This window comes from Jiulongibacter sediminis (genome assembly GCF_001306455.1).
Lineage (GTDB): Bacteria > Bacteroidota > Bacteroidia > Cytophagales > Spirosomataceae > Jiulongibacter > Jiulongibacter sediminis.
On the sequence record NZ_LGTQ01000011.1, the window covers coordinates 1 to 57,671 of the forward strand.

At 42.5% G+C, this 57,671-nt stretch carries 45 protein-coding genes (1 of these 45 running past the window's edge); 32 read left to right on the top strand and 13 right to left on the bottom strand.

Annotated features, from left to right (window positions below; translation table 11 throughout):
* A partial coding sequence (locus AFM12_RS14635; RefSeq protein ID WP_216598518.1) for a M36 family metallopeptidase occupies positions 1 to 2,035 on the top strand: 2,035 nt, incomplete at its 5' end.
* Positions 2,036 to 2,118: 83 nt separating this feature from the next.
* Complete coding sequence (locus AFM12_RS14640; RefSeq protein WP_055149646.1) at positions 2,119 to 2,742, top strand: SGNH/GDSL hydrolase family protein; 624 nt, start codon at positions 2,119 to 2,121, stop codon at positions 2,740 to 2,742.
* On the opposite strand, the gene AFM12_RS14645 is transcribed toward AFM12_RS14640, so the two are convergent.
* Together AFM12_RS14645 and AFM12_RS14650 are read right to left on the bottom strand one after the other, a co-directional pair.
* Positions 2,739 to 4,523, bottom strand: a complete 1,785-nt coding sequence (locus AFM12_RS14645) for an ATP-binding protein (RefSeq protein ID WP_055149553.1) — start codon at positions 4,521 to 4,523, stop codon at positions 2,739 to 2,741. The genes AFM12_RS14640 and AFM12_RS14645 overlap by 4 nt on opposite strands.
* On the bottom strand, positions 4,510 to 5,160 hold the full coding sequence (locus tag AFM12_RS14650; RefSeq protein WP_055149555.1) for a response regulator transcription factor: 651 nt from the start codon (positions 5,158 to 5,160) through the stop codon (positions 4,510 to 4,512). The genes AFM12_RS14645 and AFM12_RS14650 overlap by 14 nt, the downstream gene beginning before the upstream one ends.
* Positions 5,161 to 5,381: 221 nt before the next feature.
* On the opposite strand from AFM12_RS14650, the gene AFM12_RS14655 reads away from it, so the two are divergent.
* The 10 genes from AFM12_RS14655 to AFM12_RS14700 all read left to right on the top strand — a co-directional run bounded on the left by AFM12_RS14655 (position 5,382) and on the right by AFM12_RS14700 (position 18,906).
* On the top strand, positions 5,382 to 7,103 hold the full coding sequence (locus AFM12_RS14655) for a tail fiber domain-containing protein (RefSeq protein WP_055149557.1): 1,722 nt from the start codon (positions 5,382 to 5,384) through the stop codon (positions 7,101 to 7,103).
* 252 nt (positions 7,104 to 7,355) lie between these two features.
* A complete protein-coding gene (locus AFM12_RS14660) occupies positions 7,356 to 7,811 on the top strand; it encodes a hypothetical protein (RefSeq protein ID WP_055149559.1) in 456 nt (151 codons plus the stop codon).
* 324 nt (positions 7,812 to 8,135) lie between these two features.
* Positions 8,136 to 8,609, top strand: coding sequence for a hypothetical protein (locus AFM12_RS14665; RefSeq protein ID WP_055149561.1), 474 nt, complete (start codon positions 8,136 to 8,138; stop codon positions 8,607 to 8,609).
* A gap of 13 nt (positions 8,610 to 8,622) precedes the next feature.
* Positions 8,623 to 10,218, top strand: a complete 1,596-nt coding sequence (locus tag AFM12_RS14670) for a hypothetical protein (RefSeq protein ID WP_055149563.1) — start codon at positions 8,623 to 8,625, stop codon at positions 10,216 to 10,218.
* A gap of 1 nt (position 10,219) precedes the next feature.
* Entirely contained in the window at positions 10,220 to 11,785 is a 1,566-nt protein-coding gene (locus AFM12_RS14675) for a hypothetical protein (protein WP_055149565.1), read from the top strand.
* A complete protein-coding gene (locus AFM12_RS14680; protein ID WP_055149567.1) occupies positions 11,772 to 13,331 on the top strand; it encodes a hypothetical protein in 1,560 nt (519 codons plus the stop codon). Before AFM12_RS14675 ends, AFM12_RS14680 begins: the two co-directional genes overlap by 14 nt.
* 109 nt (positions 13,332 to 13,440) lie before the next feature.
* Positions 13,441 to 14,394, top strand: coding sequence for an FISUMP domain-containing protein (locus AFM12_RS14685; protein ID WP_055149568.1), 954 nt, complete (start codon positions 13,441 to 13,443; stop codon positions 14,392 to 14,394).
* A 24-nt stretch (positions 14,395 to 14,418) separates the two neighbouring features.
* Positions 14,419 to 14,790, top strand: coding sequence for a LytR/AlgR family response regulator transcription factor (locus tag AFM12_RS19535; protein ID WP_082391363.1), 372 nt, complete (start codon positions 14,419 to 14,421; stop codon positions 14,788 to 14,790).
* Complete coding sequence (locus tag AFM12_RS14695) at positions 14,787 to 15,890, top strand: hypothetical protein (RefSeq protein ID WP_055149572.1); 1,104 nt, start codon at positions 14,787 to 14,789, stop codon at positions 15,888 to 15,890. The genes AFM12_RS19535 and AFM12_RS14695 overlap by 4 nt, the downstream gene beginning before the upstream one ends.
* A gap of 175 nt (positions 15,891 to 16,065) precedes the next feature.
* A complete protein-coding gene (locus tag AFM12_RS14700) occupies positions 16,066 to 18,906 on the top strand; it encodes an ATP-binding protein (protein ID WP_055149574.1) in 2,841 nt (946 codons plus the stop codon).
* 83 nt (positions 18,907 to 18,989) lie between these two features.
* Here AFM12_RS14700 and AFM12_RS14705 read toward each other — a convergent pair whose 3' ends face one another.
* The gene (locus tag AFM12_RS14705) at positions 18,990 to 19,892 is read right to left on the bottom strand and encodes an NAD-dependent epimerase/dehydratase family protein (protein WP_055149576.1); all 903 of its coding nucleotides are present in this window, start codon (positions 19,890 to 19,892) and stop codon (positions 18,990 to 18,992) included.
* Between the two features lie 293 nt (positions 19,893 to 20,185).
* Between AFM12_RS14705 and AFM12_RS14710 the strand changes: the two genes are divergently transcribed.
* Positions 20,186 to 21,487: a DUF418 domain-containing protein gene (locus AFM12_RS14710; RefSeq protein ID WP_055149578.1), complete on the top strand. Its 1,302-nt coding sequence runs from the start codon at positions 20,186 to 20,188 to the stop codon at positions 21,485 to 21,487.
* A gap of 169 nt (positions 21,488 to 21,656) precedes the next feature.
* Here the strand turns inward: AFM12_RS14710 and AFM12_RS14715 are convergent, their stop codons facing one another.
* Positions 21,657 to 22,310 (bottom strand): DUF2490 domain-containing protein, encoded by a 654-nt coding sequence (locus AFM12_RS14715; protein ID WP_055149580.1) that lies wholly within the window; start codon positions 22,308 to 22,310, stop codon positions 21,657 to 21,659.
* 1 nt (position 22,311) lies between these two features.
* Complete coding sequence (locus tag AFM12_RS14720; protein ID WP_055149582.1) at positions 22,312 to 22,881, bottom strand: hypothetical protein; 570 nt, start codon at positions 22,879 to 22,881, stop codon at positions 22,312 to 22,314.
* A gap of 149 nt (positions 22,882 to 23,030) precedes the next feature.
* Between AFM12_RS14720 and AFM12_RS14725 the strand changes: the two genes are divergently transcribed.
* The 6 genes from AFM12_RS14725 (at position 23,031) to AFM12_RS14750 (ending at position 31,759) form a co-directional block, all read left to right on the top strand.
* The gene (locus AFM12_RS14725; RefSeq protein ID WP_055149584.1) at positions 23,031 to 24,917 is read left to right on the top strand and encodes a tetratricopeptide repeat protein; all 1,887 of its coding nucleotides are present in this window, start codon (positions 23,031 to 23,033) and stop codon (positions 24,915 to 24,917) included.
* Positions 24,918 to 24,971: 54 nt separating this feature from the next.
* Complete coding sequence (locus tag AFM12_RS14730; RefSeq protein WP_229308516.1) at positions 24,972 to 25,649, top strand: response regulator transcription factor; 678 nt, start codon at positions 24,972 to 24,974, stop codon at positions 25,647 to 25,649.
* A gap of 115 nt (positions 25,650 to 25,764) precedes the next feature.
* A complete protein-coding gene (locus AFM12_RS14735) occupies positions 25,765 to 26,799 on the top strand; it encodes a hypothetical protein (protein WP_055149586.1) in 1,035 nt (344 codons plus the stop codon).
* Positions 26,800 to 26,803: 4 nt separating this feature from the next.
* Complete coding sequence (locus AFM12_RS14740; protein WP_055149588.1) at positions 26,804 to 27,160, top strand: LytTR family DNA-binding domain-containing protein; 357 nt, start codon at positions 26,804 to 26,806, stop codon at positions 27,158 to 27,160.
* 4 nt (positions 27,161 to 27,164) lie between these two features.
* Positions 27,165 to 28,181, top strand: a complete 1,017-nt coding sequence (locus AFM12_RS14745) for a hypothetical protein (RefSeq protein ID WP_055149591.1) — start codon at positions 27,165 to 27,167, stop codon at positions 28,179 to 28,181.
* Between the two features lie 5 nt (positions 28,182 to 28,186).
* Positions 28,187 to 31,759 carry a hypothetical protein gene (locus tag AFM12_RS14750; RefSeq protein ID WP_131458392.1) on the top strand — a complete coding sequence of 1,191 codons (3,573 nt, stop codon included), beginning with the start codon at positions 28,187 to 28,189 and terminating at the stop codon, positions 31,757 to 31,759.
* Between the two features lie 86 nt (positions 31,760 to 31,845).
* Here the strand turns inward: AFM12_RS14750 and AFM12_RS14755 are convergent, their stop codons facing one another.
* The gene (locus AFM12_RS14755) at positions 31,846 to 32,238 is read right to left on the bottom strand and encodes a hypothetical protein (protein ID WP_055149595.1); all 393 of its coding nucleotides are present in this window, start codon (positions 32,236 to 32,238) and stop codon (positions 31,846 to 31,848) included.
* Positions 32,239 to 32,429: 191 nt separating this feature from the next.
* Here AFM12_RS14755 and AFM12_RS14760 point away from each other — a divergent pair, with 191 nt between their 5' ends.
* Positions 32,430 to 32,747, top strand: a complete 318-nt coding sequence (locus AFM12_RS14760; RefSeq protein WP_055149597.1) for a LytTR family DNA-binding domain-containing protein — start codon at positions 32,430 to 32,432, stop codon at positions 32,745 to 32,747.
* 9 nt (positions 32,748 to 32,756) lie between these two features.
* Here AFM12_RS14760 and AFM12_RS14765 read toward each other — a convergent pair whose 3' ends face one another.
* Positions 32,757 to 32,966 carry a hypothetical protein gene (locus AFM12_RS14765; protein WP_055149599.1) on the bottom strand — a complete coding sequence of 70 codons (210 nt, stop codon included), beginning with the start codon at positions 32,964 to 32,966 and terminating at the stop codon, positions 32,757 to 32,759.
* A 155-nt stretch (positions 32,967 to 33,121) separates the two neighbouring features.
* Here AFM12_RS14765 and AFM12_RS14770 point away from each other — a divergent pair, with 155 nt between their 5' ends.
* Positions 33,122 to 33,757: a response regulator gene (locus tag AFM12_RS14770; protein ID WP_055149601.1), complete on the top strand. Its 636-nt coding sequence runs from the start codon at positions 33,122 to 33,124 to the stop codon at positions 33,755 to 33,757.
* On the opposite strand, the gene AFM12_RS14775 is transcribed toward AFM12_RS14770, so the two are convergent.
* Entirely contained in the window at positions 33,749 to 35,515 is a 1,767-nt protein-coding gene (locus AFM12_RS14775) for a tetratricopeptide repeat-containing sensor histidine kinase (protein ID WP_157687423.1), read from the bottom strand. The genes AFM12_RS14770 and AFM12_RS14775 overlap by 9 nt on opposite strands.
* A 215-nt stretch (positions 35,516 to 35,730) precedes the next feature.
* On the opposite strand from AFM12_RS14775, the gene AFM12_RS14780 reads away from it, so the two are divergent.
* The 7 genes from AFM12_RS14780 to AFM12_RS14810 all read left to right on the top strand — a co-directional run bounded on the left by AFM12_RS14780 (position 35,731) and on the right by AFM12_RS14810 (position 45,428).
* A complete protein-coding gene (locus AFM12_RS14780; protein ID WP_055149605.1) occupies positions 35,731 to 36,063 on the top strand; it encodes a LytR/AlgR family response regulator transcription factor in 333 nt (110 codons plus the stop codon).
* A gap of 23 nt (positions 36,064 to 36,086) precedes the next feature.
* Entirely contained in the window at positions 36,087 to 37,280 is a 1,194-nt protein-coding gene (locus AFM12_RS14785; protein ID WP_055149607.1) for a serine hydrolase domain-containing protein, read from the top strand.
* Between the two features lie 108 nt (positions 37,281 to 37,388).
* Positions 37,389 to 40,286: an autotransporter outer membrane beta-barrel domain-containing protein gene (locus AFM12_RS14790; RefSeq protein WP_055149609.1), complete on the top strand. Its 2,898-nt coding sequence runs from the start codon at positions 37,389 to 37,391 to the stop codon at positions 40,284 to 40,286.
* Positions 40,287 to 40,292: 6 nt separating this feature from the next.
* Positions 40,293 to 42,269 carry a DUF8693 domain-containing protein gene (locus AFM12_RS14795; protein WP_055149611.1) on the top strand — a complete coding sequence of 659 codons (1,977 nt, stop codon included), beginning with the start codon at positions 40,293 to 40,295 and terminating at the stop codon, positions 42,267 to 42,269.
* A gap of 45 nt (positions 42,270 to 42,314) precedes the next feature.
* Positions 42,315 to 43,673 (top strand): DEAD/DEAH box helicase, encoded by a 1,359-nt coding sequence (locus tag AFM12_RS14800; protein WP_055149613.1) that lies wholly within the window; start codon positions 42,315 to 42,317, stop codon positions 43,671 to 43,673.
* Positions 43,674 to 44,069: 396 nt separating this feature from the next.
* Positions 44,070 to 44,816, top strand: a complete 747-nt coding sequence (locus AFM12_RS14805) for an acyl-CoA desaturase (RefSeq protein ID WP_055149615.1) — start codon at positions 44,070 to 44,072, stop codon at positions 44,814 to 44,816.
* Between the two features lie 138 nt (positions 44,817 to 44,954).
* Entirely contained in the window at positions 44,955 to 45,428 is a 474-nt protein-coding gene (locus AFM12_RS14810; protein ID WP_055149617.1) for a Dps family protein, read from the top strand.
* A 58-nt stretch (positions 45,429 to 45,486) separates the two neighbouring features.
* On the opposite strand, the gene AFM12_RS14815 is transcribed toward AFM12_RS14810, so the two are convergent.
* The 4 genes from AFM12_RS14815 to AFM12_RS14830 form a co-directional block, all read right to left on the bottom strand.
* Positions 45,487 to 47,286: a phage tail-like protein gene (locus tag AFM12_RS14815; RefSeq protein WP_055149619.1), complete on the bottom strand. Its 1,800-nt coding sequence runs from the start codon at positions 47,284 to 47,286 to the stop codon at positions 45,487 to 45,489.
* A gap of 120 nt (positions 47,287 to 47,406) precedes the next feature.
* The gene (locus AFM12_RS14820; RefSeq protein WP_055149621.1) at positions 47,407 to 49,461 is read right to left on the bottom strand and encodes a response regulator; all 2,055 of its coding nucleotides are present in this window, start codon (positions 49,459 to 49,461) and stop codon (positions 47,407 to 47,409) included.
* Positions 49,462 to 49,532: 71 nt separating this feature from the next.
* Positions 49,533 to 49,877 carry a hypothetical protein gene (locus AFM12_RS14825; protein ID WP_055149623.1) on the bottom strand — a complete coding sequence of 115 codons (345 nt, stop codon included), beginning with the start codon at positions 49,875 to 49,877 and terminating at the stop codon, positions 49,533 to 49,535.
* Positions 49,877 to 50,188: a putative quinol monooxygenase gene (locus tag AFM12_RS14830; protein ID WP_055149625.1), complete on the bottom strand. Its 312-nt coding sequence runs from the start codon at positions 50,186 to 50,188 to the stop codon at positions 49,877 to 49,879. Before AFM12_RS14830 ends, AFM12_RS14825 begins: the two co-directional genes overlap by 1 nt.
* Positions 50,189 to 50,360: 172 nt before the next feature.
* Between AFM12_RS14830 and AFM12_RS14835 the strand changes: the two genes are divergently transcribed.
* The 4 genes from AFM12_RS14835 to AFM12_RS14850 all read left to right on the top strand — a co-directional run bounded on the left by AFM12_RS14835 (position 50,361) and on the right by AFM12_RS14850 (position 56,885).
* Positions 50,361 to 50,993: a DUF2202 domain-containing protein gene (locus AFM12_RS14835; RefSeq protein ID WP_082391365.1), complete on the top strand. Its 633-nt coding sequence runs from the start codon at positions 50,361 to 50,363 to the stop codon at positions 50,991 to 50,993.
* 72 nt (positions 50,994 to 51,065) lie between these two features.
* The gene (locus AFM12_RS14840) at positions 51,066 to 51,983 is read left to right on the top strand and encodes a c-type heme family protein (RefSeq protein ID WP_055149627.1); all 918 of its coding nucleotides are present in this window, start codon (positions 51,066 to 51,068) and stop codon (positions 51,981 to 51,983) included.
* Between the two features lie 239 nt (positions 51,984 to 52,222).
* Positions 52,223 to 54,970, top strand: a complete 2,748-nt coding sequence (locus tag AFM12_RS14845; RefSeq protein WP_082391366.1) for a DNA gyrase/topoisomerase IV subunit A — start codon at positions 52,223 to 52,225, stop codon at positions 54,968 to 54,970.
* 19 nt (positions 54,971 to 54,989) lie between these two features.
* Positions 54,990 to 56,885: a helix-turn-helix domain-containing protein gene (locus AFM12_RS14850; RefSeq protein ID WP_055149628.1), complete on the top strand. Its 1,896-nt coding sequence runs from the start codon at positions 54,990 to 54,992 to the stop codon at positions 56,883 to 56,885.
* A gap of 69 nt (positions 56,886 to 56,954) precedes the next feature.
* Here AFM12_RS14850 and AFM12_RS14855 read toward each other — a convergent pair whose 3' ends face one another.
* Positions 56,955 to 57,671: the 3' portion of an OmpA/MotB family protein gene (locus AFM12_RS14855; protein ID WP_055149630.1), read on the bottom strand. It continues 201 nt past the right edge of the window; 717 of the gene's 918 nt are visible here — the last part of the coding sequence; its start codon lies off the right edge, out of view; it ends in the stop codon at positions 56,955 to 56,957.

A 57,671-nucleotide genomic window follows, 5' to 3' on the forward strand; every position in this document is an offset into this window, starting at 1 on the left:
GAATCAGGAACAGGCCGGTGAAGGCTGGAGTGACTATCTGACATTGATGCTGACCACCGACTGGGCAAGCCTGGAACCGACCGTCGCTGATGCAGGGATCGGTCGTGGTATTGGAAATTATGTTTTAGGAAACCCAATCACCGGAAAAGGTATTCGCCCCTACCGATACTCTTATAATAAAGACAGTTTGAATAACCCTGTCACTTATGCCAAGGTGGGCGACACCAATAATTTCTCACGACCTCACGGCATTGGATCCATCTGGGCCACCACTCTTTGGGATATGACCTGGGAGATCATTTTTCAGGATGACAGCATCGTTCATGACATTCATAATGTACCTGCCAGCACTACTGACCTTATCGGTAACCTTGCGGCTCTGAAACTCGTCAACGAGGGATTGCGTCTTCAGCCCTGTTCACCCAGCTTTATCGATGCCCGCGACGCTATTTTAAAGGCTGATGAAATGCTTTTCGGCGGCCGGTACCGCTGTGCCATTGGCAAAGCCTTCGCCAGAAGAGGCATGGGTGCATTGGCCAGCACTGGCTTTAGCACGGATGACCGGTTTGTGACAGAAGATTTCACCCTTTTCTCAGGCACGCCTCTGAACGCTGTTACTATTACCCCTGAAATCTGCTCCGGAGAGCTTTTTGACCTTACCACCAGCACTTCCGCTAGTGGTACTTTTTCTTTTTCCTGGGAAAGAGTGGCCCAGAACGGTATCACCGGTTCAGGCAATAGTGGAACCGGAGCCAATATCCAGGAAACAATTACCAATGCCACCATTTATCCAGCAGTGGTACAGTATAATGTAACGGTATCACCGGATGCCTGTAATGCCAGCCCAAAGCCACAGCCGGTCTATGTAAAGGTAAAACCCAAAGTAATTCCCGAAGTCAGCCTTTATGAAGTTTGTCAGGGCACAGCTGTCCCTGTCAGTGAAGGACTAGTGGCACCAAGTGCTTATACCACCACGATTAATGGAACGCTAACAAGTACCACCCCAACATATCGACGTGGACAGGGCTCTGACATCAATTATTACTGGGCCTCAGATGTCGGCACCAATGTGCATTATGTCACCTATGCCTTTAAAGCTGCCGAGTCCGCACCTATCTCTATAGAAACCGTGGCCGGAACCTTGTCCGGCACCTATCCAGAACTCAATTATCTGACTCTTTACAAGAATAATTTTGACCCCCTAAACCCGGCTAATAATTTTCTGAAAGGAGATGATGTAACCGGCCGGAATTGGCCCCGACCTAAAATTCGATATACACTGCAGAAAGATACCGTATATGTTCTGGTAGCTGCGACTTACTTTAATAACATAACGGGTAACTTCACGCTGGAGTCTAACATGCCTATTTTCGGAGGGTTCAATAACTGGTATACCGATTCCAGCGGCGGAAGCTCATTATCAACCAATAATATCTTCAACCCGGTAGGGCTGGCCGGTTCCGGAATTACCAACACCGAAACAGCCCTTTCCAAAACCTTTTATGTAGCTACAAACCTCTACCCCGAGTGCCGGACACCGGTTACGTTTAACATCAATGCCAATGATGCACCTACCGGTACAGTGAGTGACAATGCTCAGGTTTGCCCCGGAGATAACTCAGGAACTCTCACGTTAAGCGGGCATCAGGGGACTGTGGCCAACTGGCAGTCTTCGATTGATGGTTTTACAACATCTGACAGCCTTCCGAATACAACTGCAAGTCAGAGTTATACGAATCTCAATGCCGATACCCGGTTCAGGGCGGTGGTGAAAAACGGGGCCTGCCCGCCGGGATACTCCACTTCGGCAAGCATCGTTGTTAAAAAAGCAACCTTTACTGCCACCAGCCCCGATTATGATCTGAACGGTCAATCGGGCACGCTGGAAGCACTCGAATACATCAACGCCAGTAATAAAGTCTCTAACAATTCAACAGCTCAATTGGCCGCAGGGAAGGCGATTGAATTGAAAGAAGGTTTTGAAGTCAGCAACTCTGTCTTTGAGGCTCTCATTGAGGATGTTTGTCCGAATTAAAGAAAAGAAAGCTCTCTGTCAGAAGTAATTTCCCCCGAAACAAGGTAAGATCATTTGCTTCTTGTGACCTTTCTTTGTTTCTGATGATTAGGCTACTCTGCTTTCTTGTTTTGATCAGTTGCTCCCGTTTAGAGCAACTACTTCCGCCGGAAGCTGCCGGAAGTGATAGTACCATTTCTGTTCTATTAGTAGGCAACAGTCTTACCTACACCAATAATTTACCGGAACTTATCAAAAAAGAGGCTTTGCTCTTCGGTGTTGAAATCAGAACAGAAATGCTGGCCTTGCCGAATTATGCCATTCCTGACCATCTTTCGGATGGCAAACTGCAACGCTTGATTAAAAAAGGGGATTTCGATTTTGTAGTCGCACAGCAAGGGCCATCCTCTCAAGCTGACGGACGACAGATGCTTTTAGACACAGCCCCCGTTTTAGACGAGCTTTGTAAAAAACACGGTGCCCGGCTGGCCTATTTCATGGTTTGGCCATCGCGACAATATTATCAAACTTTTGATGGAGTTATTACCAATTATACTGCCGCTGCTAAATCAGTGAATGCCATACTCTGCCCTGTGGGTGTTCAATGGAAAGAAGTTACCGATACAGGTGATTTTTCCTATTACGGTTTAGATGGATTTCATCCTTCACAAAAGGGTTCCGAACTGGCTGCCAAGATCATTTGGGAGTCGATACACCCAAACAATTAAAGAGGGACAGACAGGGTAAAAACTGACCCTTCACCCGGCCTACTCTGAACCTCTATTTTACCCCCAAGTTCACCGGCTATTCTATTGACAATATTCAGACCTAAGCCAAAACTGTGTTCACCGGCAGTAGTTTGATTTTTTGTGGTTTTATAGCGATCAAACAACGTTTTAAGTTCTTCCTGATCAATTCCGGGTCCATGATCTTTTACCTCAAAACATAAAAAATTGTTGTGCTGATAACTTCTCAAAATCACCTCAGTACCGGTCTCCGAGTATTTAACAGCATTTGACAAAAGGTTTTCCAAAGCTCTGAAAAGCAACGAACGGTCGGTCAGGAGTTCTTCCTGATCTTGCTCTACGTGTACTATCAGGTCAATCTTTTTGGTGTCAGCCAAAGGCTTGAAGCGACTGACCAAATCTTTGAAAAGTAGGGCCAAATCTACATTTTCAAGATGTACAGGGTGTATTTCATCTTTATCGATGGTTAAAAGTGATTTGATGGTTTTCAAACCAAAATCAGCAGTTTTAAGAATCATATCTTCTGATTCCTTGAGATCCTTCTTTGAACTTTCTGATAAATTTTGAGCCCAAAGTTTAATCGCTGAAAACGGACTACTCAAATCATGTGAAACAACTGACATCAGGTGATTTTTCTCTGAATTCAGTTGAGTGAGTTTCTCATTTTGAGATAATATGAGGGCATTTTTCTTCCGGTTTTTTTGATATGCAAAACCAATAATCCCTGCCAACAAGGCCAGAGCTAACACGCCTATCAGAAGTAATAGTTGTCTGTTTTTCTGGGCCTCAAGCTGAGCTGAAAGAAGCTCATTTTCCTGTTCACGTTCTTTGGCATTATAGGCCTCCTGCAGCTCAGCAATCTTATCTGCAGTCTGCTCATCGAGCAATTCATTTTGCAATTCATTGCTTTTTAAAAGCTCTTCATAGGCATTTTTGAAATCTCCGTTATCGTAATAAAATACAGAGAGATGATTGTGGCTCCGCTCTCTTTGCATTTTAAAATCCAACGAATCAGCCAGCTGCATGGCATTCAGCAGTACGTTTTCAGCTTCTACATTTCGGCCAAGGCCATGAAGAGCACCTGCTTTATTGATAAGGTTATACCATAAGTCGGTGGAAGGCTCATTTTTAAGGTATTCCAGATTATCATTACTGAGTTTAAGGCCTTCTTTGAAATTTTCAAGCCGAACATATAAAGCCGCCAAGTTGATTTTTGAATTGGCTATGCCGGGCAAATCGTCAATGTCTTCTTTGATTTTGAGCGAACGATTATAAAAGAGAAGAGCCGAGTCTGACTTTTGTTCTTTCAGGTAACATTGCCCCAGATTATTATAAAGTACGGCCAGTCTTTTGGGACTAAAGTCCGAGGGCTGATATCTACTCAAAAGCTGCATGATCTGATTTTTGGCCTCCAAATGTTGTCCTGATATCAAATAGGTATAAACAAGATCTGAAACAGCAGAGAGCTCATCATCCGGGTTCTCCAGCTCTTTACTGGCCTCAAGAAACTTCAGATAATAATCCAGTGCCTCTGAGCGATTATCTTCAAAATCCTGGTAAAACCCTTTCAATCGCAAAGCATAAGCTTCAGCCCGTGGATAGCCTGAAGCTGCCAGTTTTTCAGACCAGTGGGGTATCGAATCCTTGTTCGCAATATCCAGATATTTGATCGACAAAATATAGTCATCCCACTCCTTGGGGGTGTTCTGAGCGACAACCTCAAAGAAGCATAGCCAAAGAAAAAGCAGGCTAATCTTCTTCATGTAAAATTCCGTTTTGCAGAGCAAACTTGACCATACCCACGGTATTGTTCACACCTAGTTTCACTAAGATGTTACGTCGGTGAGTATCCACGGTTCCTTTACTCAGAAAGAGCTTTTCTCCAATTTCGGACGAACTGTACTCCTGACATACCATTTTCAAAATTTCATATTCCCGCGGAGAAAGTAGCTCAGGCAGTTTGTTTTGAGGTGTGGTTACCGTATTTGGTCCCGGACCAACCTCCTCTAAATAGATTTCTGGACTAAAATAGGATTCGCCCCTGGCTACCCTTTCTATCGCCTGTTTTAGCTCCTCTATCGCTGCATCTTTCAGGATATAACCCTGAATCTGGTGTTTTTCTAACCTTCTAAGAATTCGGGTTCCTCTGAACATCGTCAGATACAAAATCGGAAGTTCAGAACGTAGCTTCCTGATTTCCATCAGCAGTTCTTCCGGGTGAAAATCCGGCAACTGGATGTCAAGCAATAAAACATCAATAGATAGATCGGGTAGTGATCTGAGAAGCGAATGCCCGTCCACAAACGACCCGGCAACCTCCAGATCAGAGGCAGCTGCAAGCAACTTCTCCAGCCCCCGGAGAAAGATTTCATGATCGTCGGTAATCGCTAGCTTATACACCCAGTGTTTTTTCTGATTCTATTAAACTGTTATCTAATGTATAGAAAAAGGAATGGACATAAAAACGTATACACTTGACCGATCAGAAAGGTGAACAAATTCTATTTCCTCTTCAAATGAATAAGAACTTCTCCTTAATGCTGTTCACGAAAAACCGTAAAATAAAACCCTCTGGACTTTTCCGGTATCCGTCCCGTATATTGGGGCAAAACCGTTTTTGAATGCATAGAATTTTACTCCTGATTTTTATTATTACTCCTTTATTGTCTAATGCTCAAAGCACAGAAATAAAACCTGGTGTTGTGCTTCCAGAAATGACCACAGCTCAGCGGACCGGAATGGCCAACCCCACCAATGGTATGCTTGTTTTTGATTCAGATACCCAGAGTTACTGGTTCAGACAATCAGGGAATTGGGTGGAACTACCCAAAGGGGGAAGTACCTCAAATTACTGGCAACTTGATGGTCTTGGTGGAAATGAAATTAGAAATACGAACAGTGGGGGATTTTGGAGTGAGAACCAAACCGGTCTAAACATTAATTCAAACGATACCAGTAATCCACCGACTGCTCCTGTCAATGGTGACGGAACTCGGTTGATGTGGATTCCTTCAAGATCAGCATTTCGAGTAGGAACAGTAACCAATGGAAATAAATCATGGGATGCTGATTCTATTGGTCTTTTTTCTTTTGCCTCAGGCTATGGTTCGAAAGCAAAAGGGCGACATTCTATCGCTATGGGTTACTATAATCTTGCTTCAGCGTATTACTCAACAGCTTTTGGTCATTTTAGTAAAGCAACCGGACACAACTCTGTAGCCTTAGGTTACAGAACTTCGGCTTCTGAAAAGTACACAACATCAATGGGCTCTGAAACTCAGGCATCAGGTGAATATTCAACGGCAATGGGACTTGAGACAATTGCATCTGGGGATAGATCAATAGCAATGGGAGACAAATCTTTAGCCTCAGGTTATCGGTCTACGGCGACCGGCTATAGCACCACGGCCTCTGGTGGTATTTCCACTTCTTTCGGCTCTGAATCGATTGCTTCAGGGGATAGATCAACAGCAATGGGCTACCAAACTGTAGCGTCAGCTCCATTTTCTACAGCTATGGGAAACCGTTCCACGGCATCTGGATATAATTCATCAGCTATCGGCGAAAAAACAGTTGCAAAAGCTGTTGGCGGAACATCTTTGGGTTTATGGAATGATGATTCTGATATAGCTGGTTCATATCCTGGAGTTAGTTCCGACAGAATTTTCCAAATAGGAAATGGTAATAGTTCTTCACGTTCAAATGCCTTGACAGTGCTTCGAAACGGATATATGGGAACAATGAATGTATTGGATCCACAGGCTAATCTGCATTTGAAATATGCGGGTTCAAATAACTGGGATGCCCATTTAAGACTTGAAGCTACCAATGGTGAATATTCTAATATTGTCTACGACGCGGATGGCCTGAAGTTCAGAACGTTTGGTTCTACAGATGATTTTCACTTCAGAAATTCTCTGAATGATCACATCGCTACCATTTATGAGGATGGCGACATGGATATTGACGGAACCCTTTCGCAAAGCTCAGACCGAAGACTAAAGAGAGATATTGTAACGCTGGAAAATTCTTCTCAAAAACTGACTCAAGTCAATGGTGTCCATTACTACTGGAAAGACCAGAATAAAGACCAACAACTACAAACAGGTCTTATTGCTCAGGAAGTCCAACGAATTTTCCCTGAGCTGGTGAATGAAGGTGAAGACGGCTACCTTTCTGTAAATTATATTGGGTTGATTCCACATTTAATTGAGACTTATAAAGATTTATTGTCGGAGAATGAATCCTTAAAAAAGAGGGCTTTGATTCAGAAAGAACACAATAAAGAAGTGAATCAAAGACTGGCCAGACTGGAAGCTTTGATTGATCAAGCTGCGAACTAAATAAATCTACTTATCGCCTCTTTTTGAAATGGCTTAGGACTCAAAAAAACTGCAATGCCTTAATCAAACTGCTTGGTACCTAGCGAGAAAACGTTGTCTAAAACAGGTTATTCAAGTGAACCGGATATCTTCTGCTTGACTGTTTCCTTAATCGTGTAAATCGGGCTTTTGACGTAAAAAAAATTACCTAAATACAGTATGTTTTTGTGAGCGGTCTTTTGGGAGCTTTGAATAATCAAAAAACCAAAAGTCATGAAGAAAAACATATCATTATTTTCGGTCTGTGCACTTTTAATAAGTGTGATACTAATTTCATCTTGTGAAAAAGCAGAGCCTGAACCACCTCTTTCAGATCAAATCACCGGACAGTACGAGGTCGATTATTATCTGGTAGGCAGCACTTTGGTTTCATTACCCGTCACGGTAGACGGTATTACCGCCACTGCTAAAATTAACATCAGCCGCGTTTCCGATACCGATGCCAAAGTAGTTTTTACCTTTATTCAAACAGCCTCAAGTTTCGGACTTTCGGATGAATCTACCAGCACCGTGCCTTCTGTGTCACTCAGCAAAAGTAGTTCGGGTGAAATTATGGGAGCCGATGCCTCCGGTAACTCCATCACTCATAAAAACGGCGAGGTAGAGGTGATTCTGAAAAGCAATGACCCTTCAAAAACTCTGACGATCCACGCCAATACCGGCTCCTGAAACAGAAGTCCCTACAACTCAAGTCAGCTATCAGTTAGGTTTCAGCAGCCCGGCCTATTTTCTCCAAAAGTTTTCCCGATCATCATGGGTATCCTCCGAGTAGGGTTGGTTGATTGGGGAATTGGTGCATTGATCAAAGTCTCCTTGTTTTCCATCATCAACTCACCTTCAACTTTTTACCTTAAACCTTTAACCGGGTAACTTAACCCTTTCTTAATACTCAATACTCTAAAAACTCAAAATTGAAAGCTTTTGCTCTAAAATTGAAAGTACATAACTAATTATCAGACAGAACTTTGTGGTGTAATCAAAAACGAAAACACCATGAAACAAATTAGTTTACTTCTTCTTTCTTCCTTATTGCTTTCCTGCTCAGCAGGTGTCAAAAAGGATTTTCTGAGCGGCTTAAAAGTCACTAATTCAGGTCTGGCATTTGAGCAGGCATATATGAGCTCAGACGGTAAATCCCTTCAGACAGACCAACTCAAAACGGGCCAGAAAGTAACTCTACAACTTACTGGTGTGAAGGGCTTTGAGCTAATCGATGACATGGCTTACCCCGGTGCTACTATTGAAGTCATTGACAAAACCGGAGTCAAAGCCATGGAATTGGCCGACCTGTTTTCGTCCTATAATGAAACAGGAGTTAAACCGACAGACGCCCAATACCTCTCCACCGCCCTGACCATCGGTAACCCTTTGCTGGTAGGTGAAACCTATACTTTCAAAAGCCATTTCTGGGACAAAAACGGTAGCGGCGAGATCAATGGAGAAATGGAGTTTACGGTGGTAGAATAATTTGTGAATCGAAATGAAGAAACTTAGCACATTATTAATTCTTCTCTGGCAGATCACGGCAGGACAAAGCCTTACCCTCCTCCCTGGGCAGATACAGTTGCCCGTACTTGACTTTGAAACTCTCGAAAATCAAAGCAATCCTGAAGAAGGAACTGTGATTTACCAACCCGCATTAAATTGTTTGGCGTATTATAACGGCACCCGTTGGAATTGTATCGGCGAGACCCGGCCCATCTGGAGCTATGTAAGAAATTCACTTGCGATCAAGGTGATCAATGCCACGTCCATGTCAGAAGTGTATGACATTAAAAACCAGGGGGACTCGGCACTCTTTTCTCTTGTCAAAATCCAGGGGACAGTAAGTGTATTGTCTTCCACCATAAACGCCACAGCCACATACGATTACCTCCTCATCAGGGCCGACTCTGCTTTAAATCCGGTATGGTATAAAAAGATAAGTTTTACCGGCGAAGACTTTCACCTGAGCCGTATTAAACAAAGAGCGAATGGCGATATACTACTCGTAGGTCATTATAAAAACGGGTCTTTGGCTTATAACGGAAGCCAATTGCAATCACATACCGGTAGTCCCAAAAGCTTTGTAATGGAGGTAAATGCGGTAACTGGCAGCTTGAACTGGCACAGAAAACCAGGCAGTTCTGGCTCCTTTAAAACCTATGACATGGCAGTCAGAGCAAACGGTGACCTCTTTCTGGTCGGGAGATTTGAGGCCAATGCCCAGGTTCTTGGCTCCACTCTGCCATCAACGGGCGGGGCTTTTGTAATGCTTCTTAACAATGATGCCACGGCAATTAAGAACACCAAAACATGGCACAGTAATTCCAACTATCTCAAGGCCAGATTTATAGAGGTTAACAACACCTTTGAGTACGTCAATGTAGTTTCGGAGTTTACTGACAGTCTTTCGTTTTTTGGGCAAAGCCTTCATACAAATTCACCCTCTGCCATTTTTGTACAAACCTTTTACTATTACAATGCAAGTAATCTAATTGCGGGTGGAGTTGCTTATACCCAAGGCGGGCCTACCGATAGTTTGGGAATCACGCGTTTTGAAAGAAATATTTTGATAGGCGAAGCAAAGGGCAGTCATCTATTTAACAATCCCGGTACCTATATCAACTCCTTTGGCACTCAAATCGACGGAAGTTTTGCTATCGGTACTGCTACTAATAACTTATCAGCTTATTTCTATCCCATTGCAAGCACTATAAGTTATCAACGCAATAAAACCAAGATTCACTACGCACACTCAAATAATCTGTTGATTAGTGGCAGTGCAAATGAATTCCCCTCCCTATTTACTTACCCGAATCCATTTAGCCAGCAATCACAGATTTCATCCCCGATAGAGATTTCCGGCTCAACTGTGCTGTATTCGATAGGAACCAGAACAAGCACTTTTGAAGCCATCAGCCCGGTATCGGTTCCCAACCGCATTCCCTATTTTACCGAAATGGCCTTCTATTCCGGAGGGGTATTTTATGGACTCAATTATTTCAACTCATACTGTGAAATAGACGGAATACGGTTCCAGAAACCCCCATCTGCCTTTGCGGAAGCTGTACTTCTCAATACTAAATACAAATAGCATGAATAAGATACTCTACCTACTGCTCTTCATTCTTTCTTTTGGAGGAGGTATTTGTCAAAATATCCAAATGAGTCCGAATGGCTTGGTTTTGCCTAAAGTCAATATGAAAACCCTGGAACAAAGCCAGATAGCTCAGGAAGGCATGATGGTTTACGACAGCTGTTTCCACCTTCCCAGGTTTTACGATGGCAAAAACTGGAGTTTTGGCCGGGGAGAAGCTGATAACCACGAGGTGGTTTCCCGCTTTCTGCAATTCAAAGCCACTTCTGGTCATTCGCTCTCAGTCGAGGTTTTGAAAAACGATTTTCAAGGCAATATCTATTTCTATGGCCGGAAAGAAGAGGGTACCGTGCAATACGAAAATCTTTCAAAGACTTGCCCACCAAACAATTATCTGCATACTATCGGTAAACTCGATAAATATGGAAATATGCTCTGGTGGTATTCATTTTTTACCGCACAGGACTTTTGCGTCATTTATGATTTGGCGGCCGACTCTCAGGGAAATGTTTTTGCAGTAGGAAGAATAGCCGAGCCTGTTTCTTTTGATGGTTTTACCACGATCAACCCTTCCGGCAATTCCATGGGTTTCATTCTCAAAATCAATTCAAGCGGGCAGTATGGCTGGTCAAAATTGATTCAAAACGGACCATTAAGCCAGGTGGAGGTATTTGCCGATGACAACCTCATCGTGGGCGGATCATTCTCGGGTAATTTGACTTTTGAGTCGGTCAACCTACAGTCTTCAACACAAACCGCATTTGTTTTCAAAACCGACGGCAGCGGCACGCCTACCTATAGCAGAACTTTTTCGGCAAGTACTTCTGCAGCCTTGCAGGCCCTCTCTGTAAACCTTTACGACTGGGCCGTGGCGGTCGATTTTGAAGGTAATTATCAATTTGGGTTTCAGACTATTCCATCAGACTCTGTCGATATTTTTGTTACTGCATTTGATGTCTCAGACCAAATATCTCTATTTAAAAAAATAGGGGGATCAGGCATTCAAAATGCACGCCATCTTCTACTTTCTGACTCAAAACTACTTATTGATGGCAGATTTGAAGACAACTTCACCGTCGATTCCTACGCGTATCAATTCGGGGTGAATGGCAATTATAGTGGTTTTTTTATCGTTCTTGAAAGAAGCAATGCCACTCTTACAGACCGTCTGGTTATTCAACCCGAACAGGAAAATGAAAATGCCTGGTTTTATCATATTGCTCATGATTTTTTCGGCAATTTCTACATATCCTACCGCGTAAATGGTTCTGGTGTACTACATACCGTGGACAATTCAGAATTGTATGAAAATATCCCCTCAGGTTATGGCATCCTGAAGTTCAAATTGCCTTTCAACCATCCTATCGAGCCGGTATATCTAAGAAAAACAGAGCAATTTGTCTGGCCTCAAGGTTTGATAGCCCACGGCTTTTATAAAGGAGCCTTTATGAGCCTTAGCACCAACACCCCCAGCAATTATTGGCTCCCGGTAGATGGCTTTGATTTTACTAATCCAAAATATTCGAACTCTTCCTTCATCAGACATTACTATGAAAACTATTGATTATAAATATTTTATAACACTCATTCTTCTGGGAGTATTGTTTGGCAATACCTCCAAAGCACAATTTGCCGAGCTCAATCCGGCACCACCCCAAAACGACATTCACAGCTATTTCAGGCTGCCGATTTCTAATACATCAGGGACTTTTGAAGAAGGCTCCGCACGGTTCAATCCGGTCAAAAAATGCGTGGAATTTTACGATGGAACTCGCTGGAACTGCTCCGAATCACGTGCAATAAATACTAATAAATTGCACGTATCAGAAAGTTTTACCGACGCCAATACTCACCTCAAAAGCATCAGCCTGAGCGATGGTAAGATTGTGTCCTTCTATATGGCACATACAGGTGACAGCCTTCGTGTTTTCGGTCAAAATCTGAAAATGCTGCACAGCAATACCTCCGTACTTATAGCAGCCGCTGATGCAGATGGCCACTATCTATGGCATGCTGAAACCTCAATTTATTACCAGGATATCTTCGATATAGAGCCCGATCATGCGGGCAATCTGTTTCTCTCTTTCATAAGCAATAGTCCATTCTTTTATCAGGGCACTTTGGTGGATTCTTATAGCAACGACAACTGTATAGTCCTCAAAATCAACGGAAACGGGATTTTGGCAGGCATTCGGGAAGTGGCTCAAGGTTACTTTCCGCTCGACCTTTGCGTGAGTCAAAACAATAAACTGTATGTCCTCTTCAAATTTACAGGGCCGTTTGTTTTTGCCGGTACCACCATTCAGCCCACCACAACTTCCAATGTTTTTCTGGCACGCTATAGTTCATCGCTGCTTTTGGAACAGTACGATTTTTTTGAAAGTACTGACTATCTGTCTGTTAATTCAATAGTTAGCACTCCCGGCTCGCTTTATTTGGGTGGTCAGGTAGGAGGCACTTTAAAAAAAGGAGGAAGTGTATTAACTAGCACCGGATTAGGCTTGTATGCTTTTGTTTTGAAGTTAAACGAAAATGCTGCTACGCAATGGATCAAAATTGCAGAGCAGGATCCGGGAGGACAGTCTGATTTGAGAAGCCTGGTTTTTCTTGACAATAAGCTTTATGCTCTAATTGGTTGCCCCCATGATTTCGGGTTTAGAAACAGTGCCAACCAGTTAGTAAACTTTCAGCTTGACGGATATGAATACATGGCTATATTCAGGTTTACGGTCGATGGCTTTGCTGAGGACTATTGTCGTTTCACAGGCAATATTAATTATAACCCGTATTTATATGACAACGGTAGTCAACTGGTGGCCGGATCCGGCAATAAGCTTTTCTACCAGTCTGAGGTGATGGGTGCTGGCATCTCGTTTAACCACCTCACAATCTCCGCCTTACCCGGAAATCGGCAGATTTATAAAATAAATCCGAATCTGGAGCTGGAAGACCATTGGGTGCTATCGGGAGCTTCCTCCCCATCAATTTTCCAGTCAGGAGAGGCAGATTTGATGGCCGTTTTCAACTATTCAAATGTTGAAATCAATAAAGCGAAGTTCACTAAACTACTTACTAATCAGTCAGAAACGTATTATTTCCTACTCAAATGAGCCTTAAACGCTTTCCGCTCAAAATTGAGAGCATCTGCCCCAAAATCGAAAGCCACTTCTCTTCGTCTTTTTGACCTTTGACCCATCACTTTTTTAAAAACAATCAATCATGAAAACACTTTTTCTCTCTGCACTCATTTCATTCTCAGCCACTGCCCAGGATATGGACGTGGTTGGCTCTCTCAAGGTAGGTCAAATGCCCATCGACAATGCCGCCAATAAAGTTGTAGTACAGAAAGCCGACGGCAAACTTGGCACCCGTGACCTAAATTCTCTGGCAGCCGCTCCGGCAGATACCAGCCGCTCTTTAGGATCTGATCTTGATATCTTCAAAACATTCTGTAGCTGCCCGCCTGAAAATATGCCACCTTCCATGATCAGAAAGCTTCGCGAAAGTGGATATTCAGAGGAAGACCTCAGCTTAATGGGCGTTTCTGAGCAACAGATCAGACGATCAAAACCGGTGGTTGACGGTGATGGCAATGTGTATGAAGTAATGAAGGTGGTAGTGCAGGAAGTGGGCACTTTTTATGTCCTGAAAGAAAACCTCAAAACCACAAAGTTTAATGACGGCACCGTGATTGCAGGAAACCTTCCGGCCTCAGGCTGGGTAAATGCAGCGGCCACTCAAACCCCGGCCTGGGCCTATCCTGAAAACAATGCCGTCAACAAAGACAAATACGGCCTATTGTACAATGGGTACGTGCTAACCGAAGGAAAAAACGCCTGTCCGCTTGGCTGGACTCCCGCCAACAATAGTGACCTGATGAACATCGGAAGTTCAACAGCGGAATATTTCAGAGCGGTAGGTACCGATACCTGGGACTTCCCGAACAGCGGAAATAATTTCTCCGGCCTGAATGTACCCGGAGCAGGCGGAATAGAAATTGACGGTGACGATGTAGCTTTCCGTATTGCTGCCGTGTTTCATTCTTATCAAGTGAACCCAAGCTCTGGCGATATCATGAGCACTACTGTCCTTAAGGATAGCGAAACGGTAACACAAAACGATAAACCCAAAGCTTATGGGGGTAGCATAAGATGCGTAAGTATCTCCTGGTAATCCATTCAAATAAAAGACAAAATCATGAAAACGAATAGTTCAAAATGTTGCTCCCGGAGCCTGAGCCTGTCGAAGGCAAAGGGTTTTGTTCACCTCGGTGGTCGCCTCCACGAAAATCCCGAAAACATCAGCCTGCTTAAAGCCGACATCAATTACACCCATATCTATTTTACAGATGGTAGCCACAAATTGGTGGCTACCACGCTCGGAATACTCGAAAAAAGACTTCCAAAGAACTTTTTCAGAGTCAATCGCTCTACTGTTGTGAGTTTAAAAAACATAAGGCCCTCTGAAAACGAGGACCAGATTTTCGGTGAAAAAGGAGGAGCCATTAGAATCTCAAGACGCAGAAAAGAGGCCTTCAAAATGCAGTACCAAAAATTCAAACAAGCATGAAAAACGGAATATTATTATTGGTGCTTTTGTCGCATGTAAGCTTCGCCCAATCCATCACTGGCAAATGGGAAAACAAGCAATTCGGCTACAGCTTTGTTTTCAATCAAAACGGCAGCTATAATTTTGATTTCCCTGCCCAAAACATGCGAAATCTGAGCGGCACCTATCAAAAAAGTGGCAATACACTCCTTATCAAAAATGCTTATGGTACAGTCAATTACAAGATTCAATGGGTTGGGAATCAACTTCGATTGAGTGATGCTCAAGGGACCTGGATTTTGAATAAAGTCGGTGGGAATTCACTGCTCGATGAGTCAAAATTCCCGAAGATTATTGCTCAGTCAGGTACTCTAAAACTCACCGAAGAGGGACCCAAAACCTATGAAACCATCATCAATTTGGTGTTGGATAAAAAAGTAACCACTGTAGATTATCAATCCATAGTGGCTGAGACAAAACGCATGTTTCTCAAATGCCCCGAAGTGATCTTAGGAGATATACAAACGGCCAAAGAGAGCTTTGAGCAAATCCTGCAGAACGGTGATCCTAATGTGATTGGTCAGTTCAGGCAAGCTTTTTTGGGGCAGGTTTACCAAATGGCGGTGATTGACCAGAATCCTGATATGCAGGTTTTCTGGAAGATTTTTGACAAGTATCTGGACGTAGTAGCCTTTGACTCAAAATCTCAATTGGTCCTAACCTCCAAAGATTTGGAGGCCTATCTCAATTATATCGACCTATTGGCTGTCAATCAGGGCGGACAAAAGTTGAATTTGGCCAGCAGGAAACAACTATCAGAACAAACGATCGCCAACTTCTCCCGACTCAGTCAAAACGAAAAAAAGTTTCTATCCAATGCCGACCTGGCCTATCAGCTCACCAAAAGTAATTTAAGCCGATTCACCGCTCAGCAAACCCAAACCTTTCGTCAACAATTCACGCCACAAGTTCAGCTCGTTCAAACTCAACAAATGGACGCCGACTTCTATCAGCGATATAGCCGCATGATGCTCGAAAATCACGTGAGCATAATGAACGGAATAGAAAATCTCGGCGGAACGGGTGATTATTGGGAAATAAAACCAAGTTATGGGTGGTAACAGATAAATGTCACTTCTTGTGTCTCGATAGCCATCGTGAGAGAACAGTCTAAAGCCCAAGAAAACCAATCGCCAAAACCCTTAAATAAAATGATATTAACTAAACAAAAACCTGTCAAAAAAATCCTTTCAGGCTTCCTAAATTAGCAAGGCTGTCTATAACTCTACTTTTTTAATGAAACGATTAGGCTTAATTTTATTTCTGCTAATTCTAGTTTTCTATGCTTCTGGTCAGGCCCCGGCTAAAGTAGATTCTCTCGAAAAATTATTACTTGATCACCCCCGGGAAGACAGCACCCGCCTGAAAATTTTACTTGATCTTACTGGTCAAACACGCTACTTCGACCTCAAAAAGGCTAGTGAATACGCCTCCAATGCGGAAGAATTGAGTCTAAAACTCAATAACAAAACAGAATACGGCCGCTCGCTATACTACGAAGGTCTGATCCATTACATGCGGGGCTTTCTGGATTTGGGACTTGAATACGGCGAAAAATCGGTGGCAGTCTTTCTGGAACTAAATGATAAAATCCGCCTTTCAGGTGCGTATGAATTGCTTGGGGTGATTCATACCGACATGGTGAACGACGAAAAAGCCATCGGTTACCTACGTGAAGTGCTGAAAATAGCCGAGGAAATGGATGATGATTTCGGTCAAATCAGCTCTAATTCTAATATCGGAAACATTTATCTCAGACAGGGCAATCGAACCCTGGCCCGCTCCTATTACGAGAAAGCCGAACAGATTCTTCAAAAATCAACTGAGCCTGAAGCCTTTTCTGAAGTGTATGTTAACATCGCTGCGGTGACAGATAATCGAGATAAAAAGCTCGCCTATTACGAAAAAGCCCGCTTAGGATTTGAAAAAGCGGGAATGCAGGAAGGTAAAGCTCAGGTGCTCACCGGAATGGGTAAAGATTTCGCAGAGCAAAAACATTTTGCTGAAGCCATTACTTACTTCAAAAAGGCCATTGAAGCTTTTGAGGAGGTGGAATTTGACAACGGAAAAACAGGCACCCTCATTTTACTTTCTGAAGCCGAAATGGGTCTAGGGCTAAATGCTGATGCAGAAAAACACCTCTTGCAGGCGGCTGAGATTGGTAAAAGTAAAGAACTCAATGAGCACCTCATGAAGGCTTATGAAAGTCTGGCCGTTTTTTACGAAAGACTGGGTAGAAGTAATGAAGCTCTCCAATATTATAAGCTCTTCTCAGAGGTAAAAGAGCAGAATTTTAATGCCTCAAAAAGTAAAATCATTGAAGAAAACGAAGCCCGTTACCAGTCAGAAAAGAAGGAGCTTCAACTTGCTGAGCAGGAATTGGAACTCAGCCGTCAGAAAGGCCTCAGAAATCAGATTCTTTGGTGGGCGGCATTGGGTATTATAGCATTTGCCGCAATCTTGGGCTACTACTATTTCAGACAGCAGCAGAAACGCATTAAAGCGGAAAATGCACTAAAAATCAAAGATTTGGAAGCCCAAAATTTGAAAGAAAAAGAACGAATCAAGTCGGCCTTTTTTGCTAATATTTCTCATGAATTTCGTACACCTCTCACACTCATTATTTCTCCACTTCAGGAGATGATCAATGGTACTTTCAGCGGAAATCAGCAGTCCTATTTAAAAATGATGCTTCGCAACGGGCGGCGGCTTTTAGACCTTGTGAATCAACTCCTTGACTTGGCGAAACTGGAGGTAGGCTCATTGCAACTGCAAAAGGAAAAGGCAGACATCAACGGCTTCATCAAAAGCCTTGCATCCTCGTTTGAATCATTGGCAGAAATCCGTGGGATACGTTTCTTTCTTACCGCTCCTGTCGGTGGAATATTAGTGGATTTTGACAAAGATAAAATTCAGAAAATCATCACCAACCTTCTCTCAAATGCTTTTAAATTCACGCCGGAAGGTGGACAAGTAAGACTGGAAATCAGTCAAAAAACAGATGGAATACGCATTGACATCTCCGACTCAGGCATTGGTATTCCTCTAAAAGACCTGCCGCATGTTTTCGATCGCTTTTATCAGGTCAAAGATCTCAATAATATGGAACAAAGCGGTTCAGGTATTGGGCTTGCTCTGGTAAAAGAACTCACCGAGCTTCATGGCGGACATATTCAGGTCCGCAGTCGCCAGAATGAGGGTACGCATTTTTCAGTGACGCTGCCTTTGGCCTCCGCGGAAATCAACATTTCAGAAACCGAGACATTGTTCACCGAGTATAGCTATTCAAAGCCGGATGATACGGAAACAGAAGGAATTACTTTGAAAGGTCAAAAATCATTGATTCTGGTCGCTGAAGATCATCAGGATGTGCAGCATCTGATCAAAGACGTGCTGTCTGAAAATTATGAAGTCCTTATGGCTCCAAACGGCAAAGAAGCCCTGGAGTTGGCCTTGAAAAAAGTACCGGACGCTATCGTATCTGACGTCATGATGCCAGAAATGGACGGTTTCACCTTTTGTGAGAAAATCAAAACCGATGCCCGTACATCGCATATTCCGGTGGTGATGCTCACCGCCAGAGCCGACCAAACTGATAAAATGCGAGGGTTGGAAACAGGAGCAGATGCCTATTTGCCAAAGCCTTTTGATGCTGGCGAACTGAAATTAAGACTTCAAAAATTGATTGAGCTACGGCAAAAACTCCGTCAAAACTTCAGCACAGCCATCAGCCTGAAACCCGAGGAAATGCAGGTAAGCTCTATTGACCAGCAATTCATTGAAAAAGTGAAGGAAGTCATTGAAACTCATGCTTCCGACGAGCAGTTTGGCGTGGAAACCTTCGCTGAAGAAATAGGCATGAGTCGTTCTCAGCTGAACAGAAAACTAAAAGCCCTTTTTAATCAAAGTGCTAACGAAATGGTCAGAATTTACCGACTGGAAAAAGCCCATCAGTTACTAAAACAAAAAGCCATTACCCCGACAGAAGCCAGCTATCAACTAGGCTTCAGCAGCCCCGCCTATTTCTCAAAATGCTTTTCAGATCACTTTGGGTATGCCCCGAGTAGGGTTGGGTGATTGGTGGACTGGTAAACTGGTAAATTCTCCAATTCACCGATTTTCCAACTTCCCAATTCTCCAATTCCTCGATCCTCCAAGAACTACTCCCTGGCCAAAGGCTTCACGTATTTCCTCCAGTTATGCTGCTCCTTAAAGCCGAGAACTTCTTTGATTTTGCGATTGGAGAAGAGTGCTTCGTGTTCCTCCAAATCACGGGTAACAGGTACATCTGGGAAGAAGCGGGACAGCAATTCCTTATTAGGTAGAATGGCTCCATTATGATCATTGCCAGCATTGAAAACCTGATAACCAAGACCGTCTTTTTTGAGACATAAGTCAACGATCTGGCCTAAATCACGAGCGTCGATATAACAAAAAGCATTTCTTCGACGAACCTCAGGATGCTTGAAATAATATGGAAATAACTCCTGGTACTCATGCGGCTCTATTACATTGCCAATTCTTAAGGCGTAAATATCAATCCCCGACCTCCGCTGAAAAGTTCTGGCAGTTTTCTCGTTCACCACCTTTGAAAGACCATAGCTGTCCATTGGGTCTACATCATAATCTTCTTCCAAAGGCAAGCTATTCGGGTCGGTTTCACCATCTGAAAAACAAACCCCATAGGTGGTTTCGGATGAAGCAATAATCACCTTTTTGATCCCCAATTTTACAGCTGCCTCGATGACATTGTATGTACCAATAGTATTGACCCTAAAGGTCTCATTATCCGGATTAATCAGGATACGCGGCACTGCCGCAAAATGTACCACCGCATCAAATTTGGGCACGCCATTACCACCCTCCAGTTCATCTAAACCAGCATAAGAGCTCATGGCATTAAACATTTGACCTGAATCGGTGATATCAGCAATAAGATTGTCCACCCCGGGATGATTCAAAGGTTTCAAATCTACATTCATGACCCGATGGCCCTGATCTAACAGGTAGGGAATCACGTGTTTGCCGGCTTTTCCGGAGCCTCCGGTAAAAAATATTCTCATAGTGTTTTCAATAGAGATGGCAACTTAGTCATTGACTCAAAGTTTGCCAAATACCCGGCAAACAAACGGCTAATCGTCCTCCAATTTGCCCACTATGCCCTTCCATTCTCTTGGTCCGTTTCCGCTGAAACTCTTTTGTAACCATTGATTTGGGTCCAATCCAACCATTCAAAATGAGACTACTATAATAGCAGATACCACTCCCTAAAATTTGGGCAAGGGCTGCTCATGAAACAAATCCAAATCCTTATTTTTCTATAATCTTTCAAAAAGTAAACCTAAACCCTAAAAAAATGAGCCAGGAAACCACTTTAAAACCGATCCTTCTTGGAGAACGAATTAACTCTCTGGATGTCGTCAGGGGAATCGCACTTCTGGGCATATTACTTATGAATATTAACGGAATGGGCTTGCCAATGGCCTATGAGGACCCTACTGTTTCCGGAGGAGACGACGGGCTCAATCTGGGTGTATGGGTCGTCAATAATATGCTCTTTGAAGGTACTATGAGGGGGCTTTTTACTCTTCTTTTTGGAGCCAGTGTTATTTTACTGACTTCCCGACTTGAAGCAAAAGGAGCAGGGATTACCACAGCAGATATTTATTACAGAAGAACGCTCTGGTTATTACTGTTTGGGATCATCAATGTCTATGTTTTTTTATGGAGCGGAGATATTTTATACCCTTATGCCTTATTGGGACTTACCCTTTTCCCTTTCCGGAATGCCCGTGTTAAGACGCTTTTTATTTGTGCCGGACTACTGCTGATCTTTGGAACTTTATGGAATATCAGAGACTATCATAATGCGAAAGAAATCCGGCAGGCTGGAATTGAAATGCAGGCCCTGAAAGATGCGGGAAAAACATTAGCTGAGAAGGAAGAAGCAAAAATAGAAGCATGGAACAAACAAAAAACAAAACATACCCCGGAGGAAATTGCGGAAAATGTGGAAGGCCGTCTTCAATCAAATTATTTTGATGTGATGATGGCAAAAGTCGAAGACAACCAATTTATGCAGACCTGGTTTATGTACAGGATGTGGCCCTGGGATATTTTGAGTTTTATGCTCATTGGAATGGCCTTCTTCAAGCTGAGAATTTTTCATGCGGAGAAATCGAACAAATTTTATCTGTTGACGATGCTTGCAGGTTATTTAGTAGGCCTTACGGTCAACTATTATGAAACAAGAATGGTTGTTGATAGTCAATTTGATGTGGTAACCATGGCTAAGGCAAACCAAACCTATGATTTGGGCCGCTTATTTACCACACTGGGGCATGTTGGTTTAATAATGCTTTTTGTCAAATCCGGAATCCTTAGCTTCCTTCAAAAATCACTGGCCGCCGTTGGAAAAACGACCCTCAGCAATTATCTGTTGACAGCAATCGGAACCTCCATTCTGTTCTACGGTTTTGGTTTTAGTCTCTACAATCAACTGGAACGCTTTGAGCTGTATTATGTAGTCGCCGGTTTTTGGATATTCCAGTTAATTGCCAGCCCTATCTGGTTAAAATACTTTAAATACGGTCCATTTGAATGGCTTTGGCGTTCGCTGACCTATCAGAAATGGCAGGAGCTGAAGATTAAAAAATAGCTCTTCCGAAAATAAAACAGGATGATTTGAAGTCCGGGTTATTTAGTTAAATATTCACAGACCAAGAATGCTCTGTTTAAGGCAAAGGGTGTCTGAAGAAGGTAAAGAGAGCTGTGAACAAAAAATCTTCAGTGGTTCTGAATCTGTTAATTTTCACCAGGGCTTTTGATCAGAAAGACTGATACAGGTTAACGGCCAGCCAGGTACGCTGACGGGTGGCCTGATGCAGAAAAGAACCGATACGGTAGTCCAGACCGAACTCCAGTTTGGCTCCGGGATTTAAAACATAACCCAGAAAACCCAGGCCTCTAATCTCCAAATCATAGGCAGAATCCTCAAGGCTATTCACATATTCGTTGCTGAGTTTTAGAAAAAACTCATGCGGGTCTGTAGAATGGCCATTGAGAGGAAGCTCTGCCGCAATACGATATCGGAACCGGTAAACAGCGGCTTCATGACCACCGAAGGTCTGGTCGGTGCCAAAACGGTGAGAGAGCTTTAAAGCCGAAAGCCTGTTGACAACAATATACTGCTGAATAAGCCGGTTTCGGAGGTTTTTACCATTTGGCACTCTTAGCAAATAGCCTAAAGCCAAAGTGCTGCTAAAACCCACTTTCCTAGATGTTAGTAAACTGATATCTGTCTGCAAATAACTTTTTTCATCCTGAAGTGCCTGGCGACCTTCTGCTTTGAAGTTGATGGCCCAGTCCTTCGGGAGCTTTTTGTTAAAGTTTAAAGAAGGCATAAGTCCAAGTTCCAGAGAACCCTGACCTTTGACCAAATAGCTTATCAGAATAAGAATAATTAAGTGAAATACCCTCATCTCAGTAAATGATATTATCCGTCATTTTGAGAATGATTTCTGACTTTTTGAGAAGTCTTCCTCTACTGCTAAAAAGGTATTCATAAAAGCCAAAAGTTTCCCCTTTCTTTGCTGAAACTACCACCTCATAGTTGATCTGTAAACGGTCAATTCCTAAGCTCTGACTAAAAAACTGTAAAACATCTGGTTCTGTACCTGAGTACTGAATCTGTATTTTTTTCAATCGATGCTTTTGAAAGTCTACGTCAAATTGGTCATCTATAGACTTCAGTAGACTATTGGACAATTCTTTAGATTTTACCTCTACCTCTACATCCTCAAGCTCACCATTTAGCGAAAACTCAACACTGTATTTCTTTCCTTGATATTTGGTTTTTGCTTCAAAAGACTTTGAGGAAAGGCCTGTTTCTTTATACCACTTCAGTCGGGAATCAGGACATAGGGATTCTGCAAAGTCCAAAGCCCGAGCGGGAACTTCGCTCTCAGGAACTCTAAGCTCCTTTTCAAATTTTTGCTGGGCAAAAAGTGAAGTGCCTGCGAACAACAGAATCCATACAATCAGCTTCTTCATAGCCAGATTAATTTCAAATGAACGGATGCTTCAAGATAAAAACTTCTTGCTGTTGAAACATTATTGGCTCCTTTGAATCTATATTGCTCTTAAAACGTATTCCCATTTCTGAAAGTGCACTTCTGTTATTACCACTATTTCTAAGGCCTATGAAAGTACCCGGAAACATAAAGTTCGCGAAACCACTTTCTTTGTTTTCCCTGCTGATCTTATTTTCTCCAAATGCTTTCGGGCAATCACTCTCGGCAATTGACAGCCTTAAAAAGGTAATTGAGACAAATCCTTCAGACACGGCAAAAGTATGGGCACTTTGTGAGCTGGGTTTTGCAGTAGAAGCCTCAAATCCAGACGATGCTTTCAGGTATTATAAACAAGCTGAGCACCTCAGCCGTGAGATCAACTACCCGACTGGTATTGTGAAATCCATATTCAACATCACCTACGTTCTGGATCTCAAGAGTCAGTTTTCAGAGTCGAAAAAGTATTACGAAGAAGCCGTTGAAATTGCCAAAGCGAATAAACTGGGCATGATGGAGGGCTCGGCTTTGTTTAATTATGGCAACTGGTACTATAAAAACAAAGACCTCAAAACCGCCATGGAACTCTATATTGAGGCTCTTGAAATCTTTGACCGTTACCCTGAAAACCCGTATTCTGAGCTTATTCGGGTGAATATGGGCAATCTTTATGTAGGCCTCAGAAGGTATCCTGAAGCCATCGAATTGAGCCGCCAGCTCATTCCTGAATTGAAGAAAGATGAGGCCAAAGTTTTTAGTCTGGTGCAGGTCATGGCAAATCTGGGCGACTCATACATCGGTCAACGAAAATGGAAGGCCGCCATTGAAACCTATGAGGAACTGCTTCAAATTGCCCTCAAAAATGATATCAAAGAAATCGCCTGTAACGCTCACAATACTCTTGCAGGTTTGTACCTGAAAACAGAGCAATTCTCAAAGCTTCTGACCGCCGCAAAACAGACACTGAAACTAAGCCAGGAAATTGAAGATCAGGTATCACAAAGTCACGCTTACAGCCATTTGGGTAATTATTATTTGCACCAGCAGCAGGCAGATTCGGCTTTATATTATTTCAAAACAGCCGAGGAGCTGGTTGGGGAAAAAGAACTGACAAACGAGCAATATTTGGTGGAAACCAACCTCGCCAATGTCTATTTGTTACAAGGTAATCTGCCCCAATACCGAAAACATAAGGAAACAGCCGACTCGCTGGAAACACTACGAATGAGCCTTGAAAGTATTGAAGCCGCCAATGAAATAGAAGCTAAATACGAACTGCAGAAAAAAGAAAATGAGATTCTACAAAAAGACCTTGAACTGAGCCAAACGCAAAATAGAAATACCCTTTTGGCCACTGGTATCGCAGCCTTAATTTTGCTTGGTGGGCTGGCCTACTACTCCATTCGGAAAAAGCAGCAAAACCTCTTGCTCGAAGAGCAAATCAATAGTCAGAATCGTGAAAGACAGCGAATAGCGGCTGAGCTCCATGATGAAATTGGCGGCAATCTGACCTCGATGATGTACATGGCCGTAGGTTTGAAAAACGGAAATAATATTGACCAAAAAGCAGAGAAAATCATTCAAACATCGGCTGACATTTCCGGCAGTATGAATGAGATTATCTGGTCTTTGACCCATGATCAGTCATCCATGCAAGACTGGCTGCTATTCATCCGGTCCCGGCTGAGTGATATGTTGGAAAACGCAGGAGTGAATTATTCATTCGAGGTTCAGTCCGATGAAGAATGGATTGACCTCAGTTCTCATGAAAAAAGAAATCTTTATCTGATTTTGAAAGAGGCGGTAAATAACGCTATCCGTCATTCAGGTGCTGACCGGATATCGATCACTATAAATTCAGATGAAATAATGGTGAAAGACAATGGAAGTGGGTTTCCCTCCGATTACAATTCAGGAAACGGTTTGAGAAACATAAAAGATCGTGCTCAAAAAATCGGAAGGAATATTGAATGGGTTTCAAACGAAGGAACTGAGGTAAGACTCACCATACCTAACTAAAGTTATATTGATGCACACCCCGAAAGCATTTTACTTTGATTTCATTTTCGTGAGATGCATTTCAATATTGAGCAAATTGTATTCATTCCACTTTTCAAAGCAGCTATGAACGAGATTAGTGTAGCTATCGTAGAGGACATTGACCAAATAAGAGAGGGCCTGAAGTATGTCATTGAATATACTGAAGGTTTTCATTGTATAGGTGCCTTTGAAAGTGGCGAGCTGGCATTGGAAAGTCTTCCTGAATCACCGGCCGAAGTCGTTTTGATGGATATCAATTTACCCGGTATTCAAGGGCCAGACTGTGTTAAACAACTAAAGAAACAATTGCCTGGTACGCAGTTTATGATGTTTACGGTATTTGAGGATGATGAAAATGTTTTTGAAGCTATAAAATCAGGGGCCAGCGGGTATATTCTCAAATCTACTCCACCTCATAAAGTGCTGGAGGCTATTCGTGAAATACACCAAGGTGGCTCGCCCATGACCGCCAGCATTGCACGTAAGGTGATTCAGCATTTTCAAAAGCCCAAAACCTCCGATAACTTCTCGCTCACTCCCCGAGAAACAGAAATCCTTAATCTGTTGGCCAAAGGCCTCTTCTACAAAGAAATTGCCGATACTTTCGGTACCTCCACCGGTACTGTCAGACAACAAATTCACAAGATTTACGAAAAACTGCATGTGCAAAACCGCACCGAAGCTCTCCTCAAATTCAAAGGCGACAGCTAACTTTTGTTAGATTGACGAGCGTGCTCAGCAGGTCTAATTTTGGGCTGAAGAACAGAAGAGTAACCAAATGATTCTCTGAAGTTTTGAAGAATACCAGTTTCTAAAAACACCTGCAATGAAATCGAATTTATACCTTTTTGCTTTTGTCTTATTATGCCTTGGGGCAAAGGCTCAATTTAGTCTTGTCCAAAAAGATTCATCCGCTGTAGAAATTCTGCCAAACGGTATTCGGGGGGGCTACGTTCCAAATTCGGCAGATACCTTGAACGTAAGACTTGGAGCGAAAACCCTTTCTTCAAATATCAACGGAGTGAGAAACGTGGCCATTGGCACACGTGCGGGCCAAAACTTTACCGGAAGCGGAAACATTCTTCTGGGCTACGAGGCTGGTGGTACAGGAAGCGGCAGTAATCAACTGTATATTGAAAACTCTTCTTCAATTACTCCACTTATCGGAGGCGATTTTGCTGCTGATAAAATCGGGGTAAACAGAACGCTGGCGAGCCTGGCTGCCAATTTTGAGAAATTACAGGTAGGTGGCGGAATCTTCAGCACAGGAAGTATCAGAGCTCAAAATGTCATACAGGGCCAGAATGCTTTGTTTATCAGTTTAGCCGGTACAGGCGAAAAACACGTGTGTGCAGATATTGACGGATTTCTGGTTCCCTGTACATCCGGAAGTACAGGAAGCGGTACTACTGAACATCATAACGTTTCAGCCATGGGCTTTTTGCCTCAAGCCACAAACCTCGCTGATGCCGATAATTTTTTAAGAAATGTACCCAACTGCCTGGTCTCTTTCGCCAATGGCACCAAAGAAACCGAGGCTTATCTGATGGCTCCGGTTGAGCTTCCCCAAGGCTTTGAAGTCAAACTGATTACCATGAACTATGCCCGGGTAGAAGGTGGCTCATTGACTCTCAATTTCCTTAAAATTCCGAAACTTGATGCCGGCCCATCAGCTACTTTGGTGAGTCTGACTGCTAATACCACTACCGGTACCATCTCAGAGAAGTCTACCATTCTGGAAGCCACAGAAGTAATAGACAATAAAAACTTTTACTACTACCTCACTGTAGAAGCCGGCAGCACCTGGCAGGGCTCAAACCTGGCTCTTCGTGGAGTCATTTTCAGTAATACTAAAGAATAAAGCCATGAGAAACTCAAACACACTAAAGAATCCTGAATTCAGAAAGCGACCTTTTGAAATGATTCATGTGGGCAGCAGAACAGAACTGTTACCCTCTGAAATCGTATTGATTTCGGCTGACATTAGTTACTCGTATATTCACTTGAATGACGGAAGAAAACTTCTGGTCAGTACCAATATTCAGAAACTTCAGGAACGCCTGCTGGGAATCAAAGAAATGGTACGGGTGCACCGCTCACACATGATCAATGTGAAGTATCTCAAAACCTTTGATGAGAAACGGGCGGCTTTGAAAAACAACCTGAGCTGCCCCATTTCCCGCAGAAAGAAAATCAATTTAGAAAACGCCTTAAACAATTGAACCCATGAAAAATATATTGACGATTCTCCTCCTTTTTAGCTTGAGCTCAGCCATGGCCACTATCAGACGGGTAAATAATAACACCGGGGTGGTACCGGTCTCAGGGCTGGTTTACACCACGCTTCAGGCAGCGGTGGCAGATGCCGCTGATGACGACACACTTTATATTGAGCCCTCGGCTACCGATTATTCATTTGGTCCTTCCAGTACCTCTGTTAGTAAAAGATTGCATTATATCGGAAACGGCTACCGGGTCAATGAAAATCAATCGCTGACTAGCCCACTGCCTTTTGATGTTAAAAAATCGAGGATAGGTGCTACTTTTATTCTGGCTGCGGGTAGCGAAGGCAGTACGTTCAGAAGTCTCAGTTTTGGCCCTGTAGGCATTATCGCACAAGCTGGAAACCTCCTTTTTTCAAGATGTAGTTTTGAGGCCTCAGCCAATCTGAGCCTTTCTTCTCAAAACAATATTCTGGAGCAATGTTTTGCCTTTGTTCAGGCCTCCATTTCACAAGTTGGTGGAAACAACATTTTCAGAAACTGTACATGGGCAGGCACTATACAATCCCAGAATAACGGGCTTTTTGATCAATGTTATATAGGTTCTCTTTCGGGGATTACCAATGGCGTTATCACTAATTCAATCATTAAGACCATTTCCAATGTTGGAACAACCAACGGCTTCTCCTTCTGTATCAAACTGATTGATGGAAACGCTAATACCTTTCCAACCCCCGGCATCAATAATAATATTGAAAATCAGGCTATTGCAGATGTTTTTGTTCAAAACCCGAACATTGCGAATTTTGACACTTTTGATAAAAGTTTCAGGTCTACTGCCACCTCACCTGCACTCGGTAGCGGGAGTTCCGGACAAGACATCGGGCCATTTGGGGGTTCTAATCCGTATCGACTCTCCGGCCAACCCAATGTGCCGATTATCACTAATTTTTACCTGGAAACCACAGGCTCAACAGCGTCAGGAATTGCAGGGAGTATCACCATTCAGTCTAATAATTAAAGGTCATGAAAAAGCTACTTTTTACCTTCTTGCTGGCAGGATGGTCTGCGATAGCCATGGCCCAGACCATCCAGAAAGTGGAGTATTTTATTGACAGTGACCCGGGATTTGGGCAGGGTCAAAATGTACCCTTAACTCCTGGAAGCACGGTTTCTGCAAGTTTGTCTGTCCCTTTGGCTGCCAATCTGCCTTTGGGTTTTCATAAGTTTTTTATTCGTGCACAGGATTCCAATAGTCACTGGAGTCAGGTGTATTCACAAAACTTTTTCAAAACCGGCTCAGATGCAACCATCAATGACGACGTAGTGGCTCTGGAATGGTTTATTGATACCGATCCAGGATTTGGTGAGGCTAATGCTGTGTCTTTTTCGGCAGGATCGCAGGAGACCGTTGCTTTAACTATCCCTTTGCCTAATGCAATGCCTTTAGGTTTTCACAAATTTCACATCCGGGCCAAAGATGCCTCAGGTAAATGGAGTGTGGTTTATAGCCAGAACTTCTTCAAAAGCAATGAGCTTCCCACCATTCAGAATATCACTTATGCCGAATATTTCGTGGGGGCTGATCCGGGTTTTGGGCAGGCCAATGAAATCTCATTTACTCCTGGAACTACGATTAATTTGAGTAATCTAGTTTATAATCTTTCCGGTAACACGCCTTTGGGGCTTAATCAACTGACGGTTCGGGCCAAAGATGCCAGCGGAAAATGGAGCGTGGTCGGTTTTAAAACTTTCGTAAACTGTCCGGGAGTAAGCATTCAGGCTCCTCAGGGTTTGCTTTCCTGTGCTGATCCTTTACGACTAAACGCTGTTAAAACAAATCCCGAAGAAGGTGGAACGCTTCGCTGGTTTCTGAATAATTCTCCTTTCAATAACTCTACAGATACTCTTATGGCACTGGAATCTGGCCAGTACAGAGTGGAATTATCTACACCGGGCTGCCCGGGAATTTCATCTCCTGTGGCTCAGGTAAATATTGTGGGCGGTACACAAATAAGACTCAAAACCTCAAAACCAGAAATGCTATGCAATGAAAATCTGGTGGTTTCCATTGATTCTGCAAATTCCGTTTTACCCGTCGGTATTCCGGCTTTAATCTCCTGGTTCAGAGACGATAATATTCTCACGGCGAACTCAGGGCAAACGTCCCAAAACACCACCTTGCCGGGTACTTTTCGCCTGCGAATGAACTTCTCCGTTTTCCCCGGCACCTGTCTGGCTTTTGACTCAGACTCGGTGACGGTAACCAACAGAAATCTGGAAATGAGCCTGAGCCCACAGACGGCTACAAACGCCCTTTCGCTATGTACGGGTAGTCTGGCCACATTACAAGCCGCTGACAATTTCCCGGAGGTTATTAGTTATCAATGGTTTAAGGATAATGTTTTGATTCCAAATGAAACATCGACCACGCTTAACCTTGACAATGCACCCGGCAATTATGTAGTTAAAGGAAGTTTCGGAGGGTGTACCGCTATACCATCTGCGGCATTAAACGTTACCTATGCAGGTTCGTCTAATGAAACGCCAGTTATTAGTGCTCTTGAAGATTTGAATTCAGTTTACTGTGGAGGTGATACTATTCATTTAACCGCCACTGGCTGTAGTGGGCCCACGCTTTGGTCTTTTAATAAAACGGGAACTGAAATTGACTTCATAACCTCTGGCTACAGTTCCATTTTTGCCACCTGTCAGGGAAGCTGTTTGGGGAGTAAAAGCAATACGTTAAGCGTGCAAAGCAATGGTTTCGATGGAAATGCTTCTTCCATAGATTATGCTGTTTTACCTTTTCAGAATGAGTACCATACCCTTCAGAAGATTGATTTTATCAATACTTATGGTGGAACACGCCCTGTGGGTTTCAAATCTCTTTTCGGCGGTGGTAAATTAAGCTTTGGAACCTTAGGGTTTCCAAATTTTGAAATCGACGGAGGGACTTACGGGGAATCAGATTTTTATATCAGATTGAATACGGCCAATATCGGCGGTGTGGGAAATTATGTCAAACTAGGCGGCTCAGGCTTTGAAACCATGACCGGCTATTTGGAAACCTCGCCACACACTTACCTGCTTTATGGCGGTAGTAATTCGCCCATCTCAGGCACAGTAACACAGGCAAATTTTGGTTTTGATGACTTTTATATAGTCAAATACGACTACCAAAATCAAACAAAAGTATTCGATAAAAGGTACGGAGGAAATCAATATGACAGAATAGAGAATGCTATTCAGCTCGATAATGGTCAACTCATTCTGGCGGGGACCTCTCAATCAGCCAATACCGGAAATAAAAGCACAGCTGGTTTCGGTGATGATGATTACTGGGTAGTAAAAATAGATGCCAATGGAAATAAACTGGCAGACTTTTCCTATGGCGGTTCCGGCGATGACAGGCTGGCTTCCATCACCAAAATCAATGAAAACCTGTTCCTCCTTTTTGGTACGAGCTCCAGTGGGATCAGTGGAAATAAAACGATAGCCAATTTGAATGGAAGTGCCGATTACTGGGCCGTTTGGATTAATGCAAATGGAGTAATTCAGCAACAAAAGGTGTATGGTGGCGATGGTAATGAGCAAGCTGTCAAGGCCTTACTTCTGGAAAATAATGAGCTGCTTTTTGCCGGAAATTCAAACTCAGGTATTGGCTCAGATAAAAGTCAAAGTAACCGCGGTGAAAATGATTTTTGGGTACTCAAAACAGATAGTGAAGGGATAAAAATCTGGGATAAGACTCTAGGCGGAATCAAAAATGAGGGAATGATAGCCGCGAATACCACCGTAGAAAATCACCTCGTTTTTTTCGGAAACACCAAAACGCTATCCCCATCTTTTGAGCGTCAAAAACCGGGCTTTTCACACAGCGAACCTCTGGAGCAGTTTCATCAGGATACCTGGCTGGTAGAACTGGATCAGAACGGCAATTTCGTGACGGAGTATATCATGGGAAGTTGTGGTTTTGATGAGGCTTTCCCGGTTCTGGAAACAGAGAATGGCGATGTATTGACAGCTAGTCATATCACCCGAAAATCAGGCTGCTCTGTCAGTTATACAGATGTCTCCGGCATTGACCAGAAATACCCGGTATTTCTGAACCTTGTGAAAGCCAAATACCGTAGTCAAACCATGCCTTTCTGCAAGAATACGGAGGTATTCGTCAGAGCAAAAACTCCGTCTATTATCAATTATCTCGTGTCATCCGTCAATCAGAAAAGTTCGTATTCCAATCAATTCGTATGGTCCAATGGGGAGACGAAGCAGTATTTCAAAACCACCATAGCCGATAGTCTTGTCCTCACTTTTAGATACCAATTACTGGGTCAAAATTGCTTTTCCAGATTTGGCCTTGCCGATTTGAAAAGGCATCCGGACACCCTCAGTCTAAGTGATTTTGAAGGAAGTATATTTAATGATCTACCTGTCAAACAGTTTGCCTACAAGTATTTAGAAAGTAGTAGAGCCGTAATTGATCAGGCGACTTATACCTCAGAAGGGGGAATTGAACTTACACCAGGCTTTGTCATTCAGGCTAGTTCTGCTAAGATTTTCCTGGCTCAGCCTGCTGCATGTGTGAATGATTAAAACTATAGCCGGGAAAGAATTCAATAACTTAATTGAAGGTGTAGCTTGTTACCCAGGCTACACCTTCCTTTTACAAGTTAAATAGTTTAGTCTTTCTTTTTAAATCTGAATACAATTAATGAAGCCAAATAAGCTTCAAAAAAACTCAATGGCACAGCTATCGGCAGAATTCCATAAGGTAGAACATTCATATTACCTATAACAAGCCACATCAGCACAAATCCTACCCACCAGGCGAGAAACACGGTTTGCCACAAACTAAATTTCTTTGAAAAAATATATATGGCGATAGCAAAACACAGAGACCAGATACCCCAAACAGCTCCATTGACCGGCTCTGCCGGGAAAACAAGACCCATACTTTGATAATGCTCCGTCCAGTAGATTTTGAGGAGAAACTCATTTCTTAGAAATTCTGAAAGACTGATCCAGATGGTGGCCAGTAAAACCGGGAGAATGCTTTTTTGTAAAGAGCTCATGTTTAGTGCATTTTTCTTCAGTGAACAAAATTTAAAGAATTTCTTGCAAACACAAGTATACGAACTCTATGAGCTAATAAATTCCGTAGAATTCATAGGATTGCTTAGGACCAGTTAAACGAAAAACACCACCTAAACCCAAACTGGCTTAGCTTTTGCATACAGTTGATTATTCGACCAAAAGTTTAACCATGAATTCAAAGAAAATCATCCATCTCGGTGGCAGATTACATCGTTCGTACGAAGAGATCAGTTTTCTCAAAGCTGATGTCAATTACACCCGTATACACTTCAAAAGTGGTGAAACCGAACTAGTCGCTACCAACCTTGGACAAATAGAGAAAAGACTTCCTGAGGGTCTGTTTTACCGGGTTAACAGGTCAACTATTATTAATCTGGATATGAAGGATCTCCAGATAGCGGCAGACAGCATTCGAAAAAATAAAAAACCCTTATTTAAAATCTCAAAAAGACGAAAACAAGGGCTTTTGGAAGTACTTAACCTGTAAAAGAGACGTTTAACAGCCTCCTCCACCTTTATACGAGCAGCAGTCTTTGTGTTTTATGGTGTCTCCGTAATCCCCTCCTGACCCACATCGGCTGCAAGACAGATTCAAGGTTCCCACATCCTGAAGCAGGATAATTTTACCCTTCAGTTTTTCAGCATCAAGCATGTTGAGGCCAACTTCGTTCAAGTCGTTTTCTGGTATTAGTTTTTCACTCTTCATAAGTACTGTTTTTTCTATAAAGCTATAACCATATCAAAGGCCGATAAATACTGGTTTCCATTGAAAAAGTGTAAGGTTTATAGGTACTCATAACTTATGAAGGCTTTCATACTCAGATGTTTCATTGTATTTTGGCCAAAGAAATTTAAGAAGCTGTGAAAATCGCCCTCATTGACGACCATGAAATCATTCTGGAGAGCCTATCGCTTCTTCTGAATGCCATGGAAGAGGTTTCGGAAGTCAAAACGTTTGATAATCCGGAAGTAGCCCTGAGACACTGCCTGGCTTATGATTTTGATTTGATCATCACCGATAATAAAATGCCTGAAATGGCGGGTTGTGCTCTTACGCTTAAGCTTCGCAAAGAGAAACCTGAGTCCAAAATTCTCATGCTCACCATTGATGAGGATTTTGATACTATTAGAGAAGCTTTTCATGCCGGCATCTTGGGCTACATCATGAAAAAAGCCAATAAGAAAGAGCTTAAAGAGGCCGTACTTTCTGTGGCCGGTGGTAAACGTTTTGTAAGTGATGCCGTTCTTTCTGAACTGCTAAAGCCGCAGCAAAATAATGTTGTGAATGATACTGATCATATAGAATCCTTATCGGCCAGAGAGATTGAAATTGTAACACTTATAGGTCAGGAGTTTTCTACCAAAGAAATTGCGGAAAAGCTATTTGTGAGTGTAGCGACTGTTGAGAAACATCGCCATAATATTCTGAAGAAACTTGGGGTTAAAAACTCTATTGGTATCGTAAAGTTTGCGATGCACAATGGTTTGTTAGACTAAGGGAATATTAATCTCCAGCTCAAAATTTTTATCTTTTTCAATTCTTACATCGCCGCCATAATGGTTCACTTTGGTTCTGATATTTCTCAGGCCCTGCCCCTCTTTCAATGGTTTTTCATTCAAGAGCCCATCATTTTTAAATCGAATAAAAATATGGCTATCAATTATTTCCATCAAAAAAGAAACCTTCGAGGGCCGGGAGTGCTTCTGCATATTGGTGCAGAGTTCCATCACAAATTGGTAAACATGATACTGCAGAGACTTATTGATTTTACCCACCTTTTCATCAATTTCAATCTCAAAAACGGCATTAGACTGCCCGGCTATGCTGGCAAAAAGTTGCTCGGTGGCTGCTTTCAATCCTTTATCCAGAAACTCAAGTGGCCGTAATTCATGGGCCATACTTCTGACATCTTCATAGAGCTTCTCCAGCTCCGCAACCAGCGGTGTATAAATGCTATTTTCCATTTTGCCTTCGCTGGCTTCTACACGCCATTTAAGTGCCGAAAGTTTGGTGGCGATACTATCGTGAAGTTTATCAGACACTCTTCGGCGTTCCAGCTGTTTACCTTCATAAAGAGCCTCTTCCACCTCACAATTTCGCTGGCTCAACTGATCATTTAGCTCTGCAATCTTTTTCTTAGTTCTGGCCTGAAAAAATAACAACAAAATCCCTCCCAAAATGGCCACAACCAAAGCCATAAGCCCGTATTTCAGGTTTTTATTCTGTAAGTCGCTAATGGCCAGTTGCTGCTTCTCAAACTCATATTTCTTATTGAGCTCGGCATATTTCTCATTTACTTCCTGACGTTTAAGACTGTCCTCCAGAATTTGATAATACTCTAATGTTGACAATGCATTTCTGATGTCACCACTTTGTTTGTAGGTGTGATAAAGCTCGTAATAAGCCCGATTAACGAACTCAAGATATTGCTGTGAATCAGCTGCTGCAATGGCCAGTTTTCGGTATTCGATGGCTTTCGGGTAATTGCCGTTTTCTATCTCAGCATTTGCATAATCAGTGTAAATATTGAAAAGCACAAAATAGTTAGGGATCAGCTTTGCCTCAAGCAAGGCTCTGGCTCTATACTCCTCGGCTTTTGCCTTATTATTAAGCAATTCATACACCGCTGCCTGACCCTGCAAATTATTAGGGATTTGGTTCTTGATTAAGCTGTTTGGCAAAAGCTCTTCAACCCGCTTGTAATAAGCGAGTGCTTTTTCATAATCTTCCTTGCCTTTGGCATGAAAAAGAGTGTTATCGCCATAAAAATCGATGATCCAGATGGCATGGGAGGTATTTTCTAATTGCAAAGCAAAGGGTTCAGCCTCTTTGAAGAGTCGCAAACATTCCTCTTCATTCCCGTTATTGAGCATCACAAAACCGAGCAAAATTTTGGTATAAACAACATGTTCAGGAGCAGAGTTATGCTCTTTCATGATTTTGAGAGCCCCATGATAACTCTCAACGGCCTTCTCGTACTGACCCAGCTTATCATACTTTTTGCCTACTGCTCTTAAGTAGAGGGCCTCGCCAATGGGCCAACTACTTTTTTTCCAGGCTCGGTTAAACCGTTCAAGCCGCTCATCTGCCAGAGGGTCATTACCAAAAATACTCTTTTCGCACAGATCATTATAATAGTACATGAGTGTGGTGTCACGTGCCAGAGTCTGTGGCTGAGTTTCCAGGTATTCGATGGCCCGGGCAAGGCTGTCCCTGCTTAATCCGGTTTCAGATTTAGCGGTTGTTCGTACCACAACCATTAACAATATGACTGATACAAGCTTTTTCAGAAGCAGCTAGCAAAAGATGAAAATACAGTAATTCCTGGCCCATTTCAAAGCGAATGTAGTATTCCGAAATCGTGTATAGGCCAAATTCAATGTTTCCATGTATCTCTTTTCAATGGAAACCGGTATTTCTCAGAGTGGTACTATTCTTGAACTTTGATTTACTAAAAAATAGTAATCCCATGAAAACAGAAATACATATTGGCGGCCGAATCACACTGCCTGAAGAAGAGATTATTCTGCTGGAGGGCCACATTAACTATACCAACGTTTACACCAAATCAGGAGACATTCACATAGTGGCCACCACCTTGAAGTTATTGGAGAACAGAGTCTCTGATCGTTTCTACAGAAGCCACAAAAAATATATCGTAAACCTTAAGGAAATTGAGGAATATGGCCAGACCAATATTCGCCTGAAAAATCAAAAACAAGCTCTCATTTCTCGCCGCAGAAGGCAAGGCTTGGTGATGGAGCTCAATAAAATAGAGCTTAAAAAGGCCGGAATAATCTAAAAACCTTTTTCATTGAATTCGATATGTACAAGTCATACTCTTTTGTAAAACCAGCCCTACTCTCTTTACTTTTTACGGTATTCTTCGCCTGCGAAAAGAGTTCTCCTGATGCTCAGAACCCCATACCCAAAGAACCTGAAACTCAGGAAGACATTGCAGAGATTGATAACCTGGTAACCGGATTGATGACTAAATACAATATTCCGGGAGCATCATTGGCCATCGCCAAAAACGAAAAACTGGTTTATTTGAAAGGTCTGGGTGTAGCAAATACTTCGACGAACGAACCTATGACTTCTGATCATCTTTTGAGAATCGCTTCCACCAGTAAAGCATACACTGGTCTGGCAATCATGAAATTGCAGGAGCAAGGCCTGCTAAATATTAATGATAAAGTTTTTGGCTCCGGTGCATTGCTTGGCAATAAATACGGAACTAAGACCTATACAGAGCACATAAAAAACATAACCGTTGGCCAGCTTTTACACAATACCAGCGGGGCATTTGTAAACGCCAATGGCTATGATCTCATCAACACCAATGACAACCTCAGCGATAACGAATACATGAACTGGCTCATGGATAATTCATTTACTACCACCGCACCCGGTGAAGCCTATTATTATAATAATGTTAACTTTTTTGTCGCCTGTATGGTGGTTGAAGAGCTGTCAGGTATGTCTTTCATAGACTTTGTCAAAAAAGAAATTCTTGCCCCAATTGGTGACTCCGAAACTACGATTGCCATGAATTCGGGTAATCACCCTAAAGAGGTCACCTACTATGGTCAGGGCAATCTGGTCAATAACGTTTACAACTTCAATATTGAACGATACAAAGGTGCCGGTGCCATGGTTAGCAATGCCCGATCGCTCCTGAAGTTTGCACTGGCTCTTGATGCGAAGGGTGGTCGTGAGGACCTTCTTTCATCAAACCTTCTGGCAACTTTCAGGCAGGTTACGCCACTCCAGCCAAACTGGGCACATGGAGTTGGTATTTGGGGAAACCGAACATATATGTATGGCTCGCTACCCGGTACGCGTTCCGGCTGGATGATTGAGCCTTCAACTGGCCTTTCTGCAGCAATAATTTTCAATAGTAATATTGACTACACTAACGCCTCTCTTAATCAGGAGTTCGCCTTTGCGGTGCAGGATGTGCTCGTTGATCTGATCACTAAAAACAGAGCTTACAAAGACATTGATCAGTTTAAGTAATCAGCAAAACTACCACTGACACAGTTTATTACACCATCTGCTCAAAAGTCCGGTTTCGTACTCTTCCAAACATTAGTTTAGTCATTGACTAATACACATGCCTGGCTAATGAGACTAACTATTCTGACCGCTTTACTTTTCATTTGTAAACTACTTTCCGCACAAACCATCATCTGGGATGGTGGTGGAGATGGAAGCACCTGGGAAGATCCGCTAAATTGGGACACCGATGCCATTCCCTGTACGACATGCGACGTCATCATTCGCGGGGCAGATGTCTCTATAAGCTCAAATCAAAGCATCAAAAGCCTGAGCATCAGGAAAGACTTGTCTAATATAACGCCCTCCCATTTAACACAATCCGGTGGTTTTACATTAGTAATCAGTAGTGCCGTTACAGTGGGTTTTCAAATTCACCCGGACTGTGAGGCACTCATGAATGGAATTACCAACATTACGGGCTGTAACACCGGAATTTATCTGGACGGCTTACTCAACATTGCAGGCACAGGAACCATTACCGAGAGTGGAAGTACGTTTAGAGCCATTACAAATAGTGGAGAAATTCAGGTAAACGGAATCCTAACAGTCAACAAAAACATTGAGAATTATGATAGAATCTATATTTACGGAACCTTGAATGCCGTAGGTATACCGAGCTTTAGAAATTACTTTGACGGCTTTTCTGATGGACTTATTCAAGTTTTTTCCACGGGTAACCTTTTCATTCAAAATCCGCCGGGTACTGGATTATATAATGCCAGAACCCTTGTCAATCAGGGACAAATAACGATTACCAATTCCACCGGTGGCCATGCGATTGATAATCAAAATATCGGAGGAACGGCCGTTCTTCAAAACTTTGGGACAATTGACGTTACGAATTCGGCATCTGGATTGTATCACGGAACAGCAAACTTTACCAACGAAACCACGGGAGTCATTAATGTAACAAACGGGAGTAAAGGAATAGAATGCCCGAATTTGATAAATAAAGGTGAAATAAATATCTCAGGATTAACCGGAGATTCTTTCTTAGGAGGTCTCACGAATTCCGGTTTTTTCCATATTGATCAGTCAACCAATGGGATGAGCCTTACCCAACCATTGATAAATCAAGCTTCCGGAACTATTAAATGCAGCAATCTAACCAACGGAGGAATCTCTGTTTTTTACCATAAGCTATTAAACGAAGGCTTGATAGACTTAGATACCCTTGGTAATGAAGGTATTGTATTGTACGAATTGGTAGACTCTCTCATCAATAAGGGCCAGATTTTGATCAATAAGACCGTAGGCAATGGTTTGAGAACCTGGGGAAACACAATTCATACACCGGTACATAATTACTCCGGAGCCGAAATAAAAGTTACAAATGCCACCGGTGCCGGGATGGGATTTGATGGTACCATGAAAAACGAAGGGTTGCTGGAAGTTCAAAATGTTGGAGGAGGAGGAATGGGTTTCTCCAAAGCAGTGATAAACTCCGATACTATAAAAATAATTAACGGGAGTCAATATGGCCTTTCTCTATCCTACTTTGGCACCAGTAACTCGTTCACAAATACCGCTTCAGGCTTTGTTCAATTACACTCGCTGTCAGATGGTCTTTCTGTAGGCGACGGGATTTTTATCAATCATGGAAATATTGATATTCAAGAACTTAGCGTTTACGGAGTAGTAACAAACTCTGATAATTTTCAAAATTTTGGCACAATAGCCATTGATGATGCCGGGGAATATGGCATTAGCCAGGGTGGTATTCTAACCAATAAAAGTGGCGGCGAAATCAATATTATTAACTCCGACAAAGGCATCCTCAACCAAAAGAGGATTTTCAATGAAGGTTTGATCTACATAAATCAGATCAATGACATAGGATTTGATAATAATGGTCAGAGTGATACCTTGAAAAACCTGGGCACAATCCGTATAGTTGGCACTGGTGGGGCCGGTCTACGATATGATCCTTTTGGAGTGATTGACCTCTTCATCAATGAATCTAGCGGACTGATTGATGTCTCACAATGCTCGGCTACAGGGATAATATTGGATGGAAATACTCATGAAAACTACGGGCAAATTCTCATTGACCGGTGTTCAATAGGTCTGGACGATAAAACGTTTAATCCCGGGTCAGGCACCAGAAAGTTCTCAAACTTCGGATCTGTCGAAATTTCCAATTCCACCCTGGAAGGTTTCAAAACCGTAAGGGAGTTTTATAATAAACCGGGGGGGCGATTAAAGATTTTGTCCTCCGGAAGCGATGCCATCGTAACCAAAGGCTTGACCAATGAAGAATGTGCCTGGATCATAACTGATGGTTCCATTTACACTCCGGTATCTATTAAAAATGACGTGAATGACGGCTTCATCATTCAAGATACCCAAGACACCAACAGAATTTATAACGCCTTTGAAAATAATGGCGTTTTTGTCGATTACAATCGCTTTTTCCCTGAAATCGGCTTCAATGCATTTGTGAATAACGGACACTTGATTCAGCCACCTGCCGGTTTTCTTTCACCCGGCAAAAGGGAATTTTATGTAGTCAATAAAGGTAGCTCAGCGGTATACACCCTTGGTAATATATGGGCCAATAAAAACCATACTCTTATCGCGGCTAATGCGAATATAAGTGATGGAAGTTTGTTACCAACAGTAGATGCTCCGGTGGCAGATTCACTTTTCTTTTCCTTTTCTGCGGCGGGTTGTACTAAGGATGTTCCGGTAAATATCAATAATTCACCAAACTGTGGTGGAATCTATAAAAACCTACTCTACACAGGCTCTGCAGACAGTGACTGGAATAACCGAATGAATTATTCGCCTAAATTATTGCCTGGCCCATGCAGTGATGTGGTTTCAAACCCCTTTCTTAATCTGACTGTTCCCACCGGTACAAAAGCCCGGGCACATACTCTTCAGTTTACTCCATATTCATATCCATCCGCTCACTTTCTGGCCGAACCGGGAAGTGTCTTTGAGTTGGATGCTACAAATTGATTTGTTATGAAAACATTAAGAATTTTACTCATACTGCTAATTACTCTTTCAGACCTTAAGGCCCAAACTATTAGTTGGGTAGGTGATATACCAGGAGATGGCATTTCTTGGAATGATCCCTGGAACTGGTCGGCATTCAGAGTGCCCAATGCAAATGACATTGTTGGAATTAACGGGGATAGTGTAGTAGTCAATACTGATGTTACAATTAAGCAGTTGATAGTAGGTGCAGGTGGTATTTTATATCAGGTATCTCCAAACAATAACATCGAATTTATTGTGCAGCAATCCTCGGGGCAAGGTGTGGAGCTTGAAAACGATGGTAAACTCTATGTCAATGGCGAATTTCAAATTATTAACTCTGCTAATAATGGACTTTACCTCGACGCTCTCTCCACCTTCATTGGAATGCCTAATGGATTACTAACGATAGATGATTGCAATCAGGACGGAATAAAAAGCATTAGCGGGGCCGTTTTTAGCAATAATGGAGCGACTATCATTATTCAGAATCATAGTGGCGATGGAATAGACCTCACTTCTTTTAATAACGCTGGAAAAATTCAGGTAATAAGCGGTGGAGTTTCCGGAGCTGTTATTTCAGGAAGTACAGGAGAAAATAGCGGTATTTTTCAGGTAGACGGCGGACTAACCATTCAAACCAGTAGCCTTTTCACAAATACTGCAAGTGGCGAGATAAAATGTACAGAAGACGGGATGGCTCTAAGCTCAAACTTCGATAATTACGGAGACCTGGTTTTAGAAAATTCCACGGGTAATAACCTCTTTTTCAGCTCCAGTGGTAAGGTTTTTAATAATTATGATAACGTCATCTTTAGAAATACAAGCTCCGACAACGTCTTTTTGGGTACAGCTGCTACCATATATAATCACTCGGGTGCCTCTTTCAGGTATTTACCAAATCTTTTGCCTCCTCTAAATCCAGATGTTTTTGGGCTTGTTATTCAAGATGCCGATACCCGGTTTATCAATGAAGGTCTGGCAAGTTTTGATATGAGGTCTAAAAGGGAAGGTGTGAAAGCATTCGGCCGCGGTATGATAATTAACTCTGGTGAATTCAATATCTCCAGGTATTACAAAAAAGGATTGATTTCAGATCCCTATGGTCTAAACGACACTCTGTTATACAATACCGGTGAGGGTCAGTTTTTTATTGATCAAGCCGTCGTTGCCGATGGAATTGCTCTGGAAATGAGAACCCGGAATAGACTTTATAATGACCCCTGTGCTGATCTCGTTATTCAGGATTCGCTGTACATGAGCGGTATTGGTCTCGCAGTACAAAACGAAGGCTACATGGAAATCGAAAAATTTGAAATCACTTCTAATGTCTCTTTCAATAACGCCGGAGCTCTTTTTATTGCCGATACCAGCCTGGCAGATGGTGGCCCTGCCGGGTATCTTAATGACTTTACAAACACGGGATTGGTATACCACCCGCTAAGAGGCCCTTTGATATTGAACACTACCGTTACACCAGTGTTTCCATTATATAATGCAGCCAACTTGAACAGACCCATTAACGCCATTTATTTTAAGGCTGACAATAACGGTTCATTGGCCAACTGTGGAATGTATTTTGAAGGAAGCAACACTTGGACTCCATGTCAATACGCCATTGATTCAGACACGGCTTATTTTGAATTTCAAAACCAAGGCTCTCCTTGTAATATCAGAATGCTGACACTCCCTTTTGTGACACCACCTGTCTGGGACTGCACTTCTGCCCCACCCGCCACAGTGGTTTTTACCGGAACAGTTTCTGAAGACTGGCACACAGCCGATAACTGGTCAAATAACCAAATTCCCAGACCCTGTGATTCAGTGATCATCCCACATGAAACCAAATGCACTATTTTTTCCGATATGACAGCCACGGCGAAAACAATTCTCCTCCAGGACAAGGCCGTCTTTGAAACCAATAATAACGTCGTCTTAACCGTTGACCCCAATTATCCTTAGTGAGTACTGAATAAATAACCGGCAATAAGGGCTTACCTTTGCCCAATGAATACTTTTGATGATTTCAAAATCAAAAAGCAGTTACGAAATGCTTTAGATGATTTGGGCTTTGTGAACCCCACTCCTATTCAGCAGGAGGCCTATTCGGTCATTTTAAGCGGATCAGATTTTGTGGGTATTGCTCAAACGGGTACCGGTAAAACCTTCGCTTATCTGCTTCCCATTCTTCAGGATTTGCCGTATGCAGAGCAGCTCAACCCAAGGGTTCTGATTCTGGCCCCTACCAGAGAGCTGGTTTTACAGATAGTGGAGCAGGTGGAAAAACTCACCGAATATATGAGCGTTAGGGTGCTTGGCGTTTATGGCGGTTCCAATAATATGAAAACTCAAAAGCTGGCCGTGATGGAGGGTGCCGATATTCTTGTTGCTACCCCCCGGAGGCTTTACGATCTGGCCATCAGCAATGCTGTTAAACTGAAATCTGTCAAAAAACTAGTGATTGATGAGGTGGATATCATGCTGGATTTCGGGTATAAAACACAGTTGAGGAACATTTTTGAGCTTTTGCCGGCAAAGCGGCAACAGATTCTGTTCTCCGCCACTATGACGACTTATGTTGACGAACTGATCGATACTTTCCTGATCAATCCAATCAAAAAAACGGTTGCCATCAGCGGTACGCCTCTTGAAAATATCAGTCAAACGGCTTATGCCGTTCCTAACTTTTACTCAAAAGTTAATCTGCTGAACCACCTTCTACAAGATAGCGAGACGTTCAACAAAGTGCTCATTTTTGTGGGCTCCAGAGTGGAGGCCGACAGGCTATTTGAAACCTTTGACTTTGAGCATGAGTCCTCCCTGATTCATGCCGGCAAAGAACAGAATTACCGGACGACATCTATTGAAAACTTTGAAGATGGCTCCAGCAGAATTCTGATTGCCACTGACGTGATTGCCCGCGGAATTGACTTTGAAAAAATCAGTCATGTCATCAGTTTTGATACGCCTTTTTACCCTGAAAACTACATGCATCGGATTGGGCGTACAGGTAGAGCCGAGGAAAAGGGTAATGCTATTTTGCTTCATACGGAGAAAGAAAAAGAACAGAAGGAGGCTGTTGAGAATTTGATGAAATATGAAATCCCAAGTGTAGATTGGCCCGAGGAGGTGCAAAAGTCAAGTCAGCTCACCCCTGAGGAAAAAGATCAGCCAATTTCCCAAGAAGGGCTGTCAAATATCAAACCGACCAAACAAACCGGTGCTGCTTTCCATGAAAAATCAGCTAAAAACAGCAAAGAAAAAAAGGAACGTGTAGCCTACGAAAAGCAACTTAAGCAACGATATAAGAAGCCCATCAGACGTGGCGACAAAATCCAGAATATGAAAAAGAAGAAAAAGAAGTAGGTATTCCTTCTGATCGCAATGCTAAATCTACTACCTGAACGGATTTTTTGAGATATCAAGAAATTCAAAACTTGGCACCTTAAAAAAAAGTTTTAGAAGTAACCAGGCGGCCAAAGTGAAAAGAAAAGTTTTTAGAATCAGAAAAAGAGTAAATGCAAAAGTTTTCATGACGATTAATATTTGATAACAAATTGATAATCAAATTTCTGAACTCAGCTATAGCCATACCATCGTGTAAACAGGGAAGATTTTGCCGTAGTATAAAAACCTGCCCTTCGTCACAAAAGAACTTCTTAATCATCTGTTAACAATCCGCTAACTGATGTAGCTCATTTTTTTGTTTATCATTCTATGCCGTCCTTTGTGACCCAATCATTTATCAAGACCGATTTTTTAATGATCATTCTAGCATTTTTTATTGCCCACTGGTATTTATCACTTTTCGCTCAAACGTTTTTCCTTCACCGCTACGCCGCTCATAAGATGTTTACTATGAGCCCTTTCATGGAAAAAGTTTTCTACACCCTTACTTTCATTTTTCAAGGTTCTTCTTTTCTGAGCCCTTATGCTTACGGTGTAATGCACCGCCTTCATCATGCTCATGCCGATACAGAGCAAGACCCGCATTCGCCATCGTTTACTGCCAATCTTTTTGACATGATGTGGAAAACCAAAAACTATTACAATAACATTCTCCATCGCGAAGACGATATTGAGGACAAATTCAAAAAGAACGTACCTCACTGGCCCTTCATGGAGAAACTAGGTGACAACTGGCTGATCAGAATCGGCTGGGGTGTGGCTTACACTTTGTTCTATATTCAGTTTGCCAATCACTGGGCCTGGTTCCTGCTATTACCAATTCACTGGTTAATGGGTCCGGTACACGGAGTAATTATCAACTGGTATGCCCACAAGTACGGCTACAGAAACTTTGATGTGAACGACACGGCCAGAAACCTGCTGCCTGTAGATTTTCTGATGATGGGCGAGAGCTACCATAATAATCACCATAAGTTTGGTGGCAGAGCTAACTTTGGTATCAAGTGGCATGAGTTTGATCCCACTTATCCGTTCATCAAGATGTTAAACGCCTTAAAGCTGATTAAGCTGAAGCCGAATAACGATCTCAATTATATGTAATTATTTCACTTCCTTTGATAAACTGAAAACGCCTGATTTTTGATTAATCAGGCGTTTTTTTATGCCTTTTATGTAATACTTGTCACTGCGTTTGACCTCTTTTTAAGTGATCTTTGAATATCAAAAAAACTTAAAGACATGAGCCAATTAAATGCCATAGGTCTGGAGACCAATAAAGCCACCGAGCTGGCTGAGAAACTAAATACGCTGCTAGCCAATTACTCTGTGTTTTATCAAAATGTGAGAGGCTATCACTGGAATATAAAGGGTCAAAAGTTCTTCGAACTTCATCTCAAATTCGAAGAACTCTATGACGACCTCCGTCTGAAAATTGACGAAATCGCCGAGCGGATTCTTACTTTGGGTTTCTCGCCCGAGCATAATTATTCAGAGTACAATAAAGTCTCAAAAGTTAAGGAGAGCCCTCACGTTTCAGATGGAGTGCAGGCGGTAAGCCAAATTCTGGACGCTTTCAAAGAGCTCATCATCCAGCAGCGAGTACTCCTTGATTTATCAGGTGAAGCCAACGATGAAGGAACGAATGCCCTCATGAGCGACTATATCAGAGAACAGGAAAAACTTGTATGGATGTACTCGGCTTTTTTGAAATAAAGAGTTTGTGAATTAAGCCTTCGGCGGTGAGAAAAAGACCGTACCCCGAAGGTTTTTCCTATTTTGCCTTGATGATAAAATTTATCGTGTAGAAAGGTGGCATATTATTGTGAGCGTTTCCCCCTCCTGTATTAGTAGTATTAACCGTGCTGGCATTGTTCTCCAGATCAGAGACTTCACCGCCACTGCCACTTTTACTTTTGCCTGAATAAGTGATACCGTGATTGTGAGAGGGCATTTCATTAATGGTAAGTGTATGTGTTTCCTCTCCACCGTCACTACCCAAACTATGGTTAGTTGAACCGTTTTCTCCACTATTGCCTGAGCCCAGTGGAAACCGACCTGTAAAATCAGGCAAAGTAGAGCCACCAAGTACAGAGGCTAAATCAGGATAGGTACCGGAGCTGAAGCTGCTACCATTACATAGCAGCCATCCTGAGGGAGCAGAAGATGTCGGCCACATTTGAATGGTACCTATCGGTATGGCCGGCTCCCAACTAAGATTGCCATTGCCATCGGTGGTGAGTACTTCTCCGTCATCGCCATCGGTGGTTGGGAGTGTGTAGGCATTATCAATAGTAAGGGCCCCATTTATTTCTGTATCGCCGCTTTTGTAAACCACCACGGCGTCTGATCGGTTAGAAGTGCTGCTTCCGTTTCCGATGCTAAACACTCTGTCGCCGGAATTAAAACTACTGGTTGAATTCGCCGCTATGTTTTCATTAAACATCCCAAAAGCATTTTCCCCGTAGGAGTTAGCCAAGGTATTGTAACCTCCGGCAAAACTGTACTGTCCGCTGGCATTATTACTTCTTCCTACGGCCGTTGCCCCTGTGCTACTGGCATTGGCCAAATAACCAAAAGCCAGAGCCGAACTACCAGTGGCTTTGGCCTGATAACCTCCGGCTATCGAATTATTGCCGCTGGCTGTAGCATCATAGCCGAAAGCTACGGCGTCAGATGCACTCGCCTGTGAGCTGTAACCAAAGGCCGTGGAGTAATTTCCACTGGCAGTATTACGCTGCCCAAAACTTACGGCATTGGTACCACTAGAGGTATTTTCAAAACCAATAGCTATGGCATTGACAGCTGAAGCATTGTTTTTGTTACCCATTGCAATGGAGTGTTCTGCGGAGGCTAAACTACTCACTCCAAAGCCAAAAGAAGTTTTACCCAAATTAGCCTCATCCCAAGAATCGTCCACGGCGATTCCAGCCCTAAAAGCTCCTTTGCTTTTATCAAAAAACATTTTTTGCTCTGAATCGGAATTTGACGATATATAATCTAAACTGTGATAACCGACCAGAAAATCATTATTCGTATCCTTTTGCCTGATCAGCCCGTTTTCTGATTTGAACGGGCTGTCACTGTCGGTCCAGCTCAGCCCTCCGGCCCCATCGGTTGAGAGCAGTTGGGTGGCATTTCCGTCAATATCAGGAAGGGTGTAGGCATTATGAACCGTGAGATTCCCACTGAGCGTGGTATTTCCGTTACTGTCAATTTTAATTCCTTCATTGTCTCCATCGCCTGAGACATAGAAACCTCCCATTTCAATATTTTGCTCGGCTACATGATTCCCCAAATCGTCAGGAATGGTTTGAATTTCAGTCCAGGTTTCATCCTTGTAATACCAAAAGCTATGGTACGTGCTGTCATACACCAAAAGACCTTCAACAGGGGCAACGATGCTGTCCCTTGCCGTGCTGGACATCCGGGGGATCAAGATTCCGCGATCTGTACTGTTGACCTCAAAGAGAGCTGAAGAATAGGGATCAGAATCCACATTATACATGTTGATTTGACCAAAAGTCAATTGACCACAAAAGACAAAAAGGAGAAGACAAGCTATATTTTTCATAGAAAAAACGGTTTAAAACCTTCGTGTAATGTAAATGGAGAAGCAAAAGTAGCTGCATGTGCAAGCTAGCCGAACTGACAAAAGCGAATGATTGACTGACAAAAACGAAAAAAAACAGGTTTAGGAACCCATTCTATCTAACTCCTCTTTTGGAGTAATTCCAAAGTGCTTTTTGTAGGCTTTTGAGAAGTAGTGTGCGTCTTCATAGCCCATCTCGAGCGAGAGCTCTGTCACTGTCTGAAAAGATTGAGATTTTACTTTTTGTCTTGCCTTATGCATTAGAAGAGCTGTGCGGTACTGTTTTGGCGTAAGCCCTGTCAGCGACTTTAGCTTCACCTGAAGGCCTTTCTGACTCATAGCCATGTCTTCAGCAAGGTCTGTCATCCCATACTCTGGATTTGAGAGTTGGGAAACCATTAACTTTTCAACCTTTTCCAGAAAATCAGGTTTGTCGTTTGTTTTGACCTCTTCATCAGAAGATATTCTAAGATGATAATTTTTGATCAGGTTACGGGCTCTAACACGCAGCTCATTTTCTCTGAAGGGCTTCGTCAGGTAATCATCTACTCCTATTCTAAGCAAATTTATCCGATCACCATCCTCTGATTTTGCTGTCAAAACAATCACCGGTATCGACCTATACTGCTCATTCCTTTTCAAAACCCGAACGAGCTCTTCACCGTCCATTTCCGGCATCATTAGATCTGTAATGATCAGATCAGGCCATGTTTTACCCAGCAATTCTAAAGCTTCTTTACCATCAGCCGCCTGAATTACCTGATAATCACCTGACAATAAATCAGCCACAAAAACTCTTAAATCCTGATTATCTTCTGCCAGAAGTAAAATAGGCCTCTGATCATCTGAATGTTGAGTTTGAAGGGGAGTTTTGACCTCTCCGGTCTCATAGTTAAGCTGATAACCTGAACTTGCACTGCCGGGCTCAACAGGTTTCCACGGCAACGAAACGATAAAGCCAGCTCCCTCGTCATAGGTGTCATCCAGAGTAAGCTCCCCATCCATTAGCTGTACCAATTCCTTGCTCAGAGCAAGACCAATTCCTGAACCCTCGAAATAAGTTTCGTGTGAAACCCGTCCGAAACGTTCAAAAATGGTTTCCTGATATTCGGGCGAAATACCGGGGCCTGTATCCGCAACCCTAACCATTAGTCGATTGCCAGACTCGTTTACCTGAAGAGTTACCCGTCCCCCTTGCGGTGTAAACTTTATGGCATTTGAGAGAAGGTTGACAACAATTATTTCAAGTTTGGGAGTATCCAGCAAAAGATAGTCAGCATCATTCAAATCGCTTTCAATTTCAAATCTCAAACCTTTCTGAATGGCATTCAGCTCAAAAAGCGAGAAGACTTCCTGGAAAAAGGCTTTGACCTTCACCTTGCTCTCATTGAGCTGCACTTTTTTGACTTCGAGTTGAGTAAAAAGCAATAATTCGTTTACTCTGTTGAGCAATTGAATCCCATTTTTCCTGATCAATTGAATCAAAAATCTACTCTTATCTGAAAGGGTTGGAGAATTCAGGAGACTGTCAAGCGGAGCAAGAATCAGTGTCAGCGGCGTCTTCAGCTCGTGGGTAATATTGGCAAAAAAAGTAGACTTCAACTCACTGGCCTCCAATATTGTGGCCGCGTCTTTCTCAATAATTTTCTTTTGCTCCTCCAGTTGTGCTTCGTACCTCCGGTTTTCATTCACTATGGCTCTCATGATGAGCATTAAGACAAAGAAAAAGATGTAAGACCCAACGAAAAACTTATCGTAACCAGCTCCAAAAAGGGCCAGATGATAGAGTGTAGCATTAACCAAAACTATAAAAATGAGCTTTCTACCTGAAAAGAATAGCGGAGCTAAAACTGCCACCAAGCCCAGTCCTGTTTCTATTTGTTTACCTGGCAACAAAAAATAAGCATGACCGAAAATAAACGCCTGATAAAATATGGTCAGATACCAAACAGCACTTATCTGGTTTCTTTTAAGAAGCCAAAAAGCCGGTATAAAAAGCAACCCAAAGCCCAGATTAAACCAAACAACGGTCAAAGGGCTACCGGCAAGAAAGTTAGTCAGACTAAAAAGAAGACAGGCCGAAACCAGCAACCTCACAGCAAGCCGTATGAAGTAGGAATTTCTTTCAAGAAAGGTATTTTCAGCGGGTGACTGCAAATTGCTTTGGTCTGTTAATAAAGAACAAATTTAAACCTAAAAGGCGGTCACTCAGTTTTGAAACCGAATTTCTAATTATACCACACCGCATACCCTTTTCTTCTCAATTCCAGAGCCAGCCTTTCTTCCGTTTTGAGAGCCTCTGCCCTACTCATCGGTGCCAGATTCAGGTGGTTATACAAGCTCGGGCGAAGCATATTCCCGTATTTTTTGACTATGGATGATGACAGGCTATGTCCTCTCTTGCTGAGCGTTCCGAGCTTATGTTGTTTAAGACGCTCAGCAGGGGTTTTACTCGTCATACCCACATAAAGGCACTCCAGCACACCGTTAAACTGTGGGTTCGTCTCTCTGAAACGTCTGTTTTCAGTGAAAACCTTTTTTGAAAGCTCTATGACATAAACCTGATAGGGCATCAGCTTATACCATGCCCGCCCAAAAAGCTCAACTCATGACCACGCTGCGGCTGCCCGGCCAAAAGTGGTACAGCCTTTGAAATCAAAGATCTCACGGCTTCTATTTTCAGTGAGTTTTCGTGATCCTCTTTGGTATCCCAAACTTCAGTAACCCAAACGGTTTCCGGCACTTTTTCATCAATACTGATTAGATAAAGGCTGCATCCTTTTGCATCGGCGACTAATCGAGAAGCTTCTAACAAAAGATCAGCCAGTTCGCCACCTTTTCCTTCTATGGCATTCAGGCTTCCATGTAGAAAATATTTACTCATTCTGAAAATTAGTAATCTGTGATTCAAAACTACGTAATTCTCAGAAAGGCATGACAATTAAACTAATCAGTAACAATGCTCACATCGAGGTCTGCATGCCCCCCTTCAGTGATGCATATCACTAACATTTCGATATTTCAGATTCAACTTTAACAGGCAAAACAAAATCAATATGAAAAAGACAGTAGTAATAGTAGGACTCCTAAGCCTGATGGCCTGTAATGAAAACACGATTGAGCCTGAAAACAATCTCAATAGTCAGATCACCGCCCTGCCGACGGAGGAATTATCCTCTACTGAAGAGCAAGGCCTGCTCTTTTTGAGAGAAGAAGAAAAACTGGCCAGAGACGTTTACTCCACTCTTTATAAACAATGGGGCGTTCGAGTTTTTGATAATATTTCACAAAGCGAACAAACCCATACAGATGCCGTAAAAGTATTGATAAACAAATACGGGCTTACCGATCCGGTCATCAATGAAGCCTCAGGTATTTTTGATAATCAGGAGCTTCAACAGCTCTATGATCAGTTGGTTGCATCCGGCTCTCAAAGCATTGAGAATGCATATGCCGTAGGGGCAACTATTGAAGATTTGGACCTTTTTGACCTGGCTCAAAACCTTAATGAAGTGGATAATCAAGATATCACTTTTGTCTATGAAAACCTCAGTAAAGGTAGTCGAAACCACCTGAGAGCATTCTATGATCGTATCACATCCATTGGAAAGGACTATACGCCTCAGTTTATCAGTGAGGAGCAATTTAACGATATTGTCACCAGCTCTAAAGAAACGGGCGGCTGGTAAAATTCAGGCCCTCTGTATTCCAACAGAGGCCATTTCTTCTTACATTGATTGACCGATCAAGAATCATTTTGCATGAAAAAATCACTCATAATCACCTTCATTTTCTCGTCTATCATTTGGTCTTGCAAAACCGCCAACACCGGAAGCACTGATAAGCTCGAAGGGCTGGCTCTGATGGAGAAAAGCTGCTACTCCTGCCACAGTCCTGATGCAAGTCTGGAGAACCGGTTAGCTCCACCAATTATAGCGGTAAAAATGCATTATAAAACCTCTGGAGTGAGTAAAGAAGATTTTGTCAATTCCATAACAGCCTATGTCAAAAAACCTGAGGAGGCCAACTCCAAAATGAAAGGTGCCATCAACCGTTTTGGAGTCATGCCCAAAATATTAATCAGCCAGAAAAAGCTGGAAGCTATTGCAGCTTACCTGTACGAAAATGACCCTCCAAAGCCAGATTGGTTTGATGAGCATCATCAACAGGAGCAAAAAGGCCAAATGGGCATGGACAAGCCAAAATATGGACAACTGGGCAAACAATACGCCAGCGAAACTCAGCAGGCTTTAGGTCAAAACCTCATGAAAGCCATGGGATCCGGCGGCCCGGTACATGCCGTTGAATTCTGCAATACCAAAGCCTACCCTCTCACAGACAGTATGGCACTGGCCCTTGACGCCAAAATCAAAAGAGTCTCTGACAAAGCCCGAAATCCGGAAAATAAAGCCAATGAAGTTCAGCTTGCTATAATTCAAAAAATGAAGGCGGAACTGGCTGAAGGCAATCAACCAAAACCAGCTATGATTCACGAAGGCAATTCAGTAATCGGCCACTACCCTATTGTAACCAAGGGCCTTTGCCTGAGCTGCCATGGCACCGAAGTCAGCGTCAACCTGAAAGCAAAAATCAATGAACTTTACCCCAATGATGAAGCTACTGGCTATTCCGAAAATGAGTTGCGAGGGCTTTGGGTGGTAGAAATGAATAAAAATTAAGTATTTAGCTCAATAACTAATTACTTTTTACCTGTTAAAACAGAAAAGCTGAAATAAACAGAAAATACCCGCTTCTTTTTGAGAAAATCACTGACAGTCTTTGTTTCAAATGAGTCCTTTTGAAGGACTTTAAGTAGCTATAGTCTGAAACTTTTCCACAGCTCACATTGGCCCCTGCAAATTGCCCTTCAAATCCTTATATTTGCCAAAGCCCTTGACAACAAGCTTTTCGATAAAACATGAGTGAAAAGAAAAACCAAGCTTACGACCCAACCCAACAAGACGAAGTATTAGATGACATGTTTGAGGATTATTTCCTCGAATACGCTTCCTACGTAATTCTGGAAAGAGCAGTACCTGCCTCAGAGGACGGCCTGAAGCCCGTTCAGCGTCGCCTAATGCATGCTTTAAAGGAAATGGATGACGGTCGTTTCAATAAAGTGGCCAATGTTATCGGGGCAACGATGCAATATCACCCTCATGGTGACGCCTCTATTGGCGATGCCATGGTGACCATTGGTCAAAAAGAATTACTGCTTGATATTCAAGGAAACTGGGGTGATGTAAGAACAGGCGATAGTGCCGCAGCACCAAGATATATTGAGGTTCGTCTCTCAAAATTTGCCAACGAGGTACTTTTCAACGAAGATACCACCGAGTGGCAAATGAGCTATGATGGCCGTAAGCGAGAGCCTGTCACCTTGCCTTCAAAATTTCCACTTTTGCTTGAAATGGGCGTTGAGGGAATTGCCGTAGGGCTTTCCACCAAAATGATGCCTCATAACTTTATTGAAATATGTGAGGCTTGTATCAAGCACCTTAAGGGCAATCGTTTTACTCTATATCCTGATTTTATGACAGGCGGCATCATGGATGTCAGTAATTATAACGACGGAGCCCGAGGCGGAAAAATAAAAGTAAGAGCCAAAATCAGTGAAGTTGATAAGAAGACCCTAAGAATCAGCGAAATACCCTATGGGACTACCACAGGTGGACTGATTGACTCCATCATAAAAGCCAATGATCGGGGTAAAATCAAAATCAAAAAGGTTGAGGATAACACGGCAAAAGACGTTGAAATTTTGGTGCACCTGGGCACCAATACCTCTCCGGATATCACCATTGATGCACTGTATGCATTTACCTACTGTGAAGTTTCTGTCTCTCCAAATGCCGTGGTCATTCGTGATGATAAACCGCATTTTGTCAGCGTAAGCGATATTCTCAAAGACTCTACCGAGCAAACGAAACACTTGCTCAAACGTGAGCTGGAGATTAAGAAATTTGAGCTCATGGAGAAGCTACTTTACAGCTCTCTTGAGAAGATTTTCATTGAGAACCGTATCTATCGCGACATTGAGGAATGTGAAACTTTTGAGGCCGTAATTGAGACGATTGACAAAGGTTTAGAGCCTTTCAAAAAGGACTTTTATCGAGAAATAGGCCGTGAAGACATCCTCAGATTGACGGAGATCCGAATCAAAAGAATCTCAAAATATGACTCCTTCAAAGCGGATGAACTAATGAAAAAGCTGGAGGAGAATCTGAAAGAAGTCAATCACAATCTTGAGAATCTAACAGATTATGCCATTGCGTTCTTTGAGCGACTCAAAGAGAAATATGGTCCGGGCAGAGAGCGTAAAACAGAGATTCTTGAATTTGAGGAAGTAAGTGCAACTGTAGTGGCGGCCAATAACCAGAAATTGTATGTTGACCGTGCAAACGGTTTTGTAGGCTACGGAATCAAAAAGGACGAGTATATCATGGATTGCTCAGATATTGATGACATCATTGTTTTCCGCAAAGATGGTACGTATAGCGTCTCAAAAATTCAGGAAAAGAACTTTGTGGGTAAAGACATTCTACACTGCAGCGTTTTCCGGAAAAATGATGAACGCAGAATATATAATGTCATTTACCTCGATGGAAAATCGGGTAAGACTTACGCCAAACGATTCAACGTCACGAGCATAACGCGTGATAAGGAATACACGGTAACCAAGGGAACACCAAAATCAAAGCTTCTATACTTCTCTGATAATGAGAACGGTGAAGCTGAAATAGTGACTATCAGCCTGACGGCCGCCAGTACAGCCAAAAAGAAACAATTTGACTATGATTTTTCTGAACTGTTGATCAAAGGTCGCTCTGCACAGGGAAATGTGGTGACCAAATACCCGGTGCGTAAAGTTGCTCTGAAATCAGCCGGTAAATCAACCCTTGGGGGCGTTGATATCTGGTATACACCAGCTTTAGGTAGGCTAAATCGTGATGAACATGGAGACTACCTTGGTAATTTTGAAGCTGAGGACAAGGTTCTTGTCATTTATAAAACCGGCGAGTATGAGTTAACCAATTTCGAGCTAACAAATCATTACGAAGCTCGTCAGGTCATGTACATCACTAAATATGAAGAAGAGGGAATCATCTCAGCCATTTACTATGATGGAGACAGCCGTATATTTTATGTGAAGCGGTTTGTGATAGAAACCTCTACAATGGATAAGCGTTTTGCTTTCCTTACCGATCATCATCGTACTGAACTGCTTGGTATCTCTTATGATGCACTGCCGAGGGCTGAGCTGAAAGTCAAAAAAGATCGAAAATCGGCTGTTCAAAAGAAAGAGTTTGATATCGCTGAGCTCGTTGGTGTAAAAGGTTGGAAAGCCCTGGGCAATAAACTACCGTTTATGAAAGTGAGCGGAGTGAAATGGTTAGAGCCGGGAATACCTGAAACTTCTGAAGATGAAGAAGACGATGAGGATATTGACCCGAACGACGATGATCCTCAAAACGTGAATGAGGTAACAGATACCTCTGAAGATATAGGTGCTGAAGATGAGGAAAATGAGTCAGATGCCGAGACTGAGGAAGAGGTAAAATCACCGGTACAGGCTCCACCGAAGACTGAGGCTAAAAAAACAGAAACAGAGAAACCAAAAAAAGAAGACAAGGGTTCTGATAAAAGCCAGTTAGGTCTTTTTTAACAGGTTTTAAATTTAGGTAATGGCTCTAAAAACCAGCATACTTGTACTGCTTTTTGCTCTGCTAAGTTTTGTAGGTTTGAGTCAGGTAACCATTGAGGTTCAGCTTGAAGTGCCCCCTCAAATAGAGAATCAGGGTCTTTTCCTAGCCTCTGACTTCAATGATTGGAACGCCGGTGACCCGGACTATCGGCTGCGTAAAATCAATGACCAGAAATACAGCATTTACCTGGAGGATGCTCCTCAATATTTTGAGTATAAATTCACTCAGGGTAGCTGGACAACCGCTGAAGGAACACCGGCCGGAGAGCCTTTCCCAAACCGAATTTACTCTGCGGATGGACCAAAAATTGAAGCCAGTATTGTGGGCTGGGAGCAGCAGATAGAATATGGCATAAATGTCACTTCCCTGCCTGAAAACACACCTGAAGATGCCAAAATCTATATTGCGGGAAATTTCAACAAATGGTCCCCAAATAATGAAGCCTACCTCCTCAGGAAGAATGTGGATGGCAGCTACCATACCCGTATTTTCACCGATCAGGAAGAGATAGAGTTCAAATTTACCCGGGGGAGCTGGGATGCCGTGGAAGCACGCCGGAGCGGCAAGGCCCGACCAAACCGCAAAATCATCAGAGCAGCAGTGGAAGACGCCGACCATCTTCAATTTACCATTGAAGGTTGGGAAGATTTGAACGGAACCTTCAGTATCTATTCATTCTATGATTTGCTGCTCCTTTTTTCTGTTTTTCAGGGGATTCTTTTGCTCATTGCTATTCCTACTTTGCAATCGAATAACCTGGACGCAAACCGCTGGCTTTTGCTCACTATTGGTCTCTCCTCATTTTCTATATTTTTCTATGTGCTGAGCAATTATAACAGTGCAGTTCAGGCTTTCCCTAAAATTCTTTTCCTGTCAGATTTTGTCCTGTTTCTTTACGGTCCTATCTATTATTTCTATTTGAGGCAATTGCTGTTTCAAGCCAAAAGCCTCCCCTCCAGATGGTACCTACATTTTATACCTTTTCTGATTCAGTTACTTATTTACCTACCCTTTTTCCTGAGTTCAGATAAGAGTATGCTTGACAGCATCATGAATCAGGAAGATACTATGGTGATTATATTTCTGGTCACGGGTTTTGCAGGTTTACTCTGGAATATCTATTACTGGAATCTTTTCAGGCGGTCTATTCAGCTTTACAGAGAGGAGCATCAGACCAATTTCTCTTTTGAGCAAAATCTCAATTATCTCAATACCGTTCTTATCATTCAGTTCGTCTGTTTGTTCCTTTGGGTTGTATTCTTTTTGGTATTTGGTCTATCCCAACTATTTGACATTGAAACGGTTACTCTTCAGGAAAACTCGATCGACTTTATCTGGCTGGCCTTTTCAGTTATCACATATTTCCTGGGTTACTTTGCCATCAGGCAACCGGAAACTTTCAAAGCAGAGCCCAGAAACATCTCCATTTTTGACGACATTCTGGAAACACCATTATCTCAGAAAATGGTAAATACCGGCAATGAAAAAGCGGAAGAAGAACAGAAACAAAACCTATTACCCACCATTGAAGCCCTGGAGAAAAACCTTGAAGACAATAAGCCTTTCCATAACCCAAAATTGAGTTTGAGTGAGCTTGCGCAGCAAATCAATGTACCTCCCCATCAGCTCTCAAAGGCCATCAATGAGCATTACGGGAAAAACTTTTTTGAGTTAATCAATGGCTACAGAATTGAAGAATTTAAAACGCTGGCGGGTAATCCGAAATACCATCATCTGACCCTTCTGGCACTGGCTTATGAGGTAGGATTTAACTCAAAAACTGCCTTCAACAGGTCTTTTAAAAAGACTACCGGACAAACGCCAAAGGAGTATTTTGATAAAGCCATTGCTGATCAAAAGTTAGGGCAGGAATAAACAAAGAGTCTCCCGACAAGGTCAGGAGACTCTATTATTGACAATTGCTATTTACCTAATACTACTTGTTTACTTTTTAGCCACTGTGGCCGGATCAAGCAACTCATAAAACTGATCCAGTTTTGGCATTAATATGATTCTGGTTCTTCTGTTTTTGGCCTTATTATCAGCCGATGTATTCGGAACCAATTGGTTATATTCTCCACGACCACTGGCAATCAGGCGATCAGGATTCACCTTGTATTTATTTTGAAGAACGCGAACTACAGCAGTCGATCTTTTTACGCTTAGATCCCAGTTATCATCCAGGATGTCTGTTTTAATCGGAGTATCATCGGTGTAACCTTCCACCATCACTTCCAATTCAGGTCTTGAGATGATAATTTTCGCAATTTTACCCAAAACTTCTTCTGCTCTTGGGGTAAGTTTATAACTACCAGACTTATACATCATGGCGTCTGATAAGTTGATGAATACCACTGTTTTATCAACCTTGATGTCAACATCTTTGTCATTAAGATCAAGTCCGATACTCTGTTTCAGGTTAACAGCCAGAGCCAGGTTAAGTGAGTCTACTCTGTTTTTAGCCGCCAGCAGTAATTTGATATACTTGTCTTTTTCACTCATCTGTGCCAATGTTTTGTCAATATTTTCATTGGCGGTTTTGGAAAGCACCGTAAGTCCTTCAAGTTGAACCAACTGTTGATCTCTGTTCTTTTGCAAATCTGCGATTTGTCTTCTCAAATCACCGATCTGCTCTTCACGCAATCGCTGAGCACTTGAGCC

Bases quoted from the DNA above. Each gene is read 5' to 3' on its own strand.
- AFM12_RS14640 (WP_055149646.1), top strand. From the start codon at position 2,119: ATGATTAGGCTACTCTGCTTTCTTGTTTTGATCAGTTGCTCCCGTTTA.
- AFM12_RS14645 (WP_055149553.1), bottom strand. From the start codon at position 4,523: ATGAAGAAGATTAGCCTGCTTTTTCTTTGGCTATGCTTCTTTGAGGTT.
- AFM12_RS14655 (WP_055149557.1), top strand. From the start codon at position 5,382: ATGCATAGAATTTTACTCCTGATTTTTATTATTACTCCTTTATTGTCT.
- AFM12_RS14660 (WP_055149559.1), top strand. From the start codon at position 7,356: ATGAAGAAAAACATATCATTATTTTCGGTCTGTGCACTTTTAATAAGT.
- AFM12_RS14665 (WP_055149561.1), top strand. From the start codon at position 8,136: ATGAAACAAATTAGTTTACTTCTTCTTTCTTCCTTATTGCTTTCCTGC.
- AFM12_RS14670 (WP_055149563.1), top strand. From the start codon at position 8,623: ATGAAGAAACTTAGCACATTATTAATTCTTCTCTGGCAGATCACGGCA.
- AFM12_RS14675 (WP_055149565.1), top strand. From the start codon at position 10,220: ATGAATAAGATACTCTACCTACTGCTCTTCATTCTTTCTTTTGGAGGA.
- AFM12_RS14680 (WP_055149567.1), top strand. From the start codon at position 11,772: ATGAAAACTATTGATTATAAATATTTTATAACACTCATTCTTCTGGGA.
- AFM12_RS14685 (WP_055149568.1), top strand. From the start codon at position 13,441: ATGAAAACACTTTTTCTCTCTGCACTCATTTCATTCTCAGCCACTGCC.
- AFM12_RS19535 (WP_082391363.1), top strand. From the start codon at position 14,419: ATGAAAACGAATAGTTCAAAATGTTGCTCCCGGAGCCTGAGCCTGTCG.
- AFM12_RS14695 (WP_055149572.1), top strand. From the start codon at position 14,787: ATGAAAAACGGAATATTATTATTGGTGCTTTTGTCGCATGTAAGCTTC.
- AFM12_RS14700 (WP_055149574.1), top strand. From the start codon at position 16,066: ATGAAACGATTAGGCTTAATTTTATTTCTGCTAATTCTAGTTTTCTAT.
- AFM12_RS14705 (WP_055149576.1), bottom strand. From the start codon at position 19,892: ATGAGAATATTTTTTACCGGAGGCTCCGGAAAAGCCGGCAAACACGTG.
- AFM12_RS14710 (WP_055149578.1), top strand. From the start codon at position 20,186: ATGAGCCAGGAAACCACTTTAAAACCGATCCTTCTTGGAGAACGAATT.
- AFM12_RS14715 (WP_055149580.1), bottom strand. From the start codon at position 22,310: ATGAGGGTATTTCACTTAATTATTCTTATTCTGATAAGCTATTTGGTC.
- AFM12_RS14720 (WP_055149582.1), bottom strand. From the start codon at position 22,881: ATGAAGAAGCTGATTGTATGGATTCTGTTGTTCGCAGGCACTTCACTT.
- AFM12_RS14725 (WP_055149584.1), top strand. From the start codon at position 23,031: ATGAAAGTACCCGGAAACATAAAGTTCGCGAAACCACTTTCTTTGTTT.
- AFM12_RS14730 (WP_229308516.1), top strand. From the start codon at position 24,972: ATGCATTTCAATATTGAGCAAATTGTATTCATTCCACTTTTCAAAGCA.
- AFM12_RS14735 (WP_055149586.1), top strand. From the start codon at position 25,765: ATGAAATCGAATTTATACCTTTTTGCTTTTGTCTTATTATGCCTTGGG.
- AFM12_RS14740 (WP_055149588.1), top strand. From the start codon at position 26,804: ATGAGAAACTCAAACACACTAAAGAATCCTGAATTCAGAAAGCGACCT.
- AFM12_RS14745 (WP_055149591.1), top strand. From the start codon at position 27,165: ATGAAAAATATATTGACGATTCTCCTCCTTTTTAGCTTGAGCTCAGCC.
- AFM12_RS14750 (WP_131458392.1), top strand. From the start codon at position 28,187: ATGAAAAAGCTACTTTTTACCTTCTTGCTGGCAGGATGGTCTGCGATA.
- AFM12_RS14755 (WP_055149595.1), bottom strand. From the start codon at position 32,238: ATGAGCTCTTTACAAAAAAGCATTCTCCCGGTTTTACTGGCCACCATC.
- AFM12_RS14760 (WP_055149597.1), top strand. From the start codon at position 32,430: ATGAATTCAAAGAAAATCATCCATCTCGGTGGCAGATTACATCGTTCG.
- AFM12_RS14765 (WP_055149599.1), bottom strand. From the start codon at position 32,966: ATGAAGAGTGAAAAACTAATACCAGAAAACGACTTGAACGAAGTTGGC.
- AFM12_RS14780 (WP_055149605.1), top strand. From the start codon at position 35,731: ATGAAAACAGAAATACATATTGGCGGCCGAATCACACTGCCTGAAGAA.
- AFM12_RS14785 (WP_055149607.1), top strand. From the start codon at position 36,087: ATGTACAAGTCATACTCTTTTGTAAAACCAGCCCTACTCTCTTTACTT.
- AFM12_RS14790 (WP_055149609.1), top strand. From the start codon at position 37,389: ATGAGACTAACTATTCTGACCGCTTTACTTTTCATTTGTAAACTACTT.
- AFM12_RS14795 (WP_055149611.1), top strand. From the start codon at position 40,293: ATGAAAACATTAAGAATTTTACTCATACTGCTAATTACTCTTTCAGAC.
- AFM12_RS14800 (WP_055149613.1), top strand. From the start codon at position 42,315: ATGAATACTTTTGATGATTTCAAAATCAAAAAGCAGTTACGAAATGCT.
- AFM12_RS14805 (WP_055149615.1), top strand. From the start codon at position 44,070: ATGATCATTCTAGCATTTTTTATTGCCCACTGGTATTTATCACTTTTC.
- AFM12_RS14810 (WP_055149617.1), top strand. From the start codon at position 44,955: ATGAGCCAATTAAATGCCATAGGTCTGGAGACCAATAAAGCCACCGAG.
- AFM12_RS14815 (WP_055149619.1), bottom strand. From the start codon at position 47,286: ATGAAAAATATAGCTTGTCTTCTCCTTTTTGTCTTTTGTGGTCAATTG.
- AFM12_RS14825 (WP_055149623.1), bottom strand. From the start codon at position 49,877: ATGCCCTATCAGGTTTATGTCATAGAGCTTTCAAAAAAGGTTTTCACT.
- AFM12_RS14830 (WP_055149625.1), bottom strand. From the start codon at position 50,188: ATGAGTAAATATTTTCTACATGGAAGCCTGAATGCCATAGAAGGAAAA.
- AFM12_RS14835 (WP_082391365.1), top strand. From the start codon at position 50,361: ATGAAAAAGACAGTAGTAATAGTAGGACTCCTAAGCCTGATGGCCTGT.
- AFM12_RS14840 (WP_055149627.1), top strand. From the start codon at position 51,066: ATGAAAAAATCACTCATAATCACCTTCATTTTCTCGTCTATCATTTGG.
- AFM12_RS14845 (WP_082391366.1), top strand. From the start codon at position 52,223: ATGAGTGAAAAGAAAAACCAAGCTTACGACCCAACCCAACAAGACGAA.
- AFM12_RS14850 (WP_055149628.1), top strand. From the start codon at position 54,990: ATGGCTCTAAAAACCAGCATACTTGTACTGCTTTTTGCTCTGCTAAGT.